Below are 57,671 nucleotides of genomic sequence, written 5' to 3'. Positions count from 1 at the left end.
ATCAGTTTCAGGTTCCCCGGGATCTTGTTTTCTTCGATCATCAGTCGCCCGGATCGACCGGCGGCGATGCGGCGGACGTCATTCGCGGCATTGTAGATGTCGGTCACCGGTTCAAAGCCATAAGTCCTGATCTCGCGGAGCGTCGACCGGTCGATGGCGCGCAGGATGCCGGCTTTCCAGTTGGCCACGTAGATCCGGTTTTCGTCCGGGTGGACAGCGATGTCAGAAACCTCGCGGCCGACGGGAACGGCACCGGTGATCGTTCCCGTAGTGGCGTCGATCACCATCAGGAACGAGGGCTGGCTTGAGTTGTATTCCTCGGAAACGGCGTAGACGAGCGGGAGCCGTGGATCGGGCTTCGCCATGATATAGGTCGGCCGGCGGACATCGATTTTCAGCGGCAGTTCAAATGCATTTCCCCCGCTGCCAATGTTGATCACCGCCTCTTGCTTCCCGGGAGCAAGTTGGGAGGCATCCACCAGGATTGTCAGAATCGCGGGAGTGGTGCCGGAATCCTCCGCGAATGAGATCCATGGAACCCCGCAGGTTGCGGTCCAGTCAGAGGACTGGGGAGACTCCAACAAGATCGTCTCGAGGTGCCGGGTGTTCCCGGCCACCGTGGTGCCTTGGACGGAACTCGAAGCCGGAACGATCGGTGATATGTGAAAGGACCTCGTGGTACCTGTGACGACCGTGCCGTCGGCACGGACATGGTCGATCCGCCAGAAGTATTCCCCATCCGGTTCCAGCATCTCGGGCAAAGCGAACCTGGCTCCGTTGGAGACTCCAATGAATTCGGGGGATTCAAACGTCGCCCCGCTCACCGCGCCTGCGTCGGTGCCGAGGAAAACACGATACTCCCGGACGTCGATCTCCGGGGTCCACCGAACTTCAGACGGCTGCGCCACGGTCGCTCCGTCGGCGGGAAAAACCCTGATGCCGATCGCGTCCAGCCCCGGAGTGACCCGCAGGTCGATCCAATCGAGGGTTGCCGTGCTCCGGTTGAAGCTGACATGCCAGGCATAGTCCGGGGTGAAGGCCTGGATCCACGTGTAGGAGGCCAGGTCGATGTAGGGCCCTCCGGGATCAGCCGACTGGTAAAGCCGCGTGGTGCTTGCGCCGAGCTCACCGCCCGGGCTGATGGAATAAAGCGCGGCGGGGAAGACCAGAGGGTGGAAATCAAGATCGGTTTGATCCACCTCACGGTCCTTGATGAACAGGCCGGTGCCGTCGGCGGTCATCATCGCGGGCGTCTCGGTGGGATAGCCCTGGAAATTGGGAGTTGCGACGGAGTTGGAGTCGGCGCCACGGGTGAAACCTCCGAGGGTGCCGTCCGGCGCGATGTCGAAGCGCACCACGTGTGTTCCACCGTATCCGCCGCCCGACGGGGAGAGAAACTTCGACCAGCCGAAGAGCTTCGAGCCATCGGGACTAACCACGATGTCGCCGTAGCCCTGGAAACCCGAAAGGTCGGGCGAGTCCCCGCTGAGAGAACTCAGGGTCTGGATCACGGTCCCGGTGGACGTGTCGAAAACCCGCAGGCGTGGTCCGCGTTGCTCGTCCAGATAATAGATGATGTTCCCCGGTCCGTCCGCCACGCGGCCGCCGAAATAATCGACCTCATGGCTGAATTCGGGCAGCGGATGGGTGGCGGTGACCGTCCGCGATGCCAGGTCGATGCGCGAAACCGACGCGTCGATGGTGTTGCAGACCAGCAGTTCCGCCGCGCCTTCGGTAAGATCGAGGTCGGTCGGGTTCCGGCCGGCGGGAATGTAATCAATGATACCGCGGGAAACGGTGTCGATCACCGCCACGCCGCCATTGTCGATGCCGTTGGGAACGAGCCCGTAGATGAGTGGACGGACGGGGTCCGCCAAAAGCTGGGTAATGTTCAACCGGGCGACGCGAAGGAACACGGTGATCTCCCTCCGTGTTGTCGGGCTGGCGACGGAAACGGTGGCAAGGTAGGTGCCGGCAGGAAGTTCTGCGGATGTAGTTTCCAGGAGGATTGAGCCATTCCCGGCCGCTTGATGGGTTGCGGACAGCCATGGGGCGTCGCTGGTGACCGAGAGGTTGTCCGGCAACGGGGAAGTACCCGTGGGCTGGAGCTGGACCTCGATGGGACCGGGGCTGAAGCTGACGAGGGTTCCGATGTCCACGATCCCTCGCTCCGGCGCGAAGTCAGGAGCGGCGACATTCATCTCCACCTTTCGCCAGGCCTCCGGCGGCACCTCGGCCGCGGTGCTTCCGGCAGGTGCGGCGGTGAACCGCGTCTGGTATTGACCGGGCAGGAGATTGCCGGGGGTGAGTTTGCAGGGAAATGGGATGGATTCGTATGGGGCCAGCCGGCCGCCGCGCGCAGGGGGCACGAACCAATCGGGTGCCTCATTTGCCATCGCCAGGTAGCGCCCGGCCATGGCCTTGAAAACACTGAGGTCCAGGTATCCGCCCGACGGCTGGGAGAAAACGAGCTGGTGAATCGGTGTGGATGCGGGCAGTCCACCGATCTGGTGATTGTCGGAAGCGGGGTTGTCGCTGGCGCTGCGGCTGATGCCGGGCATATCCGGAAGCAGGATCAGGTGATTGACCGTGGGAATGTTGTTTCCGTGGACCTGCTTGACGTAAGCCAGGTAACGGGTGCCCTCCGAATCGACCGTGAACTCCCCGGTGGAGACCGGGCCGTCGCGGAACGACTTCAGGAAGCCCGAGACGGTGAAATTGGAGATTCCGCGCAGTTCCGCTGAAAAGATGAACAAACCGTCGAACTTCCGGGTGAAATAGGTCGCGCTACCGGTGCCGGCGGAGATGGTTCGGACCGTATTGTCGGAGTAGGTGATATAGGTGTCATCCAAGGCCAGGTTGTTTCCTGCCTGGTACATCTCCCCGCCGTAGTCGCGGATTACATCGCCGGATTCCCCGCCCGAGAACAGATGCCGGCGGGGAATGAGTTCGAGCAACGCGTCAACCGATTCATTGAGCCGGCCGAGGGTGCCAGCCAGGGACGGGTCCCCCGGATTCTCGTGGAGAAGCTGCCAGTCCGTGTCCAGGGCTCCGTCGCGGCTCTCGAGGGTGAAAGGGAGCTCGGCCGTTATTCCAAAACCCGTGTCGATGGCAAGGTCGGACGTCGGGAATAATTCCGGAAAGATAGTTACCTCCGACTGCACGACGTGGGTCGATGCTATTGTCAGGGCAAGAGCCGCGGCGCGCGCGGACCGAAGGATCAAAAATGGCATGTTAGTCCGGGGGAATGATTCCGGATCCGTCCCGGACTCATTTGTTGGATGGGGCGAGAGGCTAGGAGTTGTCCCCGAGTTCTGGCCAGTGCCAAAAAACGTGTTTTTTCTAACAGAGTGTCACGCGGGATTCACGCCTCCCGCCAACTCAGGTTGAGTCGGAATGGCCGGCGGAGTTGCGGGTTGGCGGCGGAGGCTAGTTCTCCTCGAGCTCGACCCGGAAGAAGCGGCGGGGTTCGATTGCCGGCACGTCGAACTCGATGAACCCGCCTGCGACGGGAAGTCCCTGGTTGCCTGGAATATCCCACGGGTTCCACTGCCCGAGATCGGTCGAAACGTCGATCCGGAACGAGCGGTTGGCGGGCAAGGTGAATCCGAGTGTCGCCGGATGCCCGGCGAGCTTCGGCTGGAAGAAGCTGGAGCCGTCGAGGGGATGGGTGCCGGCAAGGAACTCATCGCGGTTGCTACGCCCGTCCATGTCTGGATCCTCGCCTGGCTGACCGGCGGGGTCGTCATCCGGTTCGAAGTTGGTTGCGCGCCACTGCTCGTAGGTTTGCCGTGCGGCGAGCTCGCCGTTGATCCAGGTTGTCAGAAGGTCGACACTTGCCTGGTCGATGACATTGCTGCCGACCGGCGGCATCCGGGTGAAGCCGTTGCTGGCGGCGATCCGGTTGAGGACGATCGAGTGGGTGGTGTCGCCGGGGACGACCAGTTTGTTGGCCGAGTCGCCGCCGTTCTGGGTGGCCTCACCGTTGACCAGGCCGGTCTCCGCCAAGGTCAGTTCCGGGCGCCCGTCCCAGGAGGCGGCGGGAACACTGCCGCCGTCCTTGTGGCAGTAGGAACAGTTTACCGCGAGGTAGGAGCGGACGCGGGCCTCGATTGAATAGACGTCTTCATCGGGGCGGAGATAGCGGGGCAGGAGGTTCGCGGAGCCGGGGTCGCTGGTGAGGAAACTCTGCGCGTGGAGGATCTCGAGCTGGTTGCCGGTTTCGCCGAGGATGGCATTTTCAAGGTTCAGCTGGCGGGTGTTGAAGGACAGGGCATGGCCCGCTTGCGGCGTGTGGCAGATCAGGCACTCGGCCCGGCTGGGGATCCGCCAGGTTTGGGGGGCGGGGCTGCCGCCGTCGGTGATTTCCAGGACGAAATCTTCCCCGGCATCCGCGGCGAGGTAGGCCTCGGTGCCCGCCTCATTCCAGCGGTAGCTGACACCGTAGGCGCCGGTGCCGGTCTTGACGATGAGGCGGGTCTCGATCCGCTTCTTGCTGGCGGGCACGCCGCGCTGCATTTCCATGTCGAAATGCTTCACCCAGATCGTGCCGGCCGGCAGGGTCCAGAGGCCGTCGGTGGAGGCGGTGAAGCTGGAGGTGCCGTCGGGGATGACGAACCAGCGGGACTTGATCGCGTGGTCGCTCCAGAAGGGGAGATTGACGGTGTAGGGCACCAGCCCGGGCGAGGGCGAGAGATCGGTCAGGTCGGCGAAGAGACCGGTGGCGGACAGGGTGGCGGGAAAGCTGCCGGTGGCGGTCGTGGCGGTGAGGCGGCGGACGATGCCGTCGCCGAGATCGGCGAGCAGGATGTCGCCGTTCGACGGATCCGTGCCGAATGCGGCGATGTTGCCCTCGCCGGCGATCCGCTGGACGGCGAAGGTGCCGGTGTCCATCGACCAGATGTTGCCGCTGTTGTAGTCGGCGAAGATGTATTTCCCGTAAAGATCGGCGATGCGGGCTCCGCGGTAGACCACGCCGCCGGTCACCGAGGTGCCGCCGAAGTTGTCGTTGTTGCGGTTGTAGTTGTAGACCGGCGGCGTGTGATAGAGGGCGTCGAAGTTCGCCGGCATGGTCGGGTTGGTCGTGCGCGGGCCGGTCAGGTTTGCCTCGCGGTAGACCCAGCCGAGGTTGGCTCCGCGGGTGATGAGATCGACTTCCTCGCGACTGTCCTGGCCGACGTCCGCGCACCACAGCGTGGCGGGACTGGTGCCGCCGTCGAAGGACATCCGCCAGGGATTCCGCAATCCGGTGGCCCAGAACTCTCGGCGTACCGTGCCGGTGACGTTGCTGCCGTTGTAGGTGCCATTCCAATCGCCGCCGAGGGCGACGGGAACGTAGGGGTTGGTCTTAGGGATCGCGAAGCGGGCGGTTCCGCCGGGGCCGGTGAGCTTGATGGCATCGTGGGCGGTCGGCTCGACGCTTCGGGTCATGTCGCGGTCGACGTCGAGGCGCAAGATGCCGGAGAAGAGGTCCTTGTTGATGAGCTGGCTGTTGAGGCGGGTGTCGTTGGCATCGCCTTCGTCACCGACGGAAATGTAGAGGAAACCGTCGTCCGGGCCGAAATGCAGGTCGCCACCATTGTGGTTGCTGGCCTGGTCCCGCTGCTCGATCATCACGATCTCGCTGGCGGTGTCGGCCGCGTTGGGATTGTCGGCCTGAGTGGTGAACTGGCTGACGCGCTGGTAGCGGAGGCCGCTGAGATTGACCGAATAGAAAACGTAGAACTGCCGGTTCTCGGCGTAGTCAGGGTGGAAGGCCATGCTGAGCAAACCCGACTCGCCGTCGGTGGCGATCGACTCGCCGGACCGACCGTTCACCAGCGAGGCGAGGTTGAAGAACACGGCCGAAACCGGCGTGGGCGAGGTGACGTCGTCGACCACCCGGATGTTGCCGCCCTTTTCGCAGACGAACAGCCGCTGGGTTTCGCCGGGCGGGGTGCGCAGGCAGAGCGGTTGGTTGAAGGTCAGGCTGCCCAGCGCGTTGACCAGTGAGTAGGCGGTGGCCGGCGGTGCGGCGGGAACGTTCAGGTCCGGGCTCGGGATCTTCAGGTCATCGGAGAAGTTGATGGTCACGGTGCCGGTCGAGGACTGGCCGGTGGTGTTGGCGACGGTGTACTGGAAGCTGTCGCCCGCCGGGGTTCCGGTCGTATGGGAGTAGAGGATGCTGCCGTCGGCGGAAACCGTGGCGGTGCCGGCTGCGGGGGGGGCGCTGATGGCCAGGGTGCCCCGGGCGATTTCGCCGCTGTCGTTTTCCAGGACCCGGATGCGGGCTTTCCGCCCGTGACCCATGACGAGGGCATCCGCCTGCACGGCCGGTGCGGGGAAGGCGGCATCCGGTCCGGCCGCGAAGTTCGCGCTGATTTGCGCGCTTCCCAGCACGTGATCGTAGAGGCGGACGTCGTTGTAGGAAATGTTGGCGTTGCTGTCGTTCGACCACTGGGAGCGGCCGAGCCAGTTGTTCACATCCTCGAGCTCGGCGAGCCGGAACGGGAGGTCGACCTGGCCGGTGGCGACGCCATTGCGGTACCAGGTGATGCGGCCGCCGGTTGCGGCAAAGGTGCCGACGCCGCTTTGATAGGTGGCGACGAAATGATACTGGGTGTTCGCGGCAATCGCGAAACTGTTGTCGGTCAGGTATTCCGTGCCTCCATCGATGCGGCCGGAGAAGCGCTGTTGGCTGAGGAGGCCGTCGCGCGAGACGCTCAGCATGAAGCTGTCCCGCGCCTGGCTGCCGGATGGTGCGATGGCCGAGTCGTGGGGGATCTCGCCGCTGCCGGACAGGTTCATCCTGCCGAAGTCGAACAGCCGCTGCCAGGTTTTCGCCGAGTGGACGGTGGCCCAGATCTCGAGGGTCAGGTTGGTCTTCGAGGAAATGATGCCATTCGGCAGGTCGAAGTAGGCCGAATTGCCGGAGGGGATCGCATTGCCGTTGGTGGTCCCCGGCAAGGTGAGCTGGGTCCCGCTGCGCACCGCCCCGTTGCCCACGATGACGCCCGGCGCGGAGGAAATCTGGTCGGAAATCACCGTTCCATGGGTGGCCGGGCCGGTGGAATTGAAATTCCAGCGGTGGGTGACGGTCTGCGCGTGCGCCGCCCCGAGCAGCGCCAAGGTGATCAAACGAGTGGGTTTCCGGAGCATCGCCGCGCACCCTAGGGGCGATTGTCCGGGATGGCAAAGTGGTTCCGGTGACATCGGGAAGCGGCCTGGCTCTGGCCGACGTCACCGTACGGAAGGGCGGGGGATGGGACGACCCGGGCGTGGCAGGTCGTGGTCCGGATTGAGCGTTGCCCTGCTGCCTTTCCCGGCCTAGGTTGAGCCGCAATCCGCCCGTGAGACGAATCATCGCCCAACTTCTTTCCGGTGCTCTCGTGACGTCTGTTTCGCTGGCGCAGGAGCTGGCATCGATCCCCAAGACGAACGAACCGGCACCTTCGGCGAACGACGCGTCGATCTTCACACGACGCGACGCGCGGGCGATCACCCTGGCGATTCCGGCACCGCGCGGCATGATTTTGGATCGTGCCGGGCAGCCTTTGGCTCAGAACCGGATGGCGTGGCAGCTGGGGCTCCAGTACCAACAGTTCGAGAAGGCCGACCGGCAGTTCGTGATCGATTGGGGCCGCCAGCGCATCGAGAAGGCGAAGGCCTTGGTCGATGGCGTGAGCGAGCCGACCGACGACGAATTGTGGGAACATTACAAGGACCGCCGTTGGCTTCCCCTGTTGATTTCCTCCCACCTGGGCGCGGAGCAGAAGGCGAAGATCGAATCCTCCCTCAGCTCGGGCTTGATCCTGCATCCGGTTTACCAGCGCTTTTATCCGGAAGGATCGCTCGCCGCCCACATCGTCGGCTACACCGGCAGCGTCGGCAAATTGCCGACCGGGCCGATCAATTTCAACGAGCCGCTGTGGGAGGAAAGCGAAGGACGGGCGGGCCTTGAGTATCTCTACAACCGCGAGCTGACCGGGGAACCGGGGATGAAAAAGCTGCTCTACGACGAGCACGGCCGGAAATTCCCCGAGGAACAGCCGAAGCGGCCCCGGCCCGGCGGCAATGTCGTGACGACCTTGAACCTCGATTGGCAACGGCACGCCGAGAAGGTGCTGGCGAAGCAGGCCCGCCGCGGCGCTTTCGTCCTGATCGATGTCAACACCGGCGAGGTCCTGGTCATGGCGTCAAGGCCTTCGTTCGACCTCAACCTGTTCATTCCGGGGATCAGCACCAAGGCCTATCAGGAACTCAAGGAGGACCCGGCGACCCCGCTCTACGGACGGGCATTCCAATCGAAGTATCCACCGGGATCCTGCTTCAAGCCGATCGTCGCCCTGACCGCCCTCAATGACGGCTTGCTCACGGAAGACACCCTGATCGATTGCCCGGGCGCGATCACCTTGGGAAACCACACCTTCCACAACCACAACAAGAAGGCAGCCGGCGCGATCAACGTCACCCGGGCGCTGGCGTCGTCGAACAACATCTGGTTCGGCAAGGTCGGCATCAAGCTCGGTGCCGCCACCTATCTCAACACCGCAAGGCGCTTCGGGTTCGGGGAAAAGACCGGCCTCGACCTGATCGGGGAAACGGACGGGAACATCCCGACCAACGAGTGGATGCTGACGGTGCACAAGCGCCGCTTCATGGACGGCGACGCCTTCAACATGGCGATCGGCCAGGGCGCGGTCGAAGTGTCGCCGCTGCAGGTGGCGCAGGCGATGGCCGGCATCGCCAACGGCGGTGTGCTGCCGAAGTTGCACCTGATCCATCAGGTCCAGGACCCTTATGGACGGGTCATCAAACAGGCGATCCCCGAGCGCCGGAACTGGTTGGGGGTTGATCCGCACGCGATCGAGGTGGTGCGGGAAGGCATGCGGGAGGTCGTTGAGTCGGGCACCGGTCGCTCCGCCGGACTGAGCTTCACCGAGATCTGCGGCAAGACCGGAACCGCGCAGTGGAAGATTTCTCCAAAAACCAACCTGGCGTGGTTCGCGGGATTCCTGCCCTTCGAGGAGCCCCGCTTTGCCTTCGCCGCGGTCTACGAAGGCCGCCCGAACGAGTCGGTCGGAGGCGGCCGCAATGCCGCTCCGATCGTGCGGTCGTTCTTCGAACCGCTCGAAGACGAGATCAAGGAGATCATTGCGCCGGCTCCAAAGGCTCTGGAAATCATCGAGGAATCGGATCTGGCCGAGGGGGATACGGAACCGGCCGAGGGCGTCCTGAGGGCTCAGGAAGTCGAATTGCTCGATTTGGACGGGGACGAAGCGCCCACCGAAGAGATCCCGCGTGCACTTCCGGTGGAGCCGGACGATTTGATGGAGGAAGAATAGTCCCGGCGGGGTTTCGGGACTGGACGCGGCGGGGGATTGACGCCACATAGGCCATGGCATCGCCCGAAGCGGTGCTTTATTCCCACTGACCCAAGTCATTCGATCATGGATATCCAAATTGCAACCCTTTGCGACTTCGCCGCCGACTATAACGGCAAGCTCGTCATCTCCGGAACTTTCGACACCCTGGCCGCCCGCGCGCTTCCCGTTGTTCACCCGAGCTGCAGCCTCGCCCTGCGCTTCTGCTTCACTCCGGAAGACGCCGGCCGTCACAAGCTCTCGATCAACATCATCAACGAAGACGGCGAATCGCTCGACCCGGCCAACATGCCGATCGAACCGGAATTCGAAGTCCAGCTTCCTTCCGGCACGCCGTTCCTGACCCGCAACGTGATCATGAACCTGCAAGGCCTCCGCTTCCCGAAGGCCGGCATCTACTCGATCGATCTCGGCTGCGACGGTGAGCTCTTGATGCGCCTGCCGCTGCGCATCGTCCAGGTCAGCCCGCAGCCCCAGGCCGAACCCGTCGCCTGATTGCGTGACGTTGACCCGTTATTCCTGTGCCCTGGTGACCGGCGCTTCCGCCGGCATCGGGGCCGAGTTCGCCCGGCAGCTGGCTCCGAGGTGCGAGGTCCTGGTGCTGATTGCGCGCCGGTCCGAGCGTCTGGTCGAGCTGGCCGGGGAACTGGAGCGGAATAACCCCGGTCTGCGGGTGATGCCGATGGAGGCGGATCTGACCGATCCCGCTGACCGGCTCCAGACCGTGGGCCATCTGCTCGCCAAGGGCCTGGTGCCCGACCTTCTCGTCAACAACGCCGGGATGGGGGACTATGGCGAGTTCGTCACGTCCGACTGGATGAAGGTCGAGTCGATGCTTCGCCTCAATGTCGAGGCCTTGACTCACCTGACCCATGCCTTGCTGCCGACCATGATCGAGCGCGGCAAGGGATCGATCCTCAACGTCAGCTCGCTGGCGAGCACGCTGCCGATCCCCGACTTTGCGGTCTACGCCGCGACCAAGGCGTACGTCAGCAGTTTTTCCGAGGCCCTGCGCCTCGAGGTCCACGAGCACGGCCTCCGGGTGATGGCGCTCTGCCCCGGTCCGGTCCATACCGAATTCGGTGAGGTGGCGGGCCGCAATCCCGATACCGATTTCGGCGCGCGCGAGTGGTTCTACGTGCCCAAGGAGCAGGTTGTCCGCGAGGGCTTGGCCGGGCTCGAGGCCGACAAGCCCCGCGTTTTCCCCGGCTGGCAGGTGGCTGCCGCGGCGATCGGGATCTCGCTGTTGCCATTGGCGGTGATCCGCCTGGTGATGAGCAGCCGGCCCAGGAAGTAGTTCCGATTTCCGGTCGGATTCAGGCCGTCAGGAACGGATTGCCGCTCCTTTCGCTTCCCACGGTGGTGGCAGGACCATGCCCGGGCAGGAGGACGCAATCGTCTGGCAGGCTCATGATCCGGGATCGCAAGGCTTCCAGCGCAGCCTGGTAGGGTGCTCCGGGTGCACAGCCGCCCATGGAGCCGGCGAAGAGGGCGTCCCCGGTTGCGCATACCGGCACCTCCAGCCCCTCGATGAGGTAGCCCAGCGCACCGGGACAGTGACCGGGGAGGTCGATGGCTCGGAGTGCCAGATTGCCGCACTGGCAGTGATCGCCCGCCTTCATGTCGCCGGGCTCATGCTGCGACCGGATCATGTCCGTCAATCCCGCGAGTCCTCCGGTGTGGTCGCCGTGGCGATGAGTGATGAAAACCTCGATGTCTCCAATGTTCCGCGCTTCCAGTTCGGTTCGGACATCCTTCGGGCCGTCGCCGGTATCAATGAGCACATGGCCTCCAGCGCCATTGAAGACCAGCCAGGCATTGACGGTTTCGTCATCAAACGGAAGTTCCAAGCGACTGATTGATCCGGGCAGTCGCTGTGGCGGTGCATAGGCTGAGAGTTCTGCGAGCGCGTCGCGGCCGAGGCCGAGCGCCGGTGCCAGCGCGGCCAGAACGTCGCGCGGGACTTCGCCACGGCTGGCCCGGATCACGTCCCGCTCGGGCAGGCCGGCCATGGCGGCTGCCTCGGACGGGGCCATCGCGAGGCCGCGCAGGGCTTTGCGGATGACATCGGCGGAGCTGTCGTAAAGCATGTCAGGCGAGTTCACAGGCCAACCGGATCGCGTGAATCATCGAGTCGGGGCGGGCGATGCCCTGCCCGGCGATGCCAAAGGCGGTCCCGTGGTCCGGGCTGGTGCGCGGTTTTGGCAGACCGAGGGTCACGTTGACCCCGGTGTCGAAGTCGAGCAGCTTCAGCGGGATCAAACCTTGGTCATGGTACATCGCCAGAACCGCGTCGTATTCGCCATCGGCGGCCTGCCGGAAGATGGCATCCGGGACATGGGGGCCGGTGAAGGTGCCCGGGAACTCGCGGTTCAACCGGTCGATCGCCGGGGTGATGAGGCGGCCCTCCTCGTCGCCGAAGCGACCGTCCTCCCCGGCGTGGGGATTCAGTCCGGCCACGGCGATCCTCGGTTGGCGGCGGACCTTTCGCCTCGCGAAACCTTCCAGCAGGCGCCCGGTGGTGACAATGCCCTCGATCGAGAGCTCCACGGGAACACGTGCCAGCGGGATGTGGATGGTGGCGAGGCCGACACTGAGCTTTTGTCCGCTCAGACACATCGCGTAATTCTCGCAGCCAAAGGATTGTGCGAAAAATTCCGTTTGGCCCGGGTACGGGAATCCGGCGTTCTGGAGGGTCGCTTTGGAAACCGGACCCGTCACCACGGCGACCGCATCGTCATCCGTCTTGAGTATCCGGACGGCGGTCTCCAAGGCCTCGAGGGCAATCCGCGCCGAGGTCTCGTCGGGCGAACCCGGACGGGAATTTCCAGGATCTCCAAGCACCTGGAAATCGAATCCCCTTGGCAGTTCGCCCGAATCCAGGGCCTTGGCGATGACCTCGGGACCGATCCCGGCGGGGTCTCCCGTGGTGATAAGAACGCGCGGCATGGCCGGGGAATCGGCCCGGTTCAGAGCTTGCGGACGATGACCGCGCTGCGGCGCCGGCCTTCCATCCATTTCTCGTAGGCGGCAGAGCTCTTCTTGCTGCGCACGCGCTCCTCGACCTGCTCGCGCACTTCGCCGAGCGACGGCGAGGGGCCGGGCTTGATGTCGACGATCTTCACCACGGTGAAGCCGGCGGGATCTTCAAGCGGTCCGATCACGTCGCCTTCCTTCCCGGCGAAAATGATGGACGCAAATTCGGGCGCCAGATCGGTGCGGGGCAGGTTTTCCTGATAGCCGCCTTGATCGGCGAAAGCGTCCCGCGAGTGAGTCTTGGCCAGCTCGGCGATGTCCGCGCCGTTCTTGATTTCGGCCGCCAGCTTCTCGGCCAGTTCCAACTGGCTCTCCGGGGTGGCGAGCGGGTTCTGGTCGTCGAGACGCGGCAGGAAGATCTTGTTGAAGGTGATCTGGTCCTTGGTCGTGTCGCGGAGCAGGTGCTTCATTTCCGCATACTCCTTGGCAACTTCGCCCGGGAGCGGCGGCGGGGCGTCGGAGAAATGCTCGGCGCGCATCGCCTGGACGATCAATTGCTCGCGGGTCATCTTGCGGTAACCGTCGCGCGTCATGCGCGCTCGCTTCAGTTCTTCTTCGAACTTCTCCTCGCTGCCGTTGTAGTTGGTGCGGATCTGGCGGTCGATTTCCTGCTCGATGACCTGCGGCTTGAGATTGGCTCCCTTCTTCTCGAGTTCCCGGAACTCCGAAATGATGATCTGGCGGTCGATGAGCTCTTGCAGGATCTTTTCCCGGGCTTCCAGCACCTGACGCTCGAATTCGGCCCCGCGGCGGGGGAACTGGGCGGCGAGCTGGGCGAAAACCGGCGAGAGCATGAAGCCGACCTTGTTCTTGGTGATCACGTTGCCGTTGACGACGGCGGCAATGCCATTGACCTCGATGGCTCCGGCGGGAGGCGCCGCGTTGGCAGCGGGATCCTGGGCCGGGCTAAGGGCGGTGGAGGCGAGGAATGCGAGCCAAGCGATGCGGGATTTCATGGACAAAGTCGTCGCGTTGCGGACGCGGGGACTGTTTCGCCTGCCCGCGCTCTTTGCAAGCGGCGAAAGGGCGGTGCCGGGCCTCCGGATCTTCCAAAAAGAAAACCCCGGGCCGGCGGGAAGCCGGCCCGGGGTTGGAAATCGGGAACCGATTACTCTTCGTCGCGGAGGCTGTCCGCGGCCTTGTCGAGGGCGTCGGCAGCCTTGTCCTTCATTTCGTCGGCTTCTTCGGCAGCCTTGTCCTTGAGGTCCTGGGCGGCGTCCTTGGTCGCGTCAACCGCTTCGGCCGCGGCTTCCTTGGTCTTTTCCGCGGCTTCCTTGGTGGCGTCCATGGCGTCCATGGCGTCCTTGGCGGCAGCCTCGGTCTTGTCCTTGGCATCTTCCATTGCGGCTTTGGCATCAGCCCCGGCTTTCTCGGCCTTTTCGCCGCAGGCGGCAAAAGCGAAGGGGAGGGAGGCGGAAATGAGGAATTGATGAAGTTTCATGGCGATTGCATTTCAGTTGTTTGCGTGGCCTTGGAGCAAGGCACACAGGGAGGATCTAACACCATTTTCGAAGCGGGTCAAACTGGCGATTTTCCAAACCTCGCCTAAGCTCCGGGCATGGAGACCGCGCTGGTGCAGTGCCCGACTTGTTTCGAGAGCTTCGAGGTGGTAATGCCATCGCCGGAAGAACTGCCGGCGGAGGTCGACTACGACTGCGAGGTCTGCTGCCGGCCGATGCTCATCGTGTTCGATGAATCCGGGGCTTTTGCGCGGGGCTTGGGAGAATGATGAAGTCTCGGATCTCCATCGTGATGCCGTTCAAAAACGCGGCATCCACGCTGCCGGAAGCACTGCGGAGCGTGCTGGCGCAGACCTTCCACGACTGGGAGCTGTTGGCGGTGGACGATCATTCCGAGGACGGTTCGGCGGAGTTGGTGCGATCGATTTGCGGTAACGATCCGCGGGTGCGCTTGATGGCAAATGCCGGCCCGCCGGGTGTGGTCGGCGCTTCGCGGACGGCCGGGGAGGCCGCCCGGGCGGGATGGCTGGCGCGCATGGACTCGGACGACATCAGTCATCCGGAGCGGCTGGAACGCCAATGGAATCTCACGTGCGCGCGACCCGAGCTGGACGTGATTGGCTGCGGTGTGGAGATCCTCTCACCGCTCGGTGAGGGCATGGTCCGGCACGTGGAGTGGGTGAATGCGCAGATGGGGCCAACGAGTATTTCCAACGCTCGCTTCATCGAGAATCCGCTGGTGCATCCCAGCTCGCTGATGAAGAAGGCGGCGGTGGATGCTGCCGGGGGCTACCTCGAGGTGCCGTGGGCCGAAGATCACGACCTGTGGCTGCGCCTCATGGAGCGGGGCGCGGTGTTCGACAAGGTGCCGGAAGCCTTGCTGTCTTGGCGCGATTCCGCCGGCCGCCTGACGCGGACCGATCCGCGCTACGGCGATGACTTGCGTCACCGGATGAGGGCGCATTACCTGGCCCGGATGGAGCGGGTCAGGGCCTGCGGCGTGGTGGTGGCGGGTGCCGGTCCGATCGGCAAAGCACTTGCCCGTGAGTTGATCCGGTTGGGGGTGACCGTCGCGGGCTTCTTCGAAGTTCACCCGCGCCGGATCGGCGAAATCATCCACGGGGCCGAGGTTGCGGACTCCGGCGATCTCGGCAAGCGCTGGCGCGAGGCGGTGCTGCTCTCCGCGGTCGGGGTTCCGGGCGGCCGCAGGAAGGTGTCAGACCTGGCCCGGAGTGCCGGCTACGCGGAGGGCGAGGATTTCTGGTGCCTGTGCTGATCAGGGCATCCCTTCCAGCGCCTTGATGATGGCGCGGCGGAGTTCGACGGCGTTGATCTGGCCGCTGTGGCGCCAGACGATCTCACCGTCCGGGGAAATCAGCACGCTGTGCGGCTGGGCGCCGGTCCATTCGCTGTCGATGGCTTCCGCGAGGAGGTCCGGGTTGTCGCCGGCAAACAGGTAGTTGTTGGTGGTGCGGCCATCCTTCTCGACCGAGGCCTTGGTGTTCCCGGCCAAGGCAGCGTGCTGCTTGGCGAGGAATTTCTGGACCTTGGGTTCGTCCGCCGGGGGATCGAGGCTGATCGTCACGAAGTCGAATGAACGGTTCTGGAAGCGGCGGTAGGTGTCCACCAGCTCCGGGAACTCGGCGATGCAGGGGCCGCAGGTGGTCGACCAGAAGTTCACCAGCCGCACGTTGCCGGAGCCGTTCTTGCGGAGCTTTTTGGCGGTGTCGACATCGAGCTTGGCGACGGTCACCGGCTGTGCCTCCCACGCCTTCTGGTCGGCGGCGACCTGATCCTTTTTCCACGCCCACTTGGTCGAGCAACCGAACGAGCGGGTGGTCGGCGTGGCGACCGGCTTGCCGGCCAGGACCGCATCGAGGGCGTCGCGGACGTAGCTCTTTTCGACCGGGCCGAACTTGCGGCCGGCATCGTCCATGCGGCCCGTGTAGGCGAGCTTGCGGTCCTCGCCGAAGATGAAGACGTGGGGGGTCGATTGGGCGCCACAGGCACTGCTCAAGGTCTGGGTCTCGCCGTCGTTGAGGTAGGGGAAGGTCCAGCCGTTCTCTTTTGCGAACGGGGTCATCTCTTCAAAGGTGTCGCCGTAAACCCCATACCCGAGCTCGTCCGGGCGCAGCCCCAAAGGGCTGCTGCTGTTGACTGCCACAACCGCCACGCCCTTGTCCTTGTAGTCCTGGTGGAGGGCCTCCATCCGTTCGGCTGCGGCGACGGCATCGGGGCAGTGGTTGCAGGTGAAGATGAGGCACAGCACCTTCGACGACTCGAAATCGGCGAGTTTGTGTTCCTTGCCGTCGATGCCCGGCAGCGCGAAGTCGGGAACCGGCGAGCCGATGGCCATGACCGGCGGGACCTGGGGCTCGGCGGAAAGGGCGGTCAAGGAGGCGGCAAGGAAGAGATAGGTTGGCTTCATGGAGTGACGGGGCCTGCGATACGTGCAATTCCCGGCAATTTTTCCCGGCGGGTCAAGTTTACCCGGATGTCGCCGGGTCGGGCTTTGGGGCCCGCATGGTTCCCCGGCCAAGAGCGTGACATGAAGAAACCCCACGCGATCACCGAGGCCTGGTTCCCGGCAAAACCCGGACCCTGAGCCGGCGTCAGATTTCCACCGTCTCGCCGAGCACCGCGACATCGACGTCGCCGTCGTGCTGGTTGGCCAGGGCGTCGCGGAGGGCGTTGGAGCGGTCAGGTTCGCCGTGCACCAGCCAGACCCGCTTCTTTGGTCCGGTCATGCGGTGGAACCAGTCGAGGAGTTCCGAGTGGTCGGCGTGGCCGGAGAAGGAATCGATGGCCTCGATGACGGCCCGCACCTTGACCGGCTTGCCGAAGATATTGACGACGTCCCGGCCGTCGCGGATCGCCCGGCCGAGGGTGTGGTCGGCGCAGTAGCCGACGAACAACACGGTGGTCCTGGGGTCGCCGAGGTTGTTCTTGAGGTGGTGGCGGATGCGTCCCGCCTCGCACATGCCGGATGCGGAAATGATGATGCAGGGCTCGTGCACGTCGTTGAGCTTCTTTGACTCGGTGACCGCCCGGACGAGGCGGAGTCCGTCGAAGATGAACGGATCGCTTTCATCGAACAGGAAGCGGTAGACGGTGTCGTTGAAGCACTCCGGATGGATCCGGAAGATCTCCGTCGCGTTCACCGCCAGCGGGCTGTCGACGTAGACGGGGATGCGCCGCAGGCGGTCGTTGTGGAACAGCTGGTTGAGCAGGTAGAGCAGTTGCTGGGTGCGCTCGACCGCGAAGGCCGGGATCAGGATCTTGCCGCCGCGGCGGATGGCCCGGTTGAGGACGTCGCCGAAGGCGTCGATGGAGCCGGTGGGCAGTTCGTGTTCGCGGCCGCCGTAGGTGCTTTCCATCAGCACGAAATCGACGTCCGGGACCGCCACCGGGTCGCGCAGGATCTCGTTGCCGCCGCGGCCGACGTCGCCGGAGAAGAGGAAGCGCTTTTTCTTTCCGCTGTCCTCCTTGTCGATGATTTCCAGCAGGACCTGCGCCGCGCCGAGGATGTGGCCGGCGTCGAAGAAGGTCACCGTGACGCCGTCGGCCACCGGCATCGGGCGCTCGTAGTCCATGGTCACGAACTGGCGCAGGCAGCGCTCGGCGTCTTCCTTGACGTAGAGCGGTTCGACCGGTGGCAGGCCGTCCTTCTTGCGGTCCTTGTTGAGCCACTCGGTGTCCTGTTCCTGGATATGGGCGCTGTCCGCCAGCATGATCTGGCACAAGTCGCGGGTGGCGAAGGTGGTGTAGATGTTGCCGGTGAAACCCTGCTTGCTGAGATTCGGGAGGTTGCCGCTGTGATCGATGTGGGCGTGGGAAAGGATCACCACGTCGATCTCCTTCGGGTCGAAGTGGGGGAAGCAGCAATTCACCTCGTAGCTGTCCTCGCGGTGGCCCTGGTAGAGGCCGCAGTCGAGCAGGATGCGGGTGCCATTGATTTCGAGGAGATGTTGGGAGCCGGTGGTGGTGCCGGCGGCACCGCAGAACTTGAGTTTCATGAAATCGGATTCGAGGGTCTAACATCCGCCAAAGTTCCCCCTGCGTCGAAGTTTTTTCCCGGGCGTCGCCGGGACACCGTGCACGACGCCCTCCTGCCTATGGGTTTCCATAGGTCCGGAAAGATGGTGGCGGTTCCGTGACGTAGCCGTTCGGATGTCCAAACCCGAGCTCGTCGTCCTGCTTCTGATGCTTCAACCCGCGACGTGGGCCGCCGAGCGCTTGTCATACAACCGGGACGTGCGGCCGGTTCTTTCGAAGAATTGCTTTTCCTGCCACGGGCCCGACGAACACGGTCGCGAGGCCGAGCTGAGGCTGGACCTGGTGGATAGCGCGCTGGAAGGCGGGGAGTCCGGCAAGCCGGCGATCGTTCCCGGCAAGCCCGGGGAGTCGCTACTGGTGAAGCGGATTTACCACTCGAGCGCGAAACGCTTGATGCCGCCGCCGGACAGCCACCGCGAGCTGTCGCCGGACGAGCGCGACCTGCTGAAGCGCTGGGTCGAGGAGGGCGCGGTTTACGAGGGGCACTGGGCTTTCACGGCACCCGTGAAGGCCGAACTCCCGGCGGGAGCGGATGTCAATCCGATCGACCGCTTCGTCGCGGCGAAGCTGGTGGAGGAAGGGCTGGGATTCTCGGCTGAAGCGGACAGGAGAACGCTGCTGCGGCGCCTGTCCTTCGACCTGACCGGGCTGCCACCGACGCTCGAAGAACTGGCGGCCTTTGTCGCCGATCCATCTCCTGACGCCTACGAGCGGCAGGTCGACCGCTTGCTTGCCTCGCCGCGCTTCGGCGAGCAGCAGGCGGTGGCGTGGTTGGATGCCGCGCGCTATGCCGATACCAACGGCTACTCCATCGACGGCGGCCGCCACCAGTGGTTGTGGCGGGACTGGGTGATCAAGGCGTTCAACGACAACAAGCCCTACGATGTCTTCCTGACCGAGCAACTGGCCGGCGACCTCCTGCCGGATGCGACGGAGCAACAACTGGTGGCCAGCGGGTTCAACCGCAACAACGCGAACACCCACGAGGGCGGGACGATCGCCGAGGAAAACCTCGTCAACTACGTCGCGGACCGGGTGAAGACCACCTCGGAAGTTTTCCTCGGGCTGACCATGGCCTGTGCCCAGTGCCATGACCACAAGTTCGACCCGATCCCACAGCGCGACTACTACCGCTTCTTCGCCTTCTTCAACACGGTCGGCGATGCCCCGCACGATGGTGACGGCGGGGTGAATTCGAGGCCGTCGATTCAGGCCCGCAGCTGTCTCTCGACGCCGGAGGAGATTGCCGCCGTGGAGGCTTCCTTGAACGTGGCCCGGGAGGCGCTCTCGGCCGCGGACCCGGCGGGGCTTGGCGAGTGGGTGGCGGCGCAACGGGAGGACCTGGCCAAGGCGGGGGCTGATCTCATGTTGCACCCGCTGATTGCCGAGTCGGCCACTTCCCCGAACGGGAATCCGGAGCGGATCCGGATCGAGGACGACGGCTCGGTGTCGATCGCCGGCGGCGACTATGCCGCTTACAACGTGATGTGCCGCCTGCCGCAGGGCGTCGGCCCGGTCGCGGGCATCCGGGTGGAATTCCTGCCAACCGATGCGGCGGGCGGGAAGCTCGGCTACTCCGGGGTCGGGGGGCTGGAGGGAAACCTCGTGATGAGCACCCTCACGACCTCGGCAAGCTCGTTCCCGGCCTTGAACGTCGACCTCAACGCCAGCCTGCCGATGGCGCGGATTTCCGCGAGTGCCTCGCAGCCGGGATTCGGGCCCGCCCTGCTGCGCGACACGACCCCGACCAACGGGTGGGCGCCGCCGACGGGATCGACCGCTCCCCAGCACGTCACGGTAACCTTTGGCCGGCCGCTCGATCCGGCCGCATCGCCGTATCTGACGACGGAGCTGATGTTCATTTATGGCGGCGGTGCCTCGCCGGCACGGTTCCGCATCCACGCCTTCACCGGAGCCGATGACGGATCGCCTCATCCGGCCGAGATCACGGCGCTGCTGAAAGCAGGCCCGGAGGCCTGGTCGCCGGAGCAGCAGGGGACGATCGCCAGCTATTTCCGCGACCATGCCCCGGCCAAGGCGGCCCAGCGCACCCGGGTCGCGGAACTGGAGGAACGTCTCGCGGTGCTGACCCAGGCGCATCCGGTGATGGTGATGAACACCGCGGAAAACCCGCGGGTCACCCACATCCTCGACCGCGGCGTCTACTCGTCGCCCGGCGAGGTGGTGAAACCCGGCACCCCGACGGCCCTGCCTGCGTTGGAGGAGCCCGCGGACCGCGAGTTGAATCGTCTCGATCTCGCCCGCTGGATGACCCGCCCGGACCATCCGCTGACCGCCCGGGTCGAAGTGAACCGGGTCTGGGAGGCGTTCTTTGGCAAAGGACTGGCCTCGTCGTCGGCGGATTTCGGAATCCAATCGACGCTGCCGACCCACCCGGAACTGCTCGATTGGCTGGCAACGGATTTCGTCACCGGTGGATGGGACGTGAAGCGCTTGATCCGGGGGATCGTAACCTCGCGGACCTACCGGCAGGGTGCTGCCGCCGGACCGGAGCTGCTGAAGAAGGACCCGCGCAACGAGTTGCTGGCCCGCGGCCCGCGGTTCCGCCTGAGCGCCGAGCAGATCCGCGACCAGGCCTTGATGGTTTCCGGGCTGCTGGTCGGACGGCTCGGCGGGCCGAGCGTGAAGCCCTACCAGCCCGGCGACCTTTGGCGGCAGATCTCGCACTATGGATCGAGCCCCGCGACCTCCCAGACTTTCGTCCAGGACCATGGCGAGAAACTCTACCGCCGGTCGCTTTACACCTATTGGAAGCGCACCCTGCCACCGCCGAACCTCGCGGTTTTCGACGCGCCCAACCGCGAGGTCTGCGCGATCGGACGGGCGATCACCAACACCCCGCTGCAGGCACTGGTGACCCTCAACGACCCGCAGTTTGTCGAGGCGGCACGCAAGTTCGCCGGGGTGCTGGCCGCGGCCCGTGACAGCGACGAAGCGCGGATTGCCGACGGCTTCGAACGGGTCACCGGGCGTCCACCGGTGGTGCAGGAGATGACCGTCTTGCTCGGCGCCCTTGGACGTGAGCGGACGCGCTACGCCGCCGATCCTGCCGCGGCGGCCGCGCTGCTGGCGGTGGGTGAGTCACCGGTCGATCCAAGCTTGGATCCGGTCGAGCACGCCGCGCTTGCCCAGGTCTGTTCGATGCTCCTCAACCTTTCCGAAACCCTGACCCGTCCCTGATCCCCGCATGAACGCACCCTTGATGTTAGATCGCCGCGCCTTCCTCGGCCGCTCCGCCTGCGGGATGGGAGGCATCGCGTTGCACACCCTGCTCGCCGAGGGCATGTCGATGGCGGCTCGCGGCGAGGAAGTGAGCCCGGAAATGTTCCGCAGCGTCGCCCCGAAGGCGAAGCGGGTGATCTTCCTGTTCCAGTCGGGCGGGCCCTCGCACATGGACCTGTTCGACGGCAAGGAGTCGCTGGAGAAGCTGCACGGCAGCAACCTTCCGGACTCGGTCCGCGACGGCCAGCGGGTGACCGGGATGACCTCGGGCCAGGCGAATTTCCCGGTGCTGAAACCGATCGCGCCCGGCAAAAAATGCGGCCCGGCGGGCGTGTGGATCTCGGACCTGCTGCCGTGGACCCAGAAGATCGCGGGCGACATCTGCGTCGTCCGCTCGATGCACACCGAGGCGATCAATCACGATCCCGCGATCACCCTGGCGAACACCGGTTCGATGCAGCTCGGTCACGCCTCCGCGGGTGCCTGGGTCAGCTACGGACTCGGTAGTACCAATCAAAACTTCCCCGCCTTCATGGTGCTGATCTCGCAGGGCACCGGCAAGAATCCCGACCAGCCGATCTTCTCGCGGCTGTGGGGCAGCGGCTACCTGCCGTCGCAACACCAGGGGGTGATCCTCGGTGCGGGGGCGGAGCCGGTGCTCTACCTCGACAACCCGCCCGGCGTGACCCGGCCGCAGCGGCGGGCGGCGCTGGATGACCTGGCTGCGCTGAACGGGCGCTTCGGCGAGCAGGCGGCCGATCCGGAGACCCTGGCGCGGATCCACGCCTACGAGATGGCCTTCCGCATGCAGGCCTCGGTGCCGGAGCTCACCGACCTGTCGGGGGAGAGCGAGGAAACGCTCGACCTTTACGGACCTGAAGTCCGCAAGCCCGGAACCTTCGCCGCGAATTGCCTGCTGGCGCGACGCCTGGCGGAGCGCGACGTGCGCTTCATCCAGCTCTTCCACCGCGGCTGGGACCAGCACGTCGCGATCACCCGGCAGTTGCCGAACCAGTGCCGCGACACCGACCAGCCATCGGCCGCGCTGGTGATGGACCTGAAGCGGCGCGGGCTGCTGGAAGACACCCTGGTGATCTGGGGCGGCGAGTTCGGCCGCACGGTCTATTCGCAGGGGCAGCTCGGCAGCGCATCGTCGGGACGCGACCACCACGGCCGCTGCTTCTCGATGTGGCTGGCGGGAGCCGGGATCAAGCCGGGGCACGTTCACGGCGAGACCGACGACTTCTGCTGGAACATCACCAAGGACCCGGTCCACCTGCGCGACCTCCATGCCACCCTGCTCGACCAGCTCGGGATCGACCACAACCGTCTGGTGTATCCTTTCCGCGGCCTCGACCAGAAGCTAACCGGAGTGGAGCCAGCCCGGGTGGTGAAGGAAATCCTCAGCTAGGAGTCGCGAGAATCTTTTCGAACACTTTGGAACCGCGGCCGCTTTCCTCCAGCTGGCGGAAGCGCCGCTGGGGCAGGATCTCTGGCTCGCGCTCGGTGTAGCCGACCCGGTTCTGGAAAAAATCCGCGGCGCGGGTAGTCAGGGCGAAAACCCGGGGAATGCCGCGTTCGGCCGCGATCTTCTCGGCGTGATGAACCAGGTCGACCCCGTAGCCGCGGCCCTCGTGGTTGAGTTTGACGTAGAGACAGGCCACCTCGGCGACGGCCTCGCCGGGATACTCGTGGAGCGCGACGCAGCCGACGACGTTGTCGTCGATGGTCATCACGTGGTAGTCGCCGATCCGCACCTCGATGTCCTCGTAGGTCCGTTCCACCAGCTTGGTCCGGCGCACCGAGCGACCGATCATGCCGAGCAATTCCGGAATGTCCTCCTCCCGCAGCGGGCGGATGGCCCGGTAGCTGTCGGCGTGGACCATGGTCCCGACCCCTTCGTTGGAGAAAAGTTCGTCGACCAGCACGCCCTGGCGGCGGCCGTTGAGGACGTGGACGCGGGGAATCCCGCGGCGGCAGGCTTCGGCGGCGGCCCGCAGCAGGTGGGCGCCGGTGACGGTTCCGGATGCCGCCAGTGCGTTGGCATCGGAAGCCGCAACGGCCGGGACCGGGACGCCGTCGATCAGGATGGCTTCCTCGAGCAGGGCGATGACTTTCACGGCGCCCATGCCGAGGGCAAATGCGACCACCTGCGGGTCGAGCGGGTCGTTGGAGGAGGCGTCCGCCACCACCGTCTGGCCGCGGCCGAGGATGGCCTTGGCTTCGGCGATGGCTTCCGGATCACTGAACGGCCGGGTCAGGCGGGCCGACATGATCTCGCACTCGAGGGTCCAGTCGTAGAGGTCCTTCAGGTCGCCGCCGAGGACGCCCAGGACCAGCTTCACGCCGACATCCTCCATCGCCGCCAGGTCGAGCAGGCTTTCCGCGATCGCCGGTTCCGGAAGCAAGCCGGCCTCGATCAACACCACGAAGGTCTTCCCGCGGAACTGCGGAACGTACTGGAGCACTGCCCTGACATCACCCTGATCGGCCACGCCCGGGGTTCTAGCAGAGAAGGGCGGGGGTGCAATCGCGGCGTGAAGGCGTCACATTTTCCGTGCCATGCCGCCCGTCCGGGGTTCTCTTTCCGGCGTCCCGCCGATGAACGAAGAACCGACCGCCGAAACACCCGCCGCCACCGACGGCGCCGATGCGGTGGTGGAAGCCGCCGAGGCCCCGCCGGGATTGCGCAAGGACCTGGTCGTGTTGACCAAGATGCGGCTCAACGTTTTCGTCCTCATCACCACGTTTTTCGGCTTCCTGCTGGCGTCGCGCGGCCAGGACTTCGACCTGGTGCGGCTGGCCCACACCCTGATCGGCACCGCCGCGGCGGCCTTCGGGTCGGCGGCCTTCAACCAGCTGATGGAGGTCGACCTCGACGCCCGCATGCGCCGCACGGCGAACCGCCCCCTGCCGTCGCGGCGGATGGACCCGCTGTTCGCGTTCGGGGTCGGCTGGATCCTTTCCGCCGCCGGGATCATCCATCTGGCGGTGAAAGTCGGCGCCATGCCGGCCTGGCTCGCCGCCGCCACGGTGGCGATCTACGTTTTCATCTACACGCCGCTCAAGCGCGCCAGCAGCACCAACACCCTGGTCGGTGCGGTTCCCGGGGCGATCCCGCCGGTGATCGGCTGGACCGCGGCCGGCGGGGCGGTGGACGACCGCGCGTGGTTCCTTTTCGCCCTGCTGGCGCTGTGGCAGCTGCCCCATTTCGTCGCCATCAACTGGCTGTGCCGCGAGGAATACGAAGGCGCCGGCTACAAGATGTGGTCCGACGGCGATGTCAGCGGCCGCCGCAGCGGGCTGCTCGCGGCGGTGTTCGCGCTGTGCCTCGCCGTGCTGCCGCTGTGGCCGTGGTTCGCCGGCTGGACGCCGGGTTGGCAGGGTTACGTCGCGCTCGGCGGCGGCGTCCTCGCGGGACTGGTGATGGCCGCCCTGGCGGGCCGTTTCATGCGCGACGGCGAGCGCACTTCGTTCCGCCGCCTGTTCCTGTTCACCTTGCTCTACCTGCCGCTCGAACTCGGATTGCTTGCCATCGCGTGGGTCTAGTCTAGTTTTCGCCGCCCGATGAGGAGCCCTGCTGAAAACCTTGAACCCGCGGTGCGTGATCCGCGGAAGCTGCGGAAGACCGCGCTGTGGCTGGTTTTGATCATGATCGCCAGCGGGATCGGCATTTTCGCCGCCTACGTCAAATGGGGCCGGGAGCAGATCGCCAAGCAGGCCGAGCATGCGCGGCCCGGCATCGTCGGGAGGATCGACGACAAGGCGGAGTTCGGCGTGGTCCGGCAAGACGCGAGCGGCGCGAAGATTAGCGACCTGTTTGGCAAGGTTTGGGTCGTGTGCGGGGTTGCCGTGAACCAGCCGGAGAGCTGGGAGACCACCCGCGAGGTGCTGCTGCGGCTCAATGAGCGGTATGCCGGCCGCGATGATTTCCGGATCGTCTGTTTCACCGTGGATCCCGAACACGAGCAGCCCGCGGTCCTCGCCCGGGTGGCGGCGGAACTCGGTGTGGACCTTCCGAAATGGTGGTTCGCGGCCGCCGGCCAGGAGTACGTCCACAAATTCCTCAAGAACAAACTGAAGCTCGAGCAGATGCCGCATCAGGTGGACGGGAAGTGGTTGTATGACTCCTCGGTCGTGCTGGTCGATCGTGACCGCCACATCCGCCGCGCCGTGGTCCCGCAGAAGCGAGGCGGCCCGCCGTATGTGGCGGCGTTCAATTTCGCCGAAGCCCGGGATTGGGACGGCAAGGGAATCAAGACCGGCAACGACCGCTCGAACGTCGGCCAGTTGGAGTTTCTCCTGATCCAAACCATCGACGAACTCCTCGCCCAACCCGTCACGCCATGACCGACCGCGGGAAAATCACCCTCATCTACAGCTCCGTGGCCGTGATCTCGGCCATCATCCTCGCTTTCACCATCTTCCTCGGCAGCCGTGTTCCGGAGCAGGAACAACCGGTGTATTCCGACGTCGGGGCGGAGAAGGCCGAAACCTTTTTCCCCATCCAGGCGGACCTCACCGGCGTCAACCAGGCCGGCGAGCAGGTCAAGCTGTCGGACCTGAAGGGCAAGGTCTGGATCGTCGCCGAGTTCTTCGCCGTGTGCCCGCACTGCGCGGTGCGCAACGGCCAGGAACTGAAGTCGATCTACGACGAGTTCAAGGACCATCCCGACTTCCAGGTCGTCTGCATTTCGGTGGATCCGACCACCGACACGCCCGAGCGGCTGGTGGACTACTCGGAGGCCCTCGGCGCCGATCCCTCGAACTGGTGGTTCATGAGTCACCCCGACGAGAAGGAGACCCACGAATATCTCGAGAAGGAGCTGCGCTTCTTCGGCATCCGCGAGCGCACCGATCCGATGGACGCCGAGGCCAATGGCCGCTTTGCCCACGACATGGGAATCATGCTCGTGGACCGGGAGTGGAACGTCATCGGCAAGTGGCCGCTGGCCGACGCCCGGTCGGAGGAAGGCCGCAAGCAGGACCCGCAGCTCTATGAGAAGCTGAAGCAACAGCTCTACGACCGTGTGGAGGCGGAGCTGGAGAAGAACGAAACGCCCGGAATCTGATGAACGACGAACGGAAGGAGTGGCTGTCCCGGCCACCGCAGGAAGCGCTTTCGCGGAAGCTGGGGGTCGTCGCCTGGATCCTGACCGCGGTGGTGCTGGTGCTGGTCGGCCTGATGCGCCGACCCGAGCTGCGCATCCCGCTTCCGGAGGGATGGTCGTTCATGTTCCTGCCGCCGGTCCACGCGGTGCTCAATTCCCTCGTTGCCGTCGCCCTGGTGGTCGCCCTGGTAGCGGTGAAGAAGGGCAAACTCGCGCTTCATCGCAGTGCCATCTTCGCGGCGATGGGCCTCTCGGTGGCCTTCCTGCTTTGCTACGTGGCCTATCACTTTACCACCGAAGAGACCCGCTTCGGCGGGGAAGGGTCCATCCGTACGGTCTACTTCATCCTGCTCATCAGCCACATCACGCTCGCCGGGGTCAGCCTGCCGTTCATCCTCTTCACGTTCATCGCCGGCTGGACCAATCGCTTCGCGGCCCACCGCCGGCTCGCCCGCTGGGTGTTTCCCCTGTGGCTTTACGTCGCGGTCACCGGCCCGATCTGCTACCTGATGCTCAAGCCCTACTACTAGACCTCCCGTTCATGAAAGTCCTCGGATACCGCGACGCCGAATACGCCTCCTTCGTCAAGCGCCTCAACCGCCGCGCGCTGCCGACCCATGACGTCCGCGACCTGGTCGAACAGATCATTTCCGAGGTGGCGGAGAAGGGCGACAAGGCGCTGGTCGCCTATGCCAAGCGCTTCGACAACGTGGTGCTCCAGGAGAAACAGCTGTTCGTCACCGCCGAGGAACTCGCCGCGGTGAAAGTCGCTCCGGCCACCCGCAAGGCGGTCGCGGCCAGCCTGAAGAACATCATCGCCTTCGCCAAACGCGGCCTGCGCAAGGATTGGTCGATGCTCAACCACGAGGGCGCCCGGATCGGCGAGCGCTTCCAGCCGTTCGACCGCGTCGGGGTGTATGTCCCGGGCGGCAAGGCGCCGCTGGTTTCCACCGCCCTGATGACCGCCGGATTCGCCAAGGCCGCCGGCGTTCCCGAGATCCTCGCCGCCACGCCGTGCGGCCCGGATGGCACGGTGAATCCCGAACTGCTCTATGCCCTCAAGGCCGCCGGCGTCACCGAGATCCTCAAGATCGGCGGTGCCCAGGCGATCGCCGCGATGGCGCTCGGCACCAAGTCGGTCAAGCCGGTGGACCGCCTCTTCGGTCCCGGCAACCGCTTCGTGGTCGAGGCCAAGCGCCAGCTGTTCGGTGCGGTGTCCATCGACCTGCTCCCGGGACCGAGCGAGATCCTCATCGTCGCCGACAAGACCGGCAATCCCGACTACATCGCCGCCGACCTGCTGGCCCAGGCCGAACACGGCGGTGACAGCGTGATCGGCTTTGTCACCGATTCGAAGGCGCTGGTCGGCAAGGTGCTGAAGGCGATCGAGCGCCAGCTCGAAACCCTCAGCCGCGCCCGCTACATCCGCGAGGTGCTCAAGCAGGCGACCTTCATCCTGCAGGTGAAAAACATGGCCGAGGCCATCGATATCGCCAACGACTTCGCCGCCGAGCACGTCTCGCTGATCGCCGCCGACGAGCGCAAGTGGCTGCCGCTGCTCCGCACCGCCGGGGCCATCTACCTCGGCAACGATTCGCCGGTCGCGGTCGGGGATTTCCTCGCCGGTCCCAGCCACACCTTGCCGACCGGCGGCAGCGGGCGCTCGTTCTCCGGGTTGCGCGCGGACCAGTTCCAGCGCCGCACCAGCATCGTGAAGCTCAACAAGAGCGCCGTGAAGAAGTCGCTCGCGGCGGTCGAGGAATTCGCCCGCATCGAGGGGCTTGACGCCCACGGCCGTTCCACCGCGATCCGGGCGGAAGGCTGAGAGAGGGGCAGGACCTTCGACTCAGGAAGGGCGACGTGCCGCAGCCCGTGGATGTCGGCAGGGCGGGATGTTCTGCTAGGGCTGCTCCGATTCGCCCGGGAGTCGTGCCCGTTGGCTCCATTCCCAAAGCGGCGAAGGATCGCCGCAGTCCGAGGGCGGCTGCGCCGCGGGTCACGGGGCGCTGCTCATTCCGCCAGTTCCATCACCTCGATCTTGCGGAACTCGTAGGGATGGCTCTCGGACTGGAGGCTGATGTAGCCTTCGGTGAGCGCATCGCCTCCGAGTGCTTCGATGAGCGGCTTGGCGTCGCCGTCGGCGGGGTCGAGCTTGGTGTCGGTGTATTCGAAGGCGACCTTGCCGTTGATCAGGTGCCGGATCAGCTTGCCACCGTGGACTTCCGCCTCGGCGGTGACCCACTCGCCCGGGGGGAAGGCGGGTTGCTTGCAGCTGATGCAGTGGTTCTTGTTCACCGCGCCGCCGATGGTGACGAAGGTGCCCGGGGTGCAGAGGTTGCCGGTGGTGCCGACGCCATTGCCGGCGCCGAGCAGCTGGAACTCAAGCGAGACCGGGAAGCTCTGGTCCTTGCCCATGGTCTTGGGGTCCTGGCAATGGAGCATGATCCCGTTGTTCTGCAGCGCCCAACCCGGGCCGCCCTTGATCTGTTCGCCGACGACCCGGTATTCGAGGCGAAGGCGGTAGTTCGAGAGCTTCTTCCCGTAAAACAGGTGCCCGTAGGTTTCACCCCATTCGCTGTAGTTGGCGTAGCTGACCTTCAACACACCGTCCTCGACGATGAAGGTCTTCTTCGGGTCCTCGCCGTAGGCGAGCCCGCGGATCTTGGGCGTCCAGCCGGTCAGGTCCTTGCCATTGAAAATGGCGGTCCACTTTTCCTCCGCGCCGCGGGCGGGAGAAAGGAGCAGGGCGGCTAGGGCAAGGAGACGCAGGGATGATTTCATGGATTCTCAGGTTCGCGCCGGCCCGCTTGTTCAGGCGTCGTCGCGGAATGCCTCGGCGCGGCCTTTTTCGATGCACGAGTTCAGCCACAGGATCAGCTTGCCAATCTCGGGGCTCTCGCTGCGCAGGCCGTCGAGCGCCTGCCAGTCGATGTGCTGGCGGCTGTGCGGCGCGGCGACGCGGTGGATGTCGAGGCGCTCCATCAGCGCTTCGGTTTCGCGCGGGTGGGCGTTGAGGATGTTGGCAGGGCGCGGCAGGTCGTCGAGCGCCGCGGCGGTCAGGCCGAAGGACATCACGCCGACGCCGAAGACGGCATTCAGGCGCCGCAAACCGTCGGCGAGCGCCTCGTCCTCGATCGGGGCGGCATAGAGCAGCTCGCCGCCCTGGGCCCACATCGACGCGGACAGTGCCTGGAAGAAGTCCTCGCGGAAGCTGTTGAGCGCAGGCTGGATGCGCAGCCGCGCCGCGTGGAGACGGAACGGCGGCAGGCCGAGTCGCTGCTTCAGGGAGAGCATCGCCGGGTCGAGTGTCAGCTCCTCGTCGGGAGCGTCGCCGGTTTCCCAGTCGACCAGTGCGACCTCGGGGAATTTCCACAGGTTGCCGAGCGAGGATCCCTGGGCGAATGCCTGGCGGAACACGAAGGGGAAGCGGCCGTTGACGTCGTAGTAGCGCATCACCACCGCGCGGAACTTGCGCATCCGCTCGAGGGCGAGGTCGACCGCCTCATGATCGGCGCTGAACTCGTCCAGGCGGCCGTGGCTGAGGGCCAGCAGCTCCTGGGCGCCGGTCAGGGCGGGCACCGGGGCGGTGCGGCGGTAGTAACCCTGGCCTTTTTCCACCTTGGCGATCGGCGAGGCCGGATCGCACGACATGATCGAGAAATGGTAGCGCAGCGAGGCGTCGGAGTATGCTCCTTCCAACTGCAGGCGGGCGAGACGGATGAGCTCGGTTCCCTTGATGGCATCCGACGGATTGCTCGGGAGGAGGGGGGGGAGGATATCCGTTAGCTGCGTGCGGAGGCTCATGTTGGATTTGAAAAATTCCGCCGGGGGTAGGGCGTGAGGGATTCCACTTCGCGCCTGCGTCCGGCATCAAGCTCCAATGGCGGGAATTTGAAAAATCCGGGTCATCGGGGACGCTCTTTTTGCGATTCCGCCCGGGAGCTTGCTAGAATGCGATTCCGCGCCCACCTTCACCCGCCACCCATGAAATTCCTTCTCGCCGCCGCATCGCTCTTCGCCACCGTCGCGCCGCTCCACGCGCAGAATCCGGATCCGGACGCCATGATCCGCAGCATCCGCCTGTCCGCCACGCTCCAGCAGATGGACCTGAAGGGCGAGGTCGAGAAATTCAACGGCAAGAAGTCGGGGATCATGCTCTTCGTCCGCGAGAACAACATGCAGTTCCGGTTGGACGATACCGGCGAGCGCTTCCACATCCGGATGGGCGACGAAAACGCGGAGCTGCGCACGCTCGACGACAAGGGCAACACCTCGGTCTTCCCGACCAGCAAGCTGGTCCGGCCGATTGCCGGCTCGGACATCACCTACGAGGATCTCACGCTGCGCTTCCTTTATTGGAAGAACGCGGAGCTGAAGGGTGAGGAGCGCGTCAACGGCGCCGATTGCTACAAGATCCGCCTGAACAATCCCGGCCGTGGTGGCGCCTACGGGGCCGTCTTCGTGTGGGTTCACAAGAAATACGGCGCCTTCTGGCAGGTGCGGGCGCACGACCGCAAGGGCAAGGCCATCAAGGAATTCCAGGTCGACAGCGTGATGAAACTGCCGGACGACAAGGGTTACACGATCAAGAAGATGCAGGTGAGCACGCTCGACGGCGACAAGCGTCAATCGATCACTTACCTGACCTTCGAAAAGCCGGCCAGCGGACCGAAGGGGCCCCGGCGCTGAGACGGGCCGCCGCCTCAGGTGACCGGCAGGGTCTCCAGCAAGGTCTTCTTCAGGTGCGCCCAGGGCAGCGGCTTGCCGTCGAGGAACGACGATCGGGCCACCACCAGCGACACGCTGCCGAAGCCGCTGGTGAATTCCTCGCGCAGGACGGTGGACAGGCCGTAGTTCGGGTCGACCTCGACCGACACGGGGAGATCCGGGGCGGCTGCCCGCAGGGCGTCGGCCCACTTGCGGACGAAGCCGGACTCGGTGTCCAGCGATGGATCGTGCTTCAACTCGACGACCGGCATTCCGTGGCGGTCTTCGGTGCGGATCGAAAGGTGAATGGCGACCCCGTTGCGGCGTTGCTCCTCGGCGATCCGCTGTTTGAGGACGTTGATGTAGCCGCGGTGGTGCCGTTCATCCAGTTTGCGCTTTTGTTCGTCGCCCAGCGTTTTTGAAAATCGGCTGAATCGCTCGGGGTCCTCGGGACGGCGCGAGATGTCGATCAACAGCCGGGTGATCTCTCCATGGGCCAGCAGGGCGCGCAGGCGGGTGGCGAAGGCCTGGGCGAGATTCAGCGAACCGGGGGACCAGCCTTCGCCGGAGGTCACGGTCTCCTCCTGGCCACGAAACAACTCCTTGTGCCACTCGGGGATAGCGCAAGTCGCGGGCTCGCAGGATAGGACGAACATAGGGGTTAGGATAGCCGGTGCCGCGTGGAAATCGATCCCGGGATTCAGGAAGTTTCAGCTAGAAGGCCGTGCCGATGGCGAAGTGCCAGGTTCCCGAGGGTTCGCCGCTGTCGCGGGTCAGGTTGTGGCCGTATTCGAAGCGGATCGGTCCGACCGGCAGGTCGATCCGCAATCCCATCCCGACGGCGATCTCCGGCGAGGAAAAGCTGAAGCCGTTGTCGAGCGCCGAGAGGTGTCCCATGTCGACGAAGCCGACGCCCTTGATGGGTCCGACGATCTTGTGGACGTACTCGGCGTTGGCGACCCAGTAGGTCTCGCCGCCGAGCGGGTCGTTGCTGGTCGAACGCGGGCCGAGCTCGTTGTAGCGGTACGAACGGACTGTGTCCGAGCCGCCGGTGAAAAGGCGGAGGTCGATCGGGAACTCGGCGGCGCCGCCGGACGGGAAAAGCATGCCGGTGCGCGCGGCCAGGTTGACCTGGCCGTTGTCGCCGACCGGGATGTAACCGGCGGCAAGGGTGTCGAAGCGGACGTAGTGCGAGGAGATGTCGCCGGCGATGTAGCCGGCCTCGAGCAGGGCGCTGAGGTGGTAGCCGGTGGCGGGGGAAACCGGGTCGTCGCGGCGGTCGTAGGCGACCTGGGCGCGGGCGTAGTAATGGCCGTAGTTGGTTTCCCCCAGCTCGCTCGGGAGGATGCCGTTGGAATCGATGCTGACGATCGAACCGCCGAAAATGATGCTGGCGTCAATGTGCTCACCGAAGTCGTCGCGCGAAAACTCCGCGGAAGCTCCGGTTTCAAACTTGTCGTAACCCTCAAGCGAACGGGTAACGGAAAACAGCCGCAGCCCGAGATAGGTGTTGGAATCCAGAAGCCAGGGGTCGGAAAGGCGAATGTCACCTAACAGTCCACGGGAGCTGATCTCGAAACCGGTGCTGAAGTTCCAGAGGCGGCCGCCGAAATTCCGGTCGTGGTATTTGGCTCCGAAGATCCCTCCTTCGTAGCTGCCGAAGCCGCCGTAGGCCGAGGTGCCGCGGGCGCGGCCTTCGACCATCTGCAGGGTGGCGTCGAGCCGGCCGTCGGCGTCGGTTTCGTTGACCACCCGGACCGAGGAGAATGCACCGGTGGCGAGGATCTTCTTGAGGCGGGCGTCGAACTCCTCGGCGTTGTACCATTCGCCGGTGAGGTCGTCGAAGCGCCGGGTGACGCGGTGGACCTTGGTCTTCTCTGTGCCGGTGACCTTCACCTCGTCGAGCCGCTGGCGGTTGCCGAACTTGATGATGAAGCGCGGCGTCAAGGTGTCGTCGCCGAGGATCCGGTTCATCTTGAAGGTCTCGAGCGGGAAGCCGGTGGCGCGGAAGACGCTCTCGACCTCGCTGCGGATCGAAGCCAGCTGGTCGGTGTTCGCGACCTGGCCGACGTAGGGGGCCGCCTTGGCCCAGAGTTCGCGCATGAGTTCCGGTGGAGCGCCGTCGAATCGGGGCGGGCCGAGGTGAAACAGCGGGCCCTTGACGACGCGGATCGAGAAGGCGAGCTCGTTGGTGCCGGGGACGACGGCGCGCTTTTCGACGCTGGCCTTGGCCTTCCAGTAGCCGCGGGAGCGGCAGTCGGCTTCCAACAGGGCGAGTCCTTCGGCGACGTCCGACTCGCGGAACGGCGGGTCCTGGGCGCGGCTGAGCACCCGCTCCGTGCCGGGCAGCTTGAACAGGTGGGAAAGCCGCACCGCTTCCTCCTCCTCGAGGCCGGGGACGATGACCGAGCCGATCGACAGGCGCGGGCCTTCGTTGACGATGAGCCGGATGCTGTTGCCGGAGATGACCGGCGTGACGCCGGGCTTCTGGAAACCCTGGCGGCGCAGCATGGTTTCCAGCATGAAGGCGGCGTCGTTGGCGCGGGGGATCGACGGCGGCTTGCTGCGGACATACTCCAGGCGGTCGCCTAACAGGTCGAGCGCTTCCGATTCGCTGATGCTGCGGATGCCCTCCACGCGGATGTCCGCCGCCGTCGCGACCTGGGTCAGCGCGGCGAGTCCGAGGAGGCGGGGAAGGCGGTTCATTTGAAGCGGAGCACGAAAGCGCCGAGGACCCGGGTGTTGCTTTCCTTGTCGACCGAGCTGCTGACGAAGATGCGGTCGGTCACCTCGATGGTGGCGGAGTTGAGGCGCTTGCCGGTCAGCGGGTCATCCTCGCCGATGCGGATGTCGACGCGATTTAGCACCGCGAGCACCTTCGCGACCTGATCGCCGAAGGGCAGGCGGCCCTTGCGCCATTCCTCGAGGATGAGCTGGGCGGCCTTGAGGGTGGCGGCTTGTCCGTCCTCGAGCCCGTCGGAGGTGGTGCCGGTGGCGAGCAGGGTCATGATCTCGCTTTCGGGCAGGGGAGGGTCGGAGGTCAGGGCGGTCTTCGGCGCGTTCACCGGCCCGTAGAAGAACAGGTTCACGTCGTAGCGTCCGATGTTCGAGGTGCCGCGGATGTTGAGCTCGGGATTGAGGCCGTTCCCGGGGGTGAACTTGGCCACGCCGTTCTTCACCTCGAGGGTGCTGAACGGCAGTTTGGCCTCGATCTCGCTGACGATGGCATTGCCGTCCGGCTGGATGTTCCCGAGCGTGCCGCCGACGTGGAGGTTGGCGATGGCGGAGCCGGTGGCGAGGTTGCCGCGGATCAACAGCGGATCGACGGTGCGGATGTCGACATCGAGCGTCCAGTTGGCGAAGGGCTCGGGGAGGTCGGCGGATTTCTCGTCGGGATCGATCGCCGGCAGGCTGGGGCGGGACGGCGCGGTGAAAGGCATTCGCAGGGGCAGGATCTCGATGTCCTTGTAAAAGATGCTGTCGATGATGCCGACCGTGCCCGAGATGGCGGCAACCTCGAGGTCGCCGCGGATCGAGAGATTGGCGTCGGCGCGGACGATCATCGAGTCGTCGCGCTTCAGCGGCAGGGCATTGGCGGTGAAGGAAAGGTCGAAGGTCGGCTTGGTGGTGTCCTCGAGGCCGACCTTGCCGCTGCCCTTGAGCGTGCCTCCGGCACTTTCGAGCGAGAGCGATTCGAGCACCACGTCCTTGTCCGCGAATTTCACCAGCAGGTTGGCGTCCTTCACCGGCGGGGCGGGGGAGTCGGTCATTTCGAAGGCGCCGCCGCTCAGCTTGATTTCACCGCCGAGCGACGGCTCGCCGATGGTTCCGGTGGCGGTGAAGAAGGCTTCCAGATTGCCGGCGAGGGTCTCGGCGGCGGGAACGAAACGCTTGAAAGTGGCGATGTCGATCGGCGGGACGTTGACGCGGGCCTCGATTTGCTCGCCGAGCAGCAGGTCGGGGTCTTCGGCCCACTTGTCCGGTTCGTAGGGCATTTTCCCGGCCAGGGTGATCGTGCCGTAGCCGCTCGGCTTGATCTCGCCCTCCACCACCAGCGACTTGTCCGCGCCGTCGAGATTGAGGGTGGCGTCGGTGATCGGGACATCCGGCTGGTCGGCGACCTGCACGCCCTTGACGGCGACCTCGAGGTCAATCTTCGGGGCCGCGGGGGTGCCGGCGATCACGAGGTTCACGCGGCCACTTCCCGCGGCGAGGGGGTTCTTGGCGTCCGGCAGCCAGGAGGCGATGCGATCGCTGTCGATCCATTCCGACTCGAGGAAGAGGTTCATCGGTTCGGTCTGGCGCAGGAAATCATTGGCCCCGCGGATTTCCCCGGGGACCGGGAATTCGGCCTGGCCGCCGATGAGTCGGGTCTCGCCGTCGAGCCACTCGATCTTGGGAATCTTCAGGACCTGATCGGCGAGATGAGCCTCGGCGGTGATGGTTTGGCCTTCGGCCTTTGCGACCAGTTGGGTGAGATCCAATGATTCCGGCCAAGCGTAGGAGCCTGTGGTTTTCAACAGCAGCGGGGGCGTTTCCTTGCGCACCCATTCGAATGACTCGACCTGGAACTCGCCGCGGTGGGGTTGTGCCGCGAAGTCGCCGCCCCCTTGCCAGGTCAGGGTGGCATTCATGCCTTCGGGCAAGGTGACGCCCGCGGCGGCCGCCCAGCCGGCGAGGTTCTCCGGGCGGAATGATTCCAACGTGGCAGCCGCCTCATACTGCTTGGCTTCCAGATCGAGGGCGAACTCGGCCCGCATGCCGGTGGTGCCGAAGGTGCCTGCCACCTTGCCGTCCGGCGTCCATGTCGCCTCCGCGGCCAGCGAGGCGGCGTCCTTCTCGGGGGAGAGCAGGACCTTGCCGCCGGCCGAGCGGATGCCGTCGGGGCCCGAATCGGCGGTCGCGTCCAAGGTCAGCGACGTCTCCGGCAGCGGAGGGGCGTCCTCCGGTGCGAATTCGAACTTTTCGTTCAGCGCTGAGAACACGGGCGCGAGGCGCGGCAGCGACGCCTGCAGGGTGGCCTCGAAATCCGTCCATCCTTGCCGGGCGAGGTCGCGCCACACCAGCGCCGCGCTGCCATCGAGCTTGCCCCCCAGTGCCTCGATCGACCAGTTCGCCTCGCCCTTGTCGCCGTCTTTCGAGGCGTCGACCACCACCGCTTCCGCACGCCAGTCCTCATAGCTGACATTCGTCACCTCGGCGCTCGCGTTGGCTTTCAACAGGTCGGGTGATTGGTCGAATCCTTCGATCCGGGCCTCGAGCCGGCTCACGGTTGCCTCGACCGGCAGTTCGAGCGCGACGTTCTTCAAGGCCTCGCCGACGACCAGCGGCTCTCCTTCCAACCGGACCACGGCGGAGGAAAGGCCGCCGTCGACGATCAACCGGGAGTCCTCCGCCAGCAGCTCTACCCGGGCGGTGGGCTCAGCGCCGGTGGGAAACGAGACGTCGAGATCGCGGATGCCAAGTCGCGGGGTGACATCGAAGCGGTCTAGCGTCAGCCGTTCTTCCTGCCAGGCAATGTGGGTTTCCTGGGCGCTGAAGGCGTAGCCACCCATCACGGCGAGACCGCCGAGCTTGAGGCTGAAATCGTCGCTGCCGGGAGCGTGGTTGAAGTCGCTGCTTTCCAGGGTCACCAGCTGCTCCTCGCCGCGGACCAGCTGGAATTTCAGGTCGGCCGCTTCCAGTTCCATCGGCAGGACCAACTTGCGGGCCTTGCGCAGGGTTTCGCCCAGGGCCTGCGGATCGAAGGGTTTCTCGGGCTCGTCGGGATCCTTGGGGGGCGCGGCGGCGAGGTCGATCACCGCGTCGATGCGGTTGATCGTGACACCGTCGAGTTTGCCGCGCACCAGCCGGGAGAGTTCATACTTCGGGCCGACCGAGCCGATCTCCAGCTTGCGGATCACGCCGCCGCTGAGGGAAAGGCCCTCGATGCGGATCCCGCCGAGGAGCGTGCCTTTGAGCTCGAAGTCCGCCGTCATGTCGGCGGCGGCCAAAGCCTTGCGCATGCCGATGCCGCCGATCCAGCGCCAGCCGGGGCCGTTGAGCCACACCAGCAGGGCGATGAAGATTCCCAGCGCCCACCACCTCTTCCGCCCGCGGCGGCGTTTTTTGATCGGTGGGGCTTCAGTTTCTTCGGAACTCATCGGGAACGTGCGCGTTCATTTCATCGCCGCTCTGCGGGCGCGGGTCAACGAAAGGTCTCATCGGGAAGCAATTCAGGCCGATTGTCACATGAACCATTCCAGAGTGAAATGACTTGCGGCCAGAACAGCGAAGACAATCACCCACCACCAAAACTCAACGAAAGCCGCGGGCGTGATGCCATGGCGAATGCGCTCTTTGGAGGGGAACTGTTTCATGGTTGGCGGCATTCGGGGCTGTTCCCGGAGCGGGGCTCTTGTCGTGCAGCGAAAACGAGATCGAAGTCTCGGATCAGGCTCTCGGTGGGATACCATTTCCTCGCCGAATCCCCGGCGAAGTAGTCGCGCACCATCCGGTCGGTGGTGCCGGCGGGCAAGCCACGGAGGAGCCGGCGAATGCGTCCGACCTCGTGACCGATGGACGCCCAGACAAAGAAGGCTCCGAGGAGCCATCCGTCGCGGGTGTCGATTTGAAAAAGCCATCCCGCCACGACAATCACCAGGCACGCGGAGGCAATCAGCCGCGGCCAATTGACCAGTGAGATGGGTCGCGGGGGTATGGGGCCGCTGGTGTCGCTAGGGAACATCGCCGGAATTGATCCACGAATTGGAAACTGTAAGGGGAGCGAGAGGCAGTCAAATCCGATGCGGGGGCAGGCGCGGTGGAGCGAAGGTTCCGGCGTGCCAAGTGGCCGGGGCTGTTGCAGCCTGCACCCATGGATGAGATTTCGAGCGACGGCAGGTCGCGCCGAGAGCGGTGGCGGGAGATTATTTTCGAAGCCGAGACCCCGGCGGGCCGGCGCTTCGACGTGGTGCTGCTCTGGCTGATCGGCTTGAGCGTGCTGGTGGTGGTCCTGGAAAGCGTGCCGGAAATCTCCCGGCGCCACGGGACGCTGATGCGGACGCTCGAGTGGATGTTCACCATCGCGTTTTCGATCGAGTACCTGGCCCGGCTTTATGTGGTCCGGCGACCGGGACGCTATGCGCGGAGCTTTTACGGCATCGTCGACCTGCTGTCGGTGCTGCCGACCTACCTGATGCTGGTCGCCCCCGGGGCGCAGGCCTTGCAGGTGATCCGGGTGCTGCGCCTGATGCGGATGTTCCGGGTCCTCAAGATGGTCCGCCACGTCAGCGGGGCGGATTTGCTGCTGCGGGCGATCTACGAATCGCGGGCGAAGATCACCGTTTTCTTCACCTTCATGCTGACGGTCTCGGTGATTGCCGGGACACTGATGTATTTGATCGAGGGGGAGAAAGGGGGCTACTCCAGCATCCCCACCGGCATCTACTGGGCGATCGTCACGATCACCACCCTCGGCTTCGGCGACATCACCCCGACCACCGGGCTCGGGCAATTGCTGACCTCGCTGCTGGCGCTGACCGGATTCGCCGTGATCGCGGTGCCCACGGGGATCCTGACCGCCGAGATCTCGAAGCTGGAGGCAGACCGGACCTCGGACGCCTGCCCGTCCTGCGGGGTCCACGGGCACCTTCCGGATGCCAAATATTGCCGGCGCTGCGGGTCGCGGATGGAGTGAGGCCGGGCTTTCGCGGTGGCATCGTCCATACGTGGTGCCTACCCCCGGCGGATTCCTCGACATTGTTCCGGCGGCTGGTTGACAAGGGGGGAGTGCCTTGACCAATCTGCGACAGCCGGGACGCGCACAACGCCGTCCCGGTGTCCGACTGATTTAAAAGGCCCGAAAACCCGTGTTCTCCAACGAAGACTACTTGGCCGACCTGCTGGTGGAAGCAGGTGCGGTTACTCCCGAAAAGCTCGACCAGGCCCGCCAGAAAGGCGGCGCGGTGGTGGAGAGGTTGCTCAGCGATACCGATCTCTCCGAAAGTACCGTGTGCGCGGTGCTGGCCCAGAACGCCGGCATGGACGCGATCGACCTGGGGCAGATGACCATCGACCCCGAAGTCGCCAGCGCGGTCCCGGACGACATCGCCCGGCGCTACAAGGTGATCCCGGTGGCGGATGACGGAGTCTACCTCACGGTTGCCGTGGCCGATCCTTTCGACTTCGAGACCATGGACAGCCTGCCCCACGTGCTGGGCCGCGAGTTGTCCTTCGTGTGCGCGCCGATCGACGCGGTGACCCTGTTCCTCAAGCAGTTCTACGGGTTGACCGAGTCGGGCTCCAATCTCGACATCGCCGGCGCCCACGACGTGGAGGTTTCCGATAGCGACGCCCCGATCATCCGGCTGGTGCAGAACCTCCTGACAGAGGCGATGAAGAACCGCTGCTCGGACATTCACATCGAGCCGCTCGAGACGTCCGTGCGCATCCGCTACCGGATCGACGGCAAGCTGGTGGAGATCGACAACCACCCGAAGAAGCTCCTGCCGGCCATCGTGGCCCGTCTCAAGGTGATGAGCGGTTCGATGTCGATCGCGGAAAAGCGCCTGCCCCAGGACGGCCGCATCCAGGTGAAGCTTGGCGACAAGGAGATCGACCTTCGTGTTTCCACCGTGCCTTCCAACCACGGCGAGTCGGTCGTCATGCGTATTCTCGACAAGTCCGGCCTCGTGCTGGGCCTGCCGGAACTCGGGTTCTTCTCCGACGACCAGGCCGAGTTCGAGAAGCTGATCGGCCTGCCGGACGGCATCGTGCTGGTCACCGGGCCGACCGGTTCCGGCAAGACGACCACGCTTTACGCCTGCTTGAACGTCATCAACAAGCCGGACAAGAAGATCATCACGGTGGAAGACCCGGTCGAATACGAGATGCCGGGCATCAACCAGGTGATGGTGAAGACCGACATCGGCATGACCTTCGCGGCGGCACTGCGCGCCATGCTCCGCCAGGCGCCGAACATCATCATGATCGGGGAAATTCGTGACGCGGAAACGGCCAACATCGCCATCAACGCCGCGCTCACCGGTCACCTTGTGCTTTCCACCCTGCACACCAACGACGCGCCCGCCGCGGTCGCGCGTCTCGCGGACATCGGCATCAAGCGCTTCCTCATTGCCTCGGCGGTGCGGGCGGCGCTCGCCCAGCGCCTGGTCCGCAAGCTGTGCCCGGTGTGCAAGGCGCCTCACACGCTCACCGACAAGGAAGCCCGGGCGCTCCAGTTCGACGCGAGCCGCGACGCCGGTGCGACCATCATGGGTCCGGTGGGCTGCGACAAGTGCCGGGGCGGCGGCTACCGCGGCCGGGCCGGCCTGTTCGAACTCTTCCAGGTCGACGACGAGGTCCGCCACCTGATCAACGAGAACCTGGGTTCCAGCCAGCTGCGGAAGCGCGCGCGGGAACTCGGCATGCGCACGATGCGCGAGGACGGCGTCCGCAAGGTGCTGGCCGGCCTCACCTCGCCCGAGGAAGTCATCCACGTCACCATGGCCGACTTCGAGTGATCCAAGGATCCTAACCCTACCCATTCAATTTTTCGAAAACCCGATCCATGGACAGCAACCAGATCGTAGAACTTTTCATCAGCCGTGGCCTCATCGACCGCTCGCTCGGACAGGACATCCTCTCCGAAGTCGACCACAGCGGCAAGGAGGCCGCCGAAATCCTCGCCGACTTCCAGGTCATCCAGCATCGCGACGATGTCTGGCCCGTCGTCGCCTCCGAACTCGGGGCCCAGATGGTCGACCTCCGCAACTGGACGCCGCCGGACGAATTGCTCGCCCTGGTCCCGGCCGGTACCGCCCGGCTCCACGGCGCCCTGCCGGTGAACTTCGACGCCGAGGGCCTGCACATCGCCCTGGTCGATCCGATGAACCCGCAGACCCTCGAGGACCTGCGCTTCGCGCTCGGCCGCGAGATCGTCCTCGCCGTGGCTCCCGACTACATCGTCGAACAGAAGATCAACGACTGCTACGGCGGCGAGGGCAAGGCGATGGAAGACATCCTGAGCCAGCTCGAAAGCGGTGCCGACGCGAGCATGAACCAGGCGGACCTCGAGGCCGAGGCGAACTCGGCGCCGATCATCCGCTACGTCGACATCGTCTTGTTCCAGGCGATCAAGGAGCGCGCGTCGGACATCCACTTCGAACCCTTCGAGAAGGAGTTCAAGATCCGCTACCGCGTCGACGGGAGCCTCTACGAAATGGCTCCACCGCCGGTCCACCTCGCGCTGGCGATCCTTTCGCGCATCAAGGTGATGTCGAACATGAACATCGCCGAGCGCCGCGTCCCGCAGGACGGCCGGATCGTGAAGCAAGTGGGTGATCGCCAGGTCGACATGCGCGTTTCCACCCTTCCGACCCAGTACGGTGAATCGGTGGTGCTCCGGGTTCTCGACCGATCCTCGGTCAACCTGTCGCTGGAAAACCTCCACCTGCCCCCGGAGACCTACGAATACATCTGCGACACGATCGAGAAGCCCAACGGGATTTTCATCGTCACCGGACCGACCGGTGCGGGCAAGACCACGACGTTGTATGCGGCCTTGCAGCGGATCAACACCATCGACGCCAAGCTCCTGACTGCGGAAGATCCGGTCGAATACGACATCGACGGCATCGTCCAGATTCCCTGCAACGAGGCGATCGGCCTGACCTTCCCGCGGGTGCTCCGCGCCTTCCTTCGTCAGGATCCCGACCGGATCATGGTGGGGGAGATGCGCGACATGGATACCGCCCAGATTGCCATCCAGGCATCGCTCACCGGGCACTTGGTGCTTTCCACGCTCCACACCAACGACGCGGCCGGCGCGGTCACGCGTCTGGTCGACATGGGCTGCGAGCCGTTCTTGGTCGCCGCCTCGCTGGAAGGCGTCTTGGCCCAGCGTCTCGTCCGCACCATCTGCAAGGATTGCAAGGCCTCGTATGAACCGAACGAGAGCATCCTCCATCAGCTCGGCGTGGCCGTCCACGAACTGGGCGACAAGGACTTCTTCACCGGCAAGGGCTGCGACATCTGCGGTGGCAGCGGATACAAGGGCCGGAAGGGGCTTTACGAACTCCTGAACATCACGGATCCGATCCGCGAGCTCATCACCGACCGCGCCCCGAGCGTGGTGATCAAGCAGAAGGCGGTGGAATTGGGAATGAACACGCTCCGTGAGGATGGATTGCGCAACATTTACCTCGGCCACACCACCATTGAGGAAGTCCTGAAATACACCTGATCCCGCCCGGGCCGGGCCGAAATTTGAGTCGCCAGACCCTTCTCGCCCGCCCACAATCATATCACTCGATTTAAAAATAACCCCATGCCTCAGTTCCAATTCACCGCTGCCGATGCCAAGGGCGAGCAAACGTCCGGCACCATCGAATCCACGAGCGAAGCCGAAGCCATCCAGCAGCTCCGGGCGCAGGGATTTTATCCCCTGCAGGTCGTCGAAGCCGGGAAGGGCAAGCTCGCGGCCGCCAAGAAGCCCGCCGCCAAGAAGGCCAAGGGCGGCAAGAAGGTGAAGACCTCCACCGGCGGCCGGATCAAGCCGAAGCTGCTGATGATTTTCACCCGCCAGCTGGCGACATTGATCGACTCCGGCCTGCCGCTGCTGCGAGGTCTGACGGTGCTGGCAAAGCAGGAGCCAAACCCGGTGCTCAAGGGCACCATCGGGGCGCTGGCCGACTCGGTGCAGTCGGGTTCCACATTCTCCGAATCGCTGGCCCAGCACCCGCGGATCTTCAACAAGCTCTATGTGAACATGGTGAAGGCCGGTGAGCTGGGCGGTGTGCTTGAAGTCGTTCTCGTCCGTCTGGCGGAGTACCAGGAAAAGGCCCACAAGCTGAAGAACAAGATCGTCTCGGCGATGGTCTATCCGGTGATCGTGATGTTCATCGCGGTGGCCATCCTTGTCTTCCTCATGCTCTTCATCGTTCCCAAGTTCGAGGCGATGTTCGCGGAGATGGGCAACGACGCCGAACTGCCGATGATCTCGCAGGTGGTCTTCGGTGCCTCCAAGTTCTTCCTCAAGCCCTCGATCTGGGTCATTCCGAACATCGTCTGGGTGTTCCTGGTGTTGATGCTCATCGGTTTCCTCATGAACATGTGGGGCAAGACGAAGAAAGGCCGCCGGGTGATCGACGCCTTCAAGCTGAAGGCCCCGATCTTCGGTGACATCCAGCGCAAGTCGGCCATCGCCCGCTTCTCCCGTACCCTCGGTACCCTGGTGACCTCGGGCGTCCCGATCCTGCAGGCGCTGAACATCACCCGCGACACCGCTGGCAACGTCATCGTCTCCGACGCCATCGAGAAGGTGCACGAAGCGGTCAAGGAAGGGGAGTCGATCGTCACGCCGATGCAGTCCGCCAGCGTGTTCCCCTCGATGGTTATTTCGATGGTCGACGTCGGTGAGGAAACCGGCCAGTTGCCCGAGATGCTCCTGAAGGTCGCGGACGTCTACGACGATGAAGTGGACAACGCGGTGACCGCGCTTACCTCTATCCTGGAGCCGATCATGATCGTTATTCTGGCGCTGGTCGTCGGGATGGTGGTGATGGCGCTCTTCCTGCCGCTCATCAAGATCATCTCCACCATGGGCGAGCAGTGAGTGTGGTCCGGGGAGCGGTGGATACCGGGGACAGCCCCCGGGGGCTCCGCTCCTTGACCCGGCAAACCCGGAAACAACCCATGAAGATTCATCAGAACAACATCCGCCGCCAAGGCTTCAGCTTGATCGAGCTGGTCGTGGTCGTCGCCATCATCGCGGTCCTTGCCGCGCTGACGATGGGAGCCCTCGGTTTCATCAACCAGAAGAGCGCGCGCGACAAGGCCAAGGTCCAGATCAAGCTCTTGGAGAAGGCGCTTGAGGACTATCAGGCCGACAACCGCTCACTTCCGCCGAGTCCCGATTCAAACGGGGAACGCGGAGACGAAGTCCTTTACAAGTATCTGTACTACGATGGCTTCGAAACCCGCGACAGCGGTGGCGTGGTTTATCTGGGAGACCTCGACCCGGAGAACAATACCAAGTCGGGCCAGGCATGGATCCAAGGCAAGGACGCCCAGGCGCGGATCGTCGATCCGTATGGCAATCCTTACCACTACCGCTCGGGCGATTCCCCGGCGGCGGTGAACCCCGACTTCGACATCTGGTCAGCGGGTCCCGATGGCAAGACCAACGCCAATCCGGATCACGACGACTGCCTCGACGATATCCGGAACTGGTAATTTGAACCTGATCCAACCGGGCTTCCTCCGCGCCGCAGGGTGACGGGAGGAAGCCCCTTTTTTCACCCCCGGGAAACCGGGCTTTGCGCTCGACGCGGCCCGACCCCGGAGGCTTCTTTCCCCAAGCGATGAGCGACGATTCACAAGACACCACCGCCGCTGCTCCGGCAGCCAAGACCGCCCGTAAAAAGCCCGCTGCCCGGAAGGGCGCCAAGCCGAAGGCAAAGGCCGCCGAAGCGACGACCGAGTCGCTGCCTTTGGACACGACCGCGGATGCCCCGGCTCCCCGGGAGGAGTCCAGCGCAGCCGCAGAAGCCAGCACCCCGGCCCCGGCTGCGGAGGCCCCAGAGGCGCGGCCCGAGCCGGTGGATGATGCCCCTGTAGAGGGCTCGTCCGATCCGGAGCCGATCCCTTTCTTTTCCGAATCCCCGCAGGGAGACCCGCCCGGGAACAACAAGAAGCGGCGCCGTCGCAAGAAAAAGAGCGGTCAGTCCCAGCAAGGCCAGCATCCCCATGCGGTGGCACCCTCGGCCGATGGCCACAAGGAGCCCGGCGACACGTCCGCGCCGGCTCCGGTGATGCATGCGGCTCCGCGGCCGAAGCTCGACCCCGAGGAGGTGGCGAAGAAGGCCTGGAAGATGTTCCAAGCCGAAGTCGGGGAAGAGGGCCTGGCCCTGATCGACGACAACGATGCCCGCGAGGTCACGCGCCGCTGTTTCCGGCTGGCGGAGATTTTCCTCGAGGAGGCTGCCCGGCGGAGCCGCTGATCAGCCCGCCAGTTCGGACTCCAGGCGTCTGGCAAGCTCCTCCTTGCCGGTCGCCTTGGCGAGGGCGATCCGGAGTTTCATGATTTCGGGCTGGTGGCGCTCGGTATCGTCCATCGATGCCAGCGCCTCGATCGCCGACTCGTGGTCGCCGATCGCCAGAGCCCCTTCCAACAGGTCCGCTGCCGTCGGGTTTTCCGGTGCCAGCGGCTGCTCGCGGTATACCGCCCATTTCGCGCTCGGCGGCAAGTCGTCGGGAGCATCCTCGATCTCGTCGAGGTAGACCAATTCGTCGCCGTCCCTGACCCGGCGCCAGTGATTTAGCAGCATCACGATGATCAGGCCGAGGAAGCACACCGAGGCCTCCATCAGAAACGGGGTGGTGATGACGCCGGCGACGCGCGCGAAGAACTCGCCGGGAAGACCCGGCAGGTGGCGCCCAAGCACCACCAGCACGAAGATCCCGGCGATGCCACCGAGGATCATGATGCTGACGGCGACCTGACGTGCTCGTTCGTTGCGTGCCATCCCGGGGAAACGAAGCATGGGCAGGAGGGTCATGCGAACCAGAAAAGTTTTTAATTAAACTTGATAGTTTCTAAAAACTTCATTTCTCTGCGGGAGCTTCATGTTGCTCGCCCGGATCAGATTCGCAGGGATCGCGATGATCTGCGCCGCCCTTTCCCTGGTGGTGTGGAAGACGCGGTTTCAGCGCACGCAGCCGGATCGGGGTGCGGGCAGTGGCGAAGCGCGCCGCGAATTGACGATTCCCGTTGAGATCGTGGAAGCCGGGGAGGAGCCTCGCCTCCATGAAGTGCGGCTTCTGCGATGATCATCTCGATTCATCGCGGTTGAATTCGCGCGTGACAGCCGCTAGACCCCGTGGCGATGCGGCTATATGACACCCTGGCGAGAGAGCTCAAGGAGCTCCGTCCCCTCGACGGTTCAACCTACCGGTTCTATTGCTGCGGTCCGACGGTGTACGGGCCGGCCCACATCGGGAACTTTCGCACCTTTGTCCTTCAGGACGTGTTCCGCCGGACCCTGGAAACCGGGGGGATGAGGACCCTGCATGTCCGGAACATCACCGACGTCGATGACAAGACGATCCGGGACTCCCAGGCAGCGGGGAAGTCGCTCGCCGATTTCACCGCGTGCTGGACGGACCGCTTCCATGCCGACTGCGGGCTTCTCGGTCTGCTTCCGCCCCATATCGAGCCGAGTGCGGTGGAGCACATCCCGCAGCAGATTGCCATGATCGGGAAGCTGGTCGAGAAGGGGCACGCCTACGCCTCGGAGGACGGGTCGGTGTATTTCAATATCGCCTCGTTCCCCGGCTACGGGAAGCTGTCTCATCTCGACAAGCGGGAGCTGGAACTCGGCAAAACCCAGAATGTCCGTGCGAACGCCGACGAGTATGAGAAGGACAGTTTGTCGGATTTCGTGCTGTGGAAAGGTCGCCGCCCGGAAGACGGCGAGAACTACTGGTCCTCGCCGTGGGGAGAGGGCCGCCCCGGCTGGCATCTCGAGTGCTCGGCGATGATCAAGGAGTACCTTGGCGACGACTTTGACCTCCATTCGGGCGGGGTTGATCTGATGTTCCCGCACCACGAAAACGAGATCGCCCAGAGCCAGTGCGCGTGCGGCGGTCATTTCGCGGCGCATTGGTTCCACACCACCCATCTGCTGGTGGACGGCGGGAAGATGTCCAAGAAGCTCGCAAATTTTTATACTTTGGAGGATCTGGCCGCCAAGGGCTTCAGTGCGATGGAAGTGCGCTACGTGCTGATCGGTGCCCACTACCGCAAGCCGCTCAATTTCACCCTCGATTCCCTCGGCGCGGCAAGGGAAGCCATGGCGAAGCTGGCCAAAGGGGCGCGGGCGCTGGCGGCGAAAGCTCCGGCCGAAGCGCGGTTCGACGCCGTCGGGTTCGGGCCGTTCCAGGCGGCATGGGATTCCCTCCAGGATGATCTGAATACGCCGGGCTGTCTCGGCGGCCTGTTCACGGGTCTCCGCGAGGCGGCGAAGCTGGAGGGGGAGGATGCCGCCAGGGCGATGGCCGCCTTCAACCGCCTGCTGCGGGCCTTGGGGCTCACGCTTCCCGAGGAAGAGCCGGAAGCGGAGGTGCCCGCGGAGATCCGCGCGATCGCCGAGGAGCGCTGGGCTGCCCGCAATGCCAAGGACTGGGCGAAGGCCGATGCGATGCGCGCCGAGCTTTCCGCCAAGGGCTGGAACATGAAGGATGGCAAGGAGGGCTACGAGCTGACGCCGGTGGCTTGAGTCGAGACCGGGTGAATCTTCAACACAATCCCCAGATGCATATTCGTCCCCGCCGCAACCGCCGCACGCCGGCGATCCGTTCCCTGGTCCGCGAGAACGTCCTCACGCCGGCGGATTTCATCCTGCCGCTCTTCCTGCACGAGGATCCGTCCGATGTCGCGATCGCCTCGATGCCCGGAGTGACGCGCTGGTCGCTGGAGGGGCTGGTCCGGGAGGCGGGGGAAGCGCATGCGCTGGGGGTTCCTGCCGTGGTGCTATTCCCGAAGATTGAAGACCACCTGAAGACTCCGAAAGCGGAAGAGTGCGCGAATGACTTCGGGTTGGTTCCGCGGGCCATCCGCGCGCTGAAAGCCGCTCATCCGACGCTGTGCGTGATCACCGACGTGGCGCTCGATCCCTACAATTCGGACGGTCACGACGGGGTGGTCCGCCGGGACGAGCAGGGGGGGCTTCAGGTGCTCAATGACGAGACGGTCGAAATCCTCTGTCAACAGGCCTTGTGTCATGCCAGGGCCGGAGCGGACATCGTTTCTCCCAGCGACATGATGGACGGGCGGGTGGCCGCACTGAGGTCGGCGCTGGACGGGGAGGGCTTCCAGGATGTCTCGATCCTCAGCTACTCGGCGAAGTACGCCTCCGCCTACTACGGTCCGTTCCGCGGGGCGCTCGACTCGGCGCCGAAGGAGGGCGACAAGAAGACCTATCAGATGGACCCGGGGAATGCCCGCGAGGCGATCCGGGAGGTCCTGTTGGATGAGGCGGAAGGCGCCGACATGGTGATGGTGAAGCCGGCGGGGCCGTACCTCGACATCATCAGCCGCGTCCGCGAAAGCACGACCCTCCCGGTGGCCGCCTATCAGGTCAGCGGCGAGTACTTGATGATCGAGAGTGCCGCCGCCGCCGGATGGGTGGATGGCAAGGCGATCGCCTTGGAAAGCCTGACGGGCATCAAGCGCGCCGGTGCGGACATGATCCTGACCTACTACGCCAAACGGGCAGCCGTCTGGCTGGGGGGGCTTGAAGAAAAACGGCCCGACGTTTGCACGCCGGGCCGTTTGGCACCCGTTGGAAGGTGACGTCAGGCGGGCGCTTGCCCGCCATCGGTCACAGAAGTTCGTTGAGGATGTTCTCCATGAGTTCCTGGCGACCGGAAGCAACCACCGGTTCGGGGTTCTTCTTCACCCACTCGGTGAGGTCGTCGAAGTTCATCTTGCCGTCTTCGATCTGTTTGCCGATGCCTTCGTCCCAGCTCGAGTAGCGGGACTTGACGAAGTCGGCGATCCGGCCGTCCTCGCGGATCGCGGCGGCGACCTTGAGGCCGCGTGCGAACGCGTCCATGCCGCCGATGTGGGCGTAGAACAGGTCGATCGGTTCGTGCGACTCGCGGCGGCGCTTGGCGTCGAAATTGAGACCGCCGGTGGTGAAGCCTCCCATTTCCAGCACCTTCAGCATCACCTGGGTGGTGCCGTAGATGTCGCTCGGGAACTGGTCGGTGTCCCAGCCGAGCAAGGTATCGCCCTGGTTGGCGTCGATCGATCCCAGGGCATTGGCGCCCATTGCCACCGAGATCTCGTGCTGCATGGTGTGACCCGCGAGCGTCGCGTGGTTGGTCTCGAGGTTGAGTTTGAAGTGCTCGAGCAGGCCGTATTCGCGGAGGAAGTTCAGGCAGGCCGCGGAGTCCGAGTCGTACTGGTGGGTGGAGGGTTCGCGCGGTTTGGGTTCGATGTAGAACTGGCCGGTGTAGCCGATCTTTTTCGCGTAATCGACCGCCATGTGGAGCAGTGCCGCGAGGTGATCGAGCTCGCGCTTCATGTCGGTATTCAGCAGCGTGGCGTAGCCTTCGCGGCCCCCCCAGAAAGTGTAGCCGAGGCCGCCGAGGGCATGGGTGGCGTCCATGGCTGCCTTCACCTGTGCCGCCCCGTAGGCGAACACCGCGGCGTCCGGCGAGGTGCCGGCGCCTTGCGAGTAGCGGGGATGGGAGAACAGGCAGGCGGTGCCCCAGAGCAGCTTCTTTCCGCTCGATTGCTGGAGCTGTCCGAGGTGGGCGACCACCTCGTTGAGGGCGGCGGTGGACTTGCTGAAGTCGTCCAGCTCGGGCGCGATGTCGCGGTCGTGGAAGCAGTAGTAGTCGATGTCGATCTTTTCGAGGAACTCGAAGAACACGTCGGCGCGCTTCTTCGCGTTGTCGACGGAGTCGGAGTAGTCGTCCCAAGGCATCACAGCGGTGCCGCCGCCGAAGGGATCGGACAGGGCATTGCGCATCACGTGCCAGTAGGCGGCACCGAAGCGCATGTGTTCACGCATCGTCTTGCCCTCGATGATCTCGTCGGGATTGTAGTGCTTGAACGCGAGTGGATTCTTGGATTTCGAACCTTCGTAAACGATCTTGGGAATGTCTGTGAAGTAGGCCATCGGAATCCCTGCAATAGTGGGCGAGGGTCCGCGAGTCCATCATGGAATTGTGTATGTTTTCACCCCGAGTGGCGGCTCAATCCAACTTTGTCACCCTTCATTCATTCCAAATGAACCAATCAGGGAATTGGCTGGAAGTAGATTTGCGACGCCGGGAGGTGGCGTGAAATGCCGTGACGGGCCTAGATTTTCACTTCTTCCAACCCGCAATCAGGCCATAGCGCGGGCTGAAGATCCACGCGGCCAGGAACAGGCTGCCGAGCAGCATCACGATCACCGGCCCCGGGGCGAGCCCGAGGGTGGCGGAAAGCAGGACCCCGCCGACCGCTCCGGCCGCGCCGAGCAGGCCGCCGCCCCAGAACAGCGCCGGGGTCTTGTCGGTGAGCAGCGAGATGGTGGCGCCGGGCGCCACCAGCATGCCGACCGAAAGGACGCAACCGACCGCTTGCAGCGAGGCCACCAGCGACAGCACCAGCAGGGCGAACAGCAAATACTGGATGAATCGTACCGGGACGCCCTGGGCGGCGGCGACATTCGGCTCGAACATCGTGACCAGCAGCGGGCGCATCAGCAGGTTCGCCACCAGGAGCGTCAGGGAGCCGATGCCGAAGGCGATCCACAGGTCGGCGTTGCCCACCGCCATGATGTCGCCGAACAACCAGTGCTCGAGTTCCTGGCGGGTGTCGAGCCGCGGCAGGATCGCCACCCCCGCGGCGAAGGCCGTGGTGTAGATCACCGCCAGGGCGGTTCCCTGGGCAATGCGGTTTCCGCGCGCGACCGCCACCGATCCCAGGCCGACCATCAGGGCGGCGAAGAGCGCTCCGACGAAGGCGCTTGCCTGGGTCAGCATGCCGGTGACGAGGATGCCGGCGGCGATGCCCGGCAGCATGGTGTGGGAGAGCGCGCTCACCGAAAGGGCATTGCGGCGCAAGACCACGAAACCGCTGAAGAAGCCGTTCGAGAAGCCGATGATCAGGGCGGCGGCGAGCGCGCGCTGGTAGAAGGGATGGATGAGCAGTTCCACGGTGGTTGATCAAAGGGGCGTCGCGATGGCGCGGGGCGCCGGACGTTCATCGGCGTCTTGAACTTGCCCGAAAATGCGGGCGAGGTTGCGCTCCGAGAGGATCTCGGACGCCGCCCCGAAGCCGTGGGACCTCGACTTCAAGAGCAGGGCCTCGTCGAAGAGGCGGGGGGCGCTTTCGAGGTCGTGGTGGGAGGCGACGATCAGACGCCCCTCGCGGGCGAGCTTCTCGAGCAGGTCGCCGAGTTGGCGCGAGGCGTTGCGGTCGAGGCCGGTGAAGGGTTCGTCGAGCAAGAGGACATGGGCTTCCTGGGCCAAGGCGCGCGCGAGGAAGGCCCGTTGTTGCTGGCCGCCGGACAACTCGCGGATCTGGCGGTGCCGCAGGTCGAGGAGATCGAGGTCGGCAAGGGCGGCTTCGACAGCGGTGGCGTCCCGGGTGCTGAAGCGTCCCCACCAGCCGGTCTGGGGGTAGCGTCCCATTTCGACGAGGCCCTGGACGGTGATCGGGAATGACCAGTCCACCTCTTCCCGCTGCGGGAGATAGGCGAACTCACGCGACCAGCGTTTCACGGCGGTGCCGCGCCAGCGGATGCTGCCGCCATTGCGGGGAACCAGCCCGGCGATCGCCTTGAGCAAGGTGCTTTTGCCGGCACCGTTCGGGCCGACCAAGGCCACCCGGTTGCCGCAGGAAGTGGCGAACGACACGTCGTCGAGGGCGACCGTGTTGCGGTAACAAACCCGCAGCGAGTCGATCACCAGTTCGTGGTGGTGGCCGTGGTGGGCGCAGCAGTCGTGATGTTCGTCGCTCATGGTTCGGGTTCCCAGATGTCGTCGATGTCGCCGGCGGACGAAAAGACATGCTCGCGGGTTTCCTTTCCCGGTTCCTCGATGCGGAGTTTCGCGAATCGGTGGCCGGGTGTCTCGCCGGCCCATGCGATGCGCAGGCTCACGAGCGGCCGGGGATCTTCCACGGCGAGACTGCCGGAGAGGGTTTCCGCCGTGTTGGACGCGGTGACTTCAGATCCGCCGATGTCGAGGGTGACCTCAGTGGCGGTGGTGGAGAGGCTCAGTTCGTAGGCAATCTTCCGTTCGGCGCTCGGCGTTTCCACGGGGATCTCGACGCTGGAGACAACGGGCCGGTCGGTTCCGGTGGTCAGCCGGCTCAGCCCAAATGCGGCCAGCAGCAAGACCGTCAGGACGCTCAGGGTTCGAAGTAATGGGGATCCGCGCATCGCCGGGAGATCCTTCGCGCAGAAGGATCGCAGATGCAAGAAGATTGCGGTATGGGGGCTATGCCCGGCAAGCGGCGAGCAGCGAAGCAATCTTTTCGAAGTCCTTGACTCCGGGACTGGACTCCGCGCCCGACGCGATATCGATGGCGGCGGGTTTGACGGCGGCAATCGCCGCCGCGGCATTTCCGGCGACGATGCCTCCCGCGAGGATCACGGGAAGATTTGGATTCGCCTCGACGAAGCTGCGGGCGAGGTCCCAGTCGATCGTGTGCCCGGTGCCGCCGTAGACTCCCGGGGCATGGGCATCGAGCAGGATTGCGCTCGCACCGAAATCGTGGGCCTTGTGCAAGTCGCCGGCGTCCCGGACCCCCAGAGCCTTGATGAAGGGAATTCCCGCGTCGCGCAAATAGCCGGCGTCGTCCGGAGTCTCGTCGCCGTGAAGCTGGACCAGATCGATCAGCTCGTCTTCGAACAGACGCAGCGGCAGCTCTTCCGCGGCATTCACGAAGACGCCAACCCGTAGGATGCGGCCTTTGAGTTCGTGCAAGAAACCGGCGTCCTCCGGGGGCAGATAGCGCTTCGAACGCGGCCAGAAATTGGCGCCGAGCGCATCGACACCGAGTGCGGCCAATTGCCCGGCGTCCGGGGCGCGGACGACCCCGCAGATCTTCAGGGAAGTCGGATTCAGGGAGAGGAAACGGGCCGGCGACACGCGGTGAAGCTCCTCCCAGGTGGGGCATTCTGCCAAGCCCCAAAACGGAAGGACCGCGGGTAGAGGGGAGCGCGAGCGCGATCTGAACGATTCTTCAAGGTCGTACTAAACCTCTTTTCGAAATGGGGCGTTCAGAGTCGGACGCGTCAGTTGGGCAACTTGCTTTCGTTTCCAGGTTCCGGCGTTCCAAGGCGCCGAGAGCCAAAAAATCCATACCAAAACCCCAAACCCAAAACCTATGAACCAACCCACCGATGGTGGCCGTTTTCATTGCGGCGTGCCACGTTGTTCCTTGCTCGTGACCGCCGCGGCGCTCGGCATGATCGCCACCGCTTCCGCGACAGTTAGAACCTACCGCTATTACCGCTTCGCTCCGACCGAACTGAAAGGCGGCATCACCAACCAGCAGCAGCTCTCTGAGTTCCGCTTCTACAACGGCGGATCGCCGGTCTCGATGGCCGGGGTTACCGTGAACGGTATCCCGACCGGGCAGGCGGGTGAGAACCCGGGTAACCTGGCGGACGGCAATGTCGATACGAAGTGGTTCAATGGCGGACTTGCCGCTGCGGTGTTTGATTTCGGCGCTCCCGTCGCAGTCGATGGCTACGACTTCGCCACCGCGAACGATGACACGCGGCGCGATCCTGTTTCCTGGACGCTGGAAGGACGCGATCTCGACACCGATCCATGGACACTGATCGACGGCGTGCGGCGGTTCGCAACGCCAGACGGCCGCAAGACCTTCACGACCCAGCTCACGCTGCCAGCCGCGGCATTCGCGAGGTTCATGGAAAGCAGCACGAGCCGTCCGGCCTACATCGCCATCAATGGGTCCAGCGTGGATCTCGACTGGATCATCGGCCCCGGTGGCACGACGACGGCGAGTCTCGCGCCTGGCGGTGGCTCCGGTCTCGGTGCCATCGATTTCGCCACGGTCAGCCCACCGGACAATGCGGACACCACCTACACACTCACGGCCACGAACGGGGACGGAAGCAATGACCGCAACGTGATCGTGCGGACGGTCGCGGGTGGACTCTCGCATTACAAGTACGTCCGCTTCACACCGACCTTGCTAAGGGACAACGCGGCCGCGAATAGCGTGCAGATCTCCGAGTTCCGCTTCCTGAACGGACTCACCCCGTTGCTGCCGGAAGCGACCGAGAATATCATCCCATTGATTCCGGGGACCACTAATCCCAGCAGTCCCGGCGCCGAGGGGCCGGACAAGCTGAACGACGACAATCTCGGGACCAAGTGGCTCAATTTCACCAAGACCGGTTTCATCTATACCTTCAGCGATGCGGACGCGCTGGCCGGCTATGACGGCTACTACATCGCGACCGCAAACGATTCCCCTGCACGTGATCCCCTGCGTTGGATCATCGAGGGTAGCGATGACAAGACGAACTGGACGATGATCGAGAACGTGACGGCTTTCGACTACCCGTTGCCGCTTCTGCGGCAGACGGTCGCCGCCGACACGCCGCTTCCGGGCGATTCGATCAAGCCCTTCGCCAACCTTCTGGCAGACGCGCCGAAACTGATCGCGGGCGAGCCGATCTTGTTGACCTGGGACACCGTGGCAGCAGCGAACGCAACCATCGACGTCGGTAGCGGTCCGGTGCCTGTGGGGCTTTCCGGCAGCCAATCGTTCGCCGTGGCGGCGGATACGACCGCCGTGCTCACAGCGACTTCGGCAGGGGGTACCGTCACGACGGCAACATTGGATATTGATGTGATCAATCCGTCGGTCACGACGATCGCGTACGCGGATTTCGATGCCGCGGGCGAGGAACTCGCGCTGATCAACAGTGCCACCGTGCTGAATGCCTTTGCCACCTTTCCGGCCCCGGCAAATGCGAACCGCCTGCGCTTGAATGACGATGTCGGCAGCCAGCGGGGCACCGCATGGTTTCGCAAGCGGATCGACGCCTCCGCTGGCTTCAGCACGACCTTCGGCACCCAGTTCATCAGCCTTGACGCGGGGACCAACGGTGCCGACGGCATGGCCTTCATCCTCCAGAACAACCCCGATGCGACGACCCGGGTTCCGGCCGGAGCTTCGGAGGACGGACTCGCCAGCAATGCGCTCAACGTCAAGTTCGACAGCTACCTCAACGAGGGTGATCTCAGTGCCGCGGTGGTGCAGGTGCGGGCCGGAGGCCTGGTGTTGGCCGAGGCCGACCTCAACACCTTCCCCAACGTAGTTCCGCTTCCGGGCAATGATCCGACGGACATGAGCATGAACAGCGGTGACACCGCCCCCTACGTGATCCGCATCGATTACCAGCCGGGGGTTCCGAACGACCTCGATGTCTACTTCAACAACGCGTTGGTCATCGACAGCCTTGACGTGGATCTCGCCGCCCTCGGTGCGGTCGACGGATCGGGCACCGGTTACGTCGGGTTCTCGGCCCGCAGCGGCGGCCAGTTCGAAGCCCACGACATCACCAGCTGGTTCCTCACCGAAGGACCTCCTCCCGCGGCACCGGTTTCCCCGGGTGCATTCGCGATCAAGGATTTCTCCTTCGATTTCGGCACCGACATGCTGCAGGTCACCTGGGGATCCAACGAGCTCAAGAGCTACAGGATCACGGCCTCGACCGACGGGCTTGATTGGACCACCGAACTCGGCGCCGGCATTTCGGGCACCGCAGCGTCGGGCGAAACCTCGGCGACCGTGGGATTCACGGAAGGCACGAAGTTAATGATCCGCGTCGAAGAAGAATAATCTCCGGGAAATACAACGGGTTGGTGCGTCTCCGGGCGATCCTCAACGGGATGGTTCGGAGGCGCACTTTTTTATGCCCGTGCGGCCGGTCGTGGATTTCAGAAACCGAAGTAGCGGCTGGCGTTGCCGCTACAGACGTCGGCCACCAGTTTCGACAAGGCGTCGAAGTCATCGGGCAGTTCGCCCCGGTCCGCCTCGCTGCCGATCAGATTGCAGAGAATGCGGCGGAAGTACTCGTGGCGGGGGAACGAGAGGAACGATCGCGAGTCGGTCAGCATGCCGACGAAGCGTGACAACAGGCCGGTGGACGACAGCGCGTCCAGCTGGAGCTCCATGCCGTGCTTCTGGTCGAGGAACCACCAGCCGGAACCGAACTGGATCTTGCCGGGAACCGAGCCGTCCTGGAAGGCCCCGGTCATGGCGGCGAACAGGTAATTATCCCGTGGGTTGATGTTATAGAGGATGACCTGGGGCAGGGCGCCGCGCTCGGCGAGGGCACCCAGGTAGGTGACGAGGGCTGCGCCCTGGCGTTCGTCGCCGATGGTGTCGAAGCCGCTGTCGGGGCCGAGCAGGGCGGACATCCGCGGGTTGACGTTGCGGAAAGGCCCGAGGTGCAGCTGCTTGGTCCAGCCCTTCGCGGCATCCTGCTGGCCGAAAAAGATCATCAGAAAAAAGCAGAACTTTTCCTTCTCCTCGGCGTCCACCGGGAGTCCTCGGCGTGCCTTGTCGAAGATGATCGAGGCGTCGGCGTCGTCGCAGGCGAGGGCGGGGCAGCGGTCGAGCCCGTGGTCGGAAAGTCGGCACCCGGCGGCATGGAAGTCATCGTGCCGCTTCTGCAGGGCGTGGAGGAGGTCCGACACGTGGTTGATGCTGGTGTCGGTGATCTCCTCGAGCTTCTCGATCCAGGCGTTGAATGCCTTGGGTTGATCCACCGCGAAGGCCTTGTCGGGGCGGAAAGTCGGCAGCACGCGGGTGCCGAGGTCGCTGGCGGCGATGGCCTGGTGATGGGTGAGGGGATCGGCCGGGTCGTCGGTGGTGCCGACCATCTCCACCCGGAACTTTTTCAAGATGCCGTGCACGCAGAAATCCTCTTCGGCCAACCGGGCGTTGGCGGTTTCCCAGATGCGGTCGGCGGTGTCGGGGCCCAGCAGGGTGTCGATGCCGAAGTAGCGGCGCAGCTCGAGGTGCGTCCAGTGGTGGATCGGGTTGCGCAGGGTGTAAGGCACGGTTTCCGCCCAAGCCTGGAATTTTTCGCGCGGGGAGGCGGCGCCGGTGATGAGTTCCTCGTCCACCCCGTTGGCGCGGAGCAGGCGCCATTTGTAGTGGTCGCCTCCCAACCACAGGTCGGCCAGGTTCTCCCAACGGTGATTGGTCGCGATCTCCTTGGGCGAGAGATGGCAGTGGTAGTCGAAGATCGGCGCGTCCTTGGCCACTTCGTGGTAGAGGCGGCGGGAGGTCGGCGAATGGAGAAGGAAGGATTCGTCGTCGAGGTAGGCCATGGCGTGCCGGACGATGGCAGGATGCACGGATGCGGCAAGGCGATCCTTGAAGGTTGTGTGACAACCTGAGGTGCCGGGCGAGGTTGACAACAAGGCGGGCTGGCACAGGTTCGGGGGTCGGGGAGGGTCGACATGAACCACGAATCTTGAATCCCATGAAGATCTACGTCTGCAATTTGTCGGTCCAGGCACGACGTCAGGAGCTGGAGGAACTTTTTTCGCGGCACGGCAAGGTGACCGCCTTGCACATGCCCGCGGACAGCCGCTGCGCCAGTGTGACCATGGACGGCGCCGAAGCCATGCAGGCGGCGATCGAGGCGCTGGACGGGCACCTTCTCCACGGCCGCAAGCTCAAGGTCACCGAGGCCCGGCCGCGCGAGGAATCGGACCACGCGGCCAATCCGACGGTGCCGGTGGAATGATGGCGGAGATTCGGGCGGCGCGGCCGGCATGGATCTGTTAGTCTGGTCTCATGGAGTTCATGACCCCGGACCGGGCGGGAAGCCCCTTCGCCGGAACGATCCGGCGTTATCAGCCGGGGGATGAGGCGGCGATCGCGCGGATCTACCGTTCGGCGATCCACGAACTGGCGTGCGCCGACTACACGCGGGAGCAATGCGAGGCGTGGTCGGGTCGGGGCACCAATCCCGATGGATGGCGGGAGCGTTGCGAGCGCAAGCGGCCGCTCGTGAATGAGGTGGAGGGACGCGTCGCGGGGTTCATGGAACTGGATCCCGACGGCCACATCGACTGTACCTTCGTCGATCCGGTTTATGCCGGAAAAGGGGTGATGTCGGCGCTGATGGAAGCGGTCAAGGCGGAGGCCG

At 64.7% G+C, this 57,671-nt stretch carries 48 protein-coding genes (2 of these 48 running past the window's edge); 25 read left to right on the top strand and 23 right to left on the bottom strand.

The window, feature by feature from the left end; translation table 11 throughout:
- Together IG178_RS05805 and IG178_RS05800 are read right to left on the bottom strand one after the other, a co-directional pair.
- A protein-coding gene (locus IG178_RS05805; RefSeq protein ID WP_193211579.1) for an outer membrane protein assembly factor BamB family protein crosses the window boundary here: on the bottom strand, positions 1-3,233 show its start. It extends 5,722 nt beyond the left edge of the window; 3,233 of the gene's 8,955 nt are visible here — the first part of the coding sequence; the start codon lies at positions 3,231-3,233; the stop codon falls past the left edge of the window.
- Between the two features lie 196 nt (positions 3,234-3,429).
- Positions 3,430-7,137: a PQQ-dependent sugar dehydrogenase gene (locus IG178_RS05800; protein ID WP_193211578.1), complete on the bottom strand. Its 3,708-nt coding sequence runs from the start codon at positions 7,135-7,137 to the stop codon at positions 3,430-3,432.
- Between the two features lie 191 nt (positions 7,138-7,328).
- Between IG178_RS05800 and IG178_RS05795 the strand changes: the two genes are divergently transcribed.
- The 3 genes from IG178_RS05795 to IG178_RS05785 all read left to right on the top strand — a co-directional run bounded on the left by IG178_RS05795 (position 7,329) and on the right by IG178_RS05785 (position 10,659).
- The gene (locus IG178_RS05795) at positions 7,329-9,323 is read left to right on the top strand and encodes a penicillin-binding transpeptidase domain-containing protein (protein WP_193211577.1); all 1,995 of its coding nucleotides are present in this window, start codon (positions 7,329-7,331) and stop codon (positions 9,321-9,323) included.
- A gap of 105 nt (positions 9,324-9,428) precedes the next feature.
- The gene (locus tag IG178_RS05790) at positions 9,429-9,857 is read left to right on the top strand and encodes a DUF6941 family protein (protein ID WP_193211576.1); all 429 of its coding nucleotides are present in this window, start codon (positions 9,429-9,431) and stop codon (positions 9,855-9,857) included.
- A 4-nt stretch (positions 9,858-9,861) separates the two neighbouring features.
- The gene (locus tag IG178_RS05785; protein ID WP_343225931.1) at positions 9,862-10,659 is read left to right on the top strand and encodes an SDR family NAD(P)-dependent oxidoreductase; all 798 of its coding nucleotides are present in this window, start codon (positions 9,862-9,864) and stop codon (positions 10,657-10,659) included.
- Positions 10,660-10,678: 19 nt separating this feature from the next.
- On the opposite strand, the gene IG178_RS05780 is transcribed toward IG178_RS05785, so the two are convergent.
- The 4 genes from IG178_RS05780 to IG178_RS05765 all read right to left on the bottom strand — a co-directional run bounded on the left by IG178_RS05780 (position 10,679) and on the right by IG178_RS05765 (position 13,839).
- Positions 10,679-11,452 (bottom strand): MBL fold metallo-hydrolase, encoded by a 774-nt coding sequence (locus tag IG178_RS05780; protein WP_193211575.1) that lies wholly within the window; start codon positions 11,450-11,452, stop codon positions 10,679-10,681.
- Position 11,453: 1 nt separating this feature from the next.
- Complete coding sequence (gene pdxA, locus IG178_RS05775; RefSeq protein WP_193211574.1) at positions 11,454-12,311, bottom strand: 4-hydroxythreonine-4-phosphate dehydrogenase PdxA; 858 nt, start codon at positions 12,309-12,311, stop codon at positions 11,454-11,456.
- Positions 12,312-12,331: 20 nt separating this feature from the next.
- Positions 12,332-13,354, bottom strand: coding sequence for a peptidylprolyl isomerase (locus IG178_RS05770; protein WP_193211573.1), 1,023 nt, complete (start codon positions 13,352-13,354; stop codon positions 12,332-12,334).
- 152 nt (positions 13,355-13,506) lie between these two features.
- Positions 13,507-13,839, bottom strand: coding sequence for a YtxH domain-containing protein (locus IG178_RS05765; protein ID WP_193211572.1), 333 nt, complete (start codon positions 13,837-13,839; stop codon positions 13,507-13,509).
- A gap of 117 nt (positions 13,840-13,956) precedes the next feature.
- Here IG178_RS05765 and IG178_RS05760 point away from each other — a divergent pair, with 117 nt between their 5' ends.
- Positions 13,957-14,127 (top strand): zinc ribbon domain-containing protein, encoded by a 171-nt coding sequence (locus IG178_RS05760; protein ID WP_193211571.1) that lies wholly within the window; start codon positions 13,957-13,959, stop codon positions 14,125-14,127.
- On the top strand, positions 14,127-15,134 hold the full coding sequence (locus IG178_RS05755; protein ID WP_226894932.1) for a glycosyltransferase: 1,008 nt from the start codon (positions 14,127-14,129) through the stop codon (positions 15,132-15,134). The genes IG178_RS05760 and IG178_RS05755 overlap by 1 nt, the downstream gene beginning before the upstream one ends.
- On the opposite strand, the gene IG178_RS05750 is transcribed toward IG178_RS05755, so the two are convergent.
- Together IG178_RS05750 and IG178_RS05745 are read right to left on the bottom strand one after the other, a co-directional pair.
- Entirely contained in the window at positions 15,135-16,286 is a 1,152-nt protein-coding gene (locus IG178_RS05750; RefSeq protein WP_193211569.1) for a redoxin domain-containing protein, read from the bottom strand. It abuts the gene before it with no gap.
- A 184-nt stretch (positions 16,287-16,470) separates the two neighbouring features.
- Positions 16,471-17,874: an MBL fold metallo-hydrolase RNA specificity domain-containing protein gene (locus IG178_RS05745; RefSeq protein ID WP_193211568.1), complete on the bottom strand. Its 1,404-nt coding sequence runs from the start codon at positions 17,872-17,874 to the stop codon at positions 16,471-16,473.
- Between the two features lie 154 nt (positions 17,875-18,028).
- On the opposite strand from IG178_RS05745, the gene IG178_RS05740 reads away from it, so the two are divergent.
- Positions 18,029-21,115 (top strand): PSD1 and planctomycete cytochrome C domain-containing protein, encoded by a 3,087-nt coding sequence (locus IG178_RS05740; protein ID WP_193211567.1) that lies wholly within the window; start codon positions 18,029-18,031, stop codon positions 21,113-21,115.
- Between the two features lie 7 nt (positions 21,116-21,122).
- Complete coding sequence (locus tag IG178_RS05735) at positions 21,123-22,568, top strand: DUF1501 domain-containing protein (protein ID WP_193211566.1); 1,446 nt, start codon at positions 21,123-21,125, stop codon at positions 22,566-22,568.
- On the opposite strand, the gene IG178_RS26135 is transcribed toward IG178_RS05735, so the two are convergent.
- Complete coding sequence (locus IG178_RS26135; RefSeq protein ID WP_193211565.1) at positions 22,561-23,652, bottom strand: GNAT family N-acetyltransferase; 1,092 nt, start codon at positions 23,650-23,652, stop codon at positions 22,561-22,563. The genes IG178_RS05735 and IG178_RS26135 overlap by 8 nt on opposite strands.
- Positions 23,653-23,758: 106 nt before the next feature.
- On the opposite strand from IG178_RS26135, the gene cyoE reads away from it, so the two are divergent.
- Genes cyoE through hisD form a run of 5 tightly spaced genes read left to right on the top strand, consistent with a single transcriptional unit; the run spans position 23,759 to position 28,093 of the window.
- Positions 23,759-24,706 carry a heme o synthase gene (gene cyoE / locus IG178_RS05725; protein WP_193211564.1) on the top strand — a complete coding sequence of 316 codons (948 nt, stop codon included), beginning with the start codon at positions 23,759-23,761 and terminating at the stop codon, positions 24,704-24,706.
- 51 nt (positions 24,707-24,757) lie between these two features.
- Entirely contained in the window at positions 24,758-25,507 is a 750-nt protein-coding gene (locus IG178_RS05720) for an SCO family protein (protein WP_193211563.1), read from the top strand.
- Entirely contained in the window at positions 25,504-26,229 is a 726-nt protein-coding gene (locus IG178_RS05715) for an SCO family protein (RefSeq protein ID WP_193211562.1), read from the top strand. The genes IG178_RS05720 and IG178_RS05715 overlap by 4 nt, the downstream gene beginning before the upstream one ends.
- Complete coding sequence (locus IG178_RS05710; protein WP_193211561.1) at positions 26,229-26,798, top strand: DUF420 domain-containing protein; 570 nt, start codon at positions 26,229-26,231, stop codon at positions 26,796-26,798. Before IG178_RS05715 ends, IG178_RS05710 begins: the two co-directional genes overlap by 1 nt.
- 11 nt (positions 26,799-26,809) lie before the next feature.
- Positions 26,810-28,093, top strand: a complete 1,284-nt coding sequence (hisD, locus tag IG178_RS05705) for a histidinol dehydrogenase (RefSeq protein WP_193211560.1) — start codon at positions 26,810-26,812, stop codon at positions 28,091-28,093.
- A gap of 185 nt (positions 28,094-28,278) precedes the next feature.
- On the opposite strand, the gene IG178_RS05700 is transcribed toward hisD, so the two are convergent.
- Both IG178_RS05700 and IG178_RS05695 read right to left on the bottom strand, forming a co-directional pair.
- Positions 28,279-29,049, bottom strand: coding sequence for a 3-keto-disaccharide hydrolase (locus IG178_RS05700; RefSeq protein WP_193211559.1), 771 nt, complete (start codon positions 29,047-29,049; stop codon positions 28,279-28,281).
- 30 nt (positions 29,050-29,079) lie between these two features.
- Positions 29,080-30,072 (bottom strand): hypothetical protein, encoded by a 993-nt coding sequence (locus tag IG178_RS05695; protein WP_193211558.1) that lies wholly within the window; start codon positions 30,070-30,072, stop codon positions 29,080-29,082.
- Positions 30,073-30,252: 180 nt separating this feature from the next.
- Between IG178_RS05695 and IG178_RS05690 the strand changes: the two genes are divergently transcribed.
- Entirely contained in the window at positions 30,253-30,957 is a 705-nt protein-coding gene (locus tag IG178_RS05690) for an outer membrane lipoprotein-sorting protein (protein WP_193211557.1), read from the top strand.
- Between the two features lie 14 nt (positions 30,958-30,971).
- Here the strand turns inward: IG178_RS05690 and IG178_RS05685 are convergent, their stop codons facing one another.
- From IG178_RS05685 to IG178_RS05670, 5 genes are all read right to left on the bottom strand, one after another.
- Positions 30,972-31,631 (bottom strand): hypothetical protein, encoded by a 660-nt coding sequence (locus IG178_RS05685; RefSeq protein ID WP_193211556.1) that lies wholly within the window; start codon positions 31,629-31,631, stop codon positions 30,972-30,974.
- A 58-nt stretch (positions 31,632-31,689) separates the two neighbouring features.
- Complete coding sequence (locus IG178_RS05680) at positions 31,690-33,681, bottom strand: BamA/OMP85 family outer membrane protein (protein ID WP_193211555.1); 1,992 nt, start codon at positions 33,679-33,681, stop codon at positions 31,690-31,692.
- Complete coding sequence (locus IG178_RS05675) at positions 33,678-37,118, bottom strand: translocation/assembly module TamB domain-containing protein (RefSeq protein WP_193211554.1); 3,441 nt, start codon at positions 37,116-37,118, stop codon at positions 33,678-33,680. The genes IG178_RS05680 and IG178_RS05675 overlap by 4 nt, the downstream gene beginning before the upstream one ends.
- Before the next feature lie 84 nt (positions 37,119-37,202).
- Positions 37,203-37,334, bottom strand: coding sequence for a hypothetical protein (locus IG178_RS25880; RefSeq protein ID WP_255518948.1), 132 nt, complete (start codon positions 37,332-37,334; stop codon positions 37,203-37,205).
- A complete protein-coding gene (locus IG178_RS05670) occupies positions 37,331-37,702 on the bottom strand; it encodes a hypothetical protein (protein WP_193211553.1) in 372 nt (123 codons plus the stop codon). The genes IG178_RS25880 and IG178_RS05670 overlap by 4 nt, the downstream gene beginning before the upstream one ends.
- Before the next feature lie 129 nt (positions 37,703-37,831).
- Between IG178_RS05670 and IG178_RS05665 the strand changes: the two genes are divergently transcribed.
- From IG178_RS05665 to IG178_RS05640, 6 genes are all read left to right on the top strand, one after another.
- Positions 37,832-38,653 carry an ion transporter gene (locus IG178_RS05665; RefSeq protein ID WP_193211552.1) on the top strand — a complete coding sequence of 274 codons (822 nt, stop codon included), beginning with the start codon at positions 37,832-37,834 and terminating at the stop codon, positions 38,651-38,653.
- A 172-nt stretch (positions 38,654-38,825) separates the two neighbouring features.
- Positions 38,826-40,478, top strand: a complete 1,653-nt coding sequence (locus IG178_RS05660) for an ATPase, T2SS/T4P/T4SS family (protein WP_193211551.1) — start codon at positions 38,826-38,828, stop codon at positions 40,476-40,478.
- A 47-nt stretch (positions 40,479-40,525) separates the two neighbouring features.
- Positions 40,526-42,199 (top strand): GspE/PulE family protein, encoded by a 1,674-nt coding sequence (locus IG178_RS05655; protein ID WP_193211550.1) that lies wholly within the window; start codon positions 40,526-40,528, stop codon positions 42,197-42,199.
- Positions 42,200-42,283: 84 nt separating this feature from the next.
- Positions 42,284-43,570 carry a type II secretion system F family protein gene (locus tag IG178_RS05650; RefSeq protein ID WP_193211549.1) on the top strand — a complete coding sequence of 429 codons (1,287 nt, stop codon included), beginning with the start codon at positions 42,284-42,286 and terminating at the stop codon, positions 43,568-43,570.
- A gap of 80 nt (positions 43,571-43,650) precedes the next feature.
- Complete coding sequence (locus tag IG178_RS05645; protein ID WP_193211592.1) at positions 43,651-44,190, top strand: type II secretion system protein GspG; 540 nt, start codon at positions 43,651-43,653, stop codon at positions 44,188-44,190.
- Between the two features lie 128 nt (positions 44,191-44,318).
- Positions 44,319-44,957: a hypothetical protein gene (locus IG178_RS05640; protein WP_193211548.1), complete on the top strand. Its 639-nt coding sequence runs from the start codon at positions 44,319-44,321 to the stop codon at positions 44,955-44,957.
- Here IG178_RS05640 and IG178_RS05635 read toward each other — a convergent pair whose 3' ends face one another.
- Positions 44,958-45,515 (bottom strand): hypothetical protein, encoded by a 558-nt coding sequence (locus IG178_RS05635; RefSeq protein WP_193211547.1) that lies wholly within the window; start codon positions 45,513-45,515, stop codon positions 44,958-44,960. It abuts the gene before it with no gap.
- A 67-nt stretch (positions 45,516-45,582) separates the two neighbouring features.
- On the opposite strand from IG178_RS05635, the gene IG178_RS05630 reads away from it, so the two are divergent.
- The 3 genes from IG178_RS05630 to hemB are packed head-to-tail and all read left to right on the top strand — an operon-like array spanning position 45,583 to position 48,310.
- Positions 45,583-45,786, top strand: coding sequence for a hypothetical protein (locus tag IG178_RS05630; protein ID WP_193211546.1), 204 nt, complete (start codon positions 45,583-45,585; stop codon positions 45,784-45,786).
- A 50-nt stretch (positions 45,787-45,836) separates the two neighbouring features.
- Entirely contained in the window at positions 45,837-47,234 is a 1,398-nt protein-coding gene (gene cysS / locus IG178_RS05625) for a cysteine--tRNA ligase (RefSeq protein WP_193211545.1), read from the top strand.
- A gap of 35 nt (positions 47,235-47,269) precedes the next feature.
- Positions 47,270-48,310, top strand: coding sequence for a porphobilinogen synthase (gene hemB / locus IG178_RS05620; RefSeq protein WP_193211544.1), 1,041 nt, complete (start codon positions 47,270-47,272; stop codon positions 48,308-48,310).
- A gap of 28 nt (positions 48,311-48,338) precedes the next feature.
- Here the strand turns inward: hemB and xylA are convergent, their stop codons facing one another.
- The 5 genes from xylA to IG178_RS05595 form a co-directional block, all read right to left on the bottom strand.
- On the bottom strand, positions 48,339-49,646 hold the full coding sequence (gene xylA, locus IG178_RS05615; protein ID WP_193211543.1) for a xylose isomerase: 1,308 nt from the start codon (positions 49,644-49,646) through the stop codon (positions 48,339-48,341).
- A 190-nt stretch (positions 49,647-49,836) separates the two neighbouring features.
- Positions 49,837-50,670 (bottom strand): iron chelate uptake ABC transporter family permease subunit, encoded by an 834-nt coding sequence (locus IG178_RS05610; RefSeq protein WP_193211542.1) that lies wholly within the window; start codon positions 50,668-50,670, stop codon positions 49,837-49,839.
- Between the two features lie 9 nt (positions 50,671-50,679).
- On the bottom strand, positions 50,680-51,477 hold the full coding sequence (locus IG178_RS05605) for a metal ABC transporter ATP-binding protein (protein WP_193211541.1): 798 nt from the start codon (positions 51,475-51,477) through the stop codon (positions 50,680-50,682).
- Entirely contained in the window at positions 51,474-51,899 is a 426-nt protein-coding gene (locus tag IG178_RS05600; protein WP_193211540.1) for a hypothetical protein, read from the bottom strand. Before IG178_RS05600 ends, IG178_RS05605 begins: the two co-directional genes overlap by 4 nt.
- A 58-nt stretch (positions 51,900-51,957) precedes the next feature.
- Positions 51,958-52,611, bottom strand: a complete 654-nt coding sequence (locus IG178_RS05595) for a phosphoribosylanthranilate isomerase (protein WP_193211539.1) — start codon at positions 52,609-52,611, stop codon at positions 51,958-51,960.
- A 238-nt stretch (positions 52,612-52,849) separates the two neighbouring features.
- Between IG178_RS05595 and IG178_RS05590 the strand changes: the two genes are divergently transcribed.
- A complete protein-coding gene (locus IG178_RS05590; RefSeq protein WP_226894923.1) occupies positions 52,850-55,345 on the top strand; it encodes an L-type lectin-domain containing protein in 2,496 nt (831 codons plus the stop codon).
- Positions 55,346-55,443: 98 nt separating this feature from the next.
- Here IG178_RS05590 and uxaC read toward each other — a convergent pair whose 3' ends face one another.
- Positions 55,444-56,844, bottom strand: coding sequence for a glucuronate isomerase (gene uxaC, locus IG178_RS05585; RefSeq protein ID WP_193211591.1), 1,401 nt, complete (start codon positions 56,842-56,844; stop codon positions 55,444-55,446).
- A 155-nt stretch (positions 56,845-56,999) separates the two neighbouring features.
- On the opposite strand from uxaC, the gene IG178_RS05580 reads away from it, so the two are divergent.
- Positions 57,000-57,266 (top strand): RNA recognition motif domain-containing protein, encoded by a 267-nt coding sequence (locus IG178_RS05580; protein ID WP_193211537.1) that lies wholly within the window; start codon positions 57,000-57,002, stop codon positions 57,264-57,266.
- Between the two features lie 50 nt (positions 57,267-57,316).
- Positions 57,317-57,671: the 5' portion of a GNAT family N-acetyltransferase gene (locus IG178_RS05575; protein WP_193211536.1), read on the top strand. 194 nt of this gene lie beyond the right edge of the window; only the first 355 of its 549 coding nucleotides appear in the window; the start codon lies at positions 57,317-57,319; its stop codon lies off the right edge, out of view.

It is taken from the genome of Neoluteolibacter marinus, assembly GCF_014904755.1.
Lineage (GTDB): Bacteria > Verrucomicrobiota > Verrucomicrobiia > Verrucomicrobiales > Akkermansiaceae > Haloferula > Haloferula marina.
This window is presented reverse-complemented; position numbering and strand designations above follow the sequence as displayed.

Coding starts and splice junctions, on each gene's coding strand:
- IG178_RS05800 (WP_193211578.1), bottom strand. CDS start 7,137: ATGCTCCGGAAACCCACTCGTTTGATCACCTTGGCGCTGCTCGGGGCG.
- IG178_RS05790 (WP_193211576.1), top strand. CDS start 9,429: ATGGATATCCAAATTGCAACCCTTTGCGACTTCGCCGCCGACTATAAC.
- IG178_RS05780 (WP_193211575.1), bottom strand. CDS start 11,452: ATGCTTTACGACAGCTCCGCCGATGTCATCCGCAAAGCCCTGCGCGGC.
- pdxA (WP_193211574.1), bottom strand. CDS start 12,311: ATGCCGCGCGTTCTTATCACCACGGGAGACCCCGCCGGGATCGGTCCC.
- IG178_RS05770 (WP_193211573.1), bottom strand. CDS start 13,354: ATGAAATCCCGCATCGCTTGGCTCGCATTCCTCGCCTCCACCGCCCTT.
- IG178_RS05765 (WP_193211572.1), bottom strand. CDS start 13,839: ATGAAACTTCATCAATTCCTCATTTCCGCCTCCCTCCCCTTCGCTTTT.
- IG178_RS05760 (WP_193211571.1), top strand. CDS start 13,957: ATGGAGACCGCGCTGGTGCAGTGCCCGACTTGTTTCGAGAGCTTCGAG.
- IG178_RS05755 (WP_226894932.1), top strand. CDS start 14,127: ATGAAGTCTCGGATCTCCATCGTGATGCCGTTCAAAAACGCGGCATCC.
- IG178_RS05750 (WP_193211569.1), bottom strand. CDS start 16,286: ATGAAGCCAACCTATCTCTTCCTTGCCGCCTCCTTGACCGCCCTTTCC.
- IG178_RS05745 (WP_193211568.1), bottom strand. CDS start 17,874: ATGAAACTCAAGTTCTGCGGTGCCGCCGGCACCACCACCGGCTCCCAA.
- IG178_RS05740 (WP_193211567.1), top strand. CDS start 18,029: ATGTCCAAACCCGAGCTCGTCGTCCTGCTTCTGATGCTTCAACCCGCG.
- IG178_RS05735 (WP_193211566.1), top strand. CDS start 21,123: ATGAACGCACCCTTGATGTTAGATCGCCGCGCCTTCCTCGGCCGCTCC.
- cyoE (WP_193211564.1), top strand. CDS start 23,759: ATGAACGAAGAACCGACCGCCGAAACACCCGCCGCCACCGACGGCGCC.
- IG178_RS05715 (WP_193211562.1), top strand. CDS start 25,504: ATGACCGACCGCGGGAAAATCACCCTCATCTACAGCTCCGTGGCCGTG.
- IG178_RS05710 (WP_193211561.1), top strand. CDS start 26,229: ATGAACGACGAACGGAAGGAGTGGCTGTCCCGGCCACCGCAGGAAGCG.
- hisD (WP_193211560.1), top strand. CDS start 26,810: ATGAAAGTCCTCGGATACCGCGACGCCGAATACGCCTCCTTCGTCAAG.
- IG178_RS05700 (WP_193211559.1), bottom strand. CDS start 29,049: ATGAAATCATCCCTGCGTCTCCTTGCCCTAGCCGCCCTGCTCCTTTCT.
- IG178_RS05695 (WP_193211558.1), bottom strand. CDS start 30,072: ATGAGCCTCCGCACGCAGCTAACGGATATCCTCCCCCCCCTCCTCCCG.
- IG178_RS05690 (WP_193211557.1), top strand. CDS start 30,253: ATGAAATTCCTTCTCGCCGCCGCATCGCTCTTCGCCACCGTCGCGCCG.
- IG178_RS05685 (WP_193211556.1), bottom strand. CDS start 31,631: ATGTTCGTCCTATCCTGCGAGCCCGCGACTTGCGCTATCCCCGAGTGG.
- IG178_RS05680 (WP_193211555.1), bottom strand. CDS start 33,681: ATGAACCGCCTTCCCCGCCTCCTCGGACTCGCCGCGCTGACCCAGGTC.
- IG178_RS05675 (WP_193211554.1), bottom strand. CDS start 37,118: ATGAGTTCCGAAGAAACTGAAGCCCCACCGATCAAAAAACGCCGCCGC.
- IG178_RS25880 (WP_255518948.1), bottom strand. CDS start 37,334: ATGAAACAGTTCCCCTCCAAAGAGCGCATTCGCCATGGCATCACGCCC.
- IG178_RS05670 (WP_193211553.1), bottom strand. CDS start 37,702: ATGTTCCCTAGCGACACCAGCGGCCCCATACCCCCGCGACCCATCTCA.
- IG178_RS05665 (WP_193211552.1), top strand. CDS start 37,832: ATGGATGAGATTTCGAGCGACGGCAGGTCGCGCCGAGAGCGGTGGCGG.
- IG178_RS05655 (WP_193211550.1), top strand. CDS start 40,526: ATGGACAGCAACCAGATCGTAGAACTTTTCATCAGCCGTGGCCTCATC.
- IG178_RS05650 (WP_193211549.1), top strand. CDS start 42,284: ATGCCTCAGTTCCAATTCACCGCTGCCGATGCCAAGGGCGAGCAAACG.
- IG178_RS05645 (WP_193211592.1), top strand. CDS start 43,651: ATGAAGATTCATCAGAACAACATCCGCCGCCAAGGCTTCAGCTTGATC.
- IG178_RS05640 (WP_193211548.1), top strand. CDS start 44,319: ATGAGCGACGATTCACAAGACACCACCGCCGCTGCTCCGGCAGCCAAG.
- IG178_RS05635 (WP_193211547.1), bottom strand. CDS start 45,515: ATGACCCTCCTGCCCATGCTTCGTTTCCCCGGGATGGCACGCAACGAA.
- IG178_RS05630 (WP_193211546.1), top strand. CDS start 45,583: ATGTTGCTCGCCCGGATCAGATTCGCAGGGATCGCGATGATCTGCGCC.
- hemB (WP_193211544.1), top strand. CDS start 47,270: ATGCATATTCGTCCCCGCCGCAACCGCCGCACGCCGGCGATCCGTTCC.
- xylA (WP_193211543.1), bottom strand. CDS start 49,646: ATGGCCTACTTCACAGACATTCCCAAGATCGTTTACGAAGGTTCGAAA.
- IG178_RS05605 (WP_193211541.1), bottom strand. CDS start 51,477: ATGAGCGACGAACATCACGACTGCTGCGCCCACCACGGCCACCACCAC.
- IG178_RS05600 (WP_193211540.1), bottom strand. CDS start 51,899: ATGCGCGGATCCCCATTACTTCGAACCCTGAGCGTCCTGACGGTCTTG.
- IG178_RS05590 (WP_226894923.1), top strand. CDS start 52,850: ATGAACCAACCCACCGATGGTGGCCGTTTTCATTGCGGCGTGCCACGT.
- uxaC (WP_193211591.1), bottom strand. CDS start 56,844: ATGGCCTACCTCGACGACGAATCCTTCCTTCTCCATTCGCCGACCTCC.
- IG178_RS05580 (WP_193211537.1), top strand. CDS start 57,000: ATGAAGATCTACGTCTGCAATTTGTCGGTCCAGGCACGACGTCAGGAG.